This is a genomic window from Niallia sp., from assembly GCF_031978665.1.
Taxonomy (GTDB): Bacteria; Bacillota; Bacilli; order Bacillales; family Cytobacillaceae; genus Niallia.
On record NZ_DALZDK010000005.1, the window covers coordinates 115,343 to 156,668 of the forward strand.

The 41,326-nt window shown below is 35.0% G+C and carries 40 protein-coding genes and 2 pseudogenes (1 of these 42 only partly in view); 9 read left to right on the top strand and 33 right to left on the bottom strand.

The genetic code is table 11. The features are described from left to right. The 14 genes from RTL21_RS04185 to RTL21_RS04250 form a co-directional block, all read right to left on the bottom strand. On the bottom strand, window positions 1–762 hold the 5' portion of the coding sequence (locus tag RTL21_RS04185; protein ID WP_312093618.1) for an amidohydrolase family protein. Its footprint begins 477 nt before the window's first position; the window shows 762 of its 1,239 coding nt (coding positions 1–762); the start codon lies at window positions 760–762; the stop codon falls past the left edge of the window. A 30-nt stretch (window positions 763–792) separates the two neighbouring features. Then, window positions 793–2,115 carry an amidohydrolase family protein gene (locus RTL21_RS04190; protein ID WP_312093620.1) on the bottom strand — a complete coding sequence of 441 codons (1,323 nt, stop codon included), beginning with the start codon at window positions 2,113–2,115 and terminating at the stop codon, window positions 793–795. Window positions 2,116–2,117: 2 nt separating this feature from the next. Beyond that, window positions 2,118–3,113 carry an ABC transporter substrate-binding protein gene (locus RTL21_RS04195; protein ID WP_312093622.1) on the bottom strand — a complete coding sequence of 332 codons (996 nt, stop codon included), beginning with the start codon at window positions 3,111–3,113 and terminating at the stop codon, window positions 2,118–2,120. Window positions 3,114–3,161: 48 nt separating this feature from the next. Then, window positions 3,162–3,974, bottom strand: coding sequence for an ABC transporter permease (locus RTL21_RS04200; RefSeq protein WP_312093696.1), 813 nt, complete (start codon window positions 3,972–3,974; stop codon window positions 3,162–3,164). Window positions 3,975–4,023: 49 nt separating this feature from the next. Then, a complete protein-coding gene (locus tag RTL21_RS04205; RefSeq protein ID WP_312093698.1) occupies window positions 4,024–5,361 on the bottom strand; it encodes an FAD-binding oxidoreductase in 1,338 nt (445 codons plus the stop codon). A gap of 15 nt (window positions 5,362–5,376) precedes the next feature. Continuing rightward, window positions 5,377–6,177, bottom strand: coding sequence for an ABC transporter ATP-binding protein (locus RTL21_RS04210; RefSeq protein WP_312093624.1), 801 nt, complete (start codon window positions 6,175–6,177; stop codon window positions 5,377–5,379). 21 nt (window positions 6,178–6,198) lie between these two features. After that, entirely contained in the window at window positions 6,199–7,011 is an 813-nt protein-coding gene (locus RTL21_RS04215) for a creatininase family protein (RefSeq protein ID WP_312093626.1), read from the bottom strand. Window positions 7,012–7,383: 372 nt separating this feature from the next. Then, entirely contained in the window at window positions 7,384–7,716 is a 333-nt protein-coding gene (locus RTL21_RS04220; RefSeq protein WP_312093628.1) for a hypothetical protein, read from the bottom strand. A 60-nt stretch (window positions 7,717–7,776) separates the two neighbouring features. After that, window positions 7,777–8,061 (bottom strand): RQC-minor-1 family DNA-binding protein, encoded by a 285-nt coding sequence (locus RTL21_RS04225; protein ID WP_312093630.1) that lies wholly within the window; start codon window positions 8,059–8,061, stop codon window positions 7,777–7,779. Continuing rightward, the gene (locus RTL21_RS04230; protein ID WP_312093632.1) at window positions 8,061–8,369 is read right to left on the bottom strand and encodes a hypothetical protein; all 309 of its coding nucleotides are present in this window, start codon (window positions 8,367–8,369) and stop codon (window positions 8,061–8,063) included. Before RTL21_RS04230 ends, RTL21_RS04225 begins: the two co-directional genes overlap by 1 nt. Window positions 8,370–8,734: 365 nt before the next feature. Beyond that, window positions 8,735–11,125: a TOTE conflict system archaeo-eukaryotic primase domain-containing protein gene (locus RTL21_RS04235; RefSeq protein WP_312093633.1), complete on the bottom strand. Its 2,391-nt coding sequence runs from the start codon at window positions 11,123–11,125 to the stop codon at window positions 8,735–8,737. 247 nt (window positions 11,126–11,372) lie between these two features. Further along, entirely contained in the window at window positions 11,373–11,624 is a 252-nt protein-coding gene (locus tag RTL21_RS04240) for a hypothetical protein (RefSeq protein WP_312093635.1), read from the bottom strand. Window positions 11,625–11,646: 22 nt separating this feature from the next. Then, window positions 11,647–11,961, bottom strand: coding sequence for a hypothetical protein (locus tag RTL21_RS04245; protein WP_312093637.1), 315 nt, complete (start codon window positions 11,959–11,961; stop codon window positions 11,647–11,649). Then, entirely contained in the window at window positions 11,948–12,262 is a 315-nt protein-coding gene (locus RTL21_RS04250) for a hypothetical protein (protein ID WP_312093639.1), read from the bottom strand. The genes RTL21_RS04245 and RTL21_RS04250 overlap by 14 nt, the downstream gene beginning before the upstream one ends. A 280-nt stretch (window positions 12,263–12,542) precedes the next feature. On the opposite strand from RTL21_RS04250, the gene RTL21_RS04255 reads away from it, so the two are divergent. Continuing rightward, on the top strand, window positions 12,543–13,196 hold the full coding sequence (locus tag RTL21_RS04255) for a DUF6944 family repetitive protein (RefSeq protein WP_312093641.1): 654 nt from the start codon (window positions 12,543–12,545) through the stop codon (window positions 13,194–13,196). 910 nt (window positions 13,197–14,106) lie between these two features. Here the strand turns inward: RTL21_RS04255 and RTL21_RS04260 are convergent. The 5 genes from RTL21_RS04260 to RTL21_RS04280 all read right to left on the bottom strand — a co-directional run bounded on the left by RTL21_RS04260 (window position 14,107) and on the right by RTL21_RS04280 (window position 19,864). Beyond that, entirely contained in the window at window positions 14,107–15,042 is a 936-nt protein-coding gene (locus RTL21_RS04260) for an ABC transporter ATP-binding protein (RefSeq protein WP_312093643.1), read from the bottom strand. Then, complete coding sequence (locus RTL21_RS04265) at window positions 15,029–16,111, bottom strand: ABC transporter ATP-binding protein (RefSeq protein ID WP_312093645.1); 1,083 nt, start codon at window positions 16,109–16,111, stop codon at window positions 15,029–15,031. The genes RTL21_RS04260 and RTL21_RS04265 overlap by 14 nt, the downstream gene beginning before the upstream one ends. 12 nt (window positions 16,112–16,123) lie before the next feature. Continuing rightward, entirely contained in the window at window positions 16,124–17,116 is a 993-nt protein-coding gene (locus RTL21_RS04270) for an ABC transporter permease (RefSeq protein WP_312093647.1), read from the bottom strand. A 2-nt stretch (window positions 17,117–17,118) separates the two neighbouring features. Continuing rightward, window positions 17,119–18,051: an ABC transporter permease gene (locus tag RTL21_RS04275; protein WP_312093649.1), complete on the bottom strand. Its 933-nt coding sequence runs from the start codon at window positions 18,049–18,051 to the stop codon at window positions 17,119–17,121. A 172-nt stretch (window positions 18,052–18,223) separates the two neighbouring features. Beyond that, window positions 18,224–19,864 carry a peptide ABC transporter substrate-binding protein gene (locus RTL21_RS04280; protein ID WP_312093651.1) on the bottom strand — a complete coding sequence of 547 codons (1,641 nt, stop codon included), beginning with the start codon at window positions 19,862–19,864 and terminating at the stop codon, window positions 18,224–18,226. A gap of 454 nt (window positions 19,865–20,318) precedes the next feature. On the opposite strand from RTL21_RS04280, the gene RTL21_RS04285 reads away from it, so the two are divergent. The 3 genes from RTL21_RS04285 to RTL21_RS04295 all read left to right on the top strand — a co-directional run bounded on the left by RTL21_RS04285 (window position 20,319) and on the right by RTL21_RS04295 (window position 23,388). Continuing rightward, window positions 20,319–21,296: an SIS domain-containing protein gene (locus RTL21_RS04285; RefSeq protein ID WP_312093653.1), complete on the top strand. Its 978-nt coding sequence runs from the start codon at window positions 20,319–20,321 to the stop codon at window positions 21,294–21,296. A gap of 211 nt (window positions 21,297–21,507) precedes the next feature. Next, entirely contained in the window at window positions 21,508–22,344 is an 837-nt protein-coding gene (locus RTL21_RS04290) for a PfkB family carbohydrate kinase (protein WP_312093700.1), read from the top strand. 276 nt (window positions 22,345–22,620) lie between these two features. Next, entirely contained in the window at window positions 22,621–23,388 is a 768-nt protein-coding gene (locus RTL21_RS04295; protein ID WP_312093655.1) for a GntR family transcriptional regulator, read from the top strand. A gap of 194 nt (window positions 23,389–23,582) precedes the next feature. Here RTL21_RS04295 and RTL21_RS04300 read toward each other — a convergent pair whose 3' ends face one another. The 5 genes from RTL21_RS04300 to RTL21_RS04320 form a co-directional block, all read right to left on the bottom strand. Beyond that, a complete protein-coding gene (locus tag RTL21_RS04300; RefSeq protein WP_312093657.1) occupies window positions 23,583–23,732 on the bottom strand; it encodes a hypothetical protein in 150 nt (49 codons plus the stop codon). A gap of 311 nt (window positions 23,733–24,043) precedes the next feature. Then, entirely contained in the window at window positions 24,044–24,541 is a 498-nt protein-coding gene (locus tag RTL21_RS04305) for a competence protein ComK (RefSeq protein ID WP_312093659.1), read from the bottom strand. After that, the gene (locus tag RTL21_RS04310) at window positions 24,516–24,809 is read right to left on the bottom strand and encodes a helix-turn-helix domain-containing protein (RefSeq protein WP_312093661.1); all 294 of its coding nucleotides are present in this window, start codon (window positions 24,807–24,809) and stop codon (window positions 24,516–24,518) included. The genes RTL21_RS04305 and RTL21_RS04310 overlap by 26 nt, the downstream gene beginning before the upstream one ends. A gap of 382 nt (window positions 24,810–25,191) precedes the next feature. Then, a complete protein-coding gene (locus tag RTL21_RS04315) occupies window positions 25,192–25,737 on the bottom strand; it encodes a transposase (protein ID WP_312093663.1) in 546 nt (181 codons plus the stop codon). Next, window positions 25,737–27,272, bottom strand: coding sequence for a YifB family Mg chelatase-like AAA ATPase (locus tag RTL21_RS04320; protein WP_312093665.1), 1,536 nt, complete (start codon window positions 27,270–27,272; stop codon window positions 25,737–25,739). The genes RTL21_RS04315 and RTL21_RS04320 overlap by 1 nt, the downstream gene beginning before the upstream one ends. A gap of 488 nt (window positions 27,273–27,760) precedes the next feature. Here RTL21_RS04320 and RTL21_RS04325 point away from each other — a divergent pair. The 4 genes and pseudogenes from RTL21_RS04325 to RTL21_RS04340 all read left to right on the top strand — a co-directional run. Next, window positions 27,761–28,031, top strand: a pseudogene (locus RTL21_RS04325) (ATP-binding protein); the annotation flags it as partial. Between the two features lie 321 nt (window positions 28,032–28,352). After that, window positions 28,353–28,763 (top strand): type VII toxin-antitoxin system MntA family adenylyltransferase antitoxin, encoded by a 411-nt coding sequence (mntA, locus tag RTL21_RS04330; protein ID WP_312093667.1) that lies wholly within the window; start codon window positions 28,353–28,355, stop codon window positions 28,761–28,763. Further along, window positions 28,756–29,169: a type VII toxin-antitoxin system HepT family RNase toxin gene (gene hepT, locus RTL21_RS04335; RefSeq protein WP_016205396.1), complete on the top strand. Its 414-nt coding sequence runs from the start codon at window positions 28,756–28,758 to the stop codon at window positions 29,167–29,169. Before mntA ends, hepT begins: the two co-directional genes overlap by 8 nt. 298 nt (window positions 29,170–29,467) lie before the next feature. After that, complete coding sequence (locus RTL21_RS04340) at window positions 29,468–29,956, top strand: hypothetical protein (RefSeq protein WP_312093672.1); 489 nt, start codon at window positions 29,468–29,470, stop codon at window positions 29,954–29,956. Between the two features lie 37 nt (window positions 29,957–29,993). Here the strand turns inward: RTL21_RS04340 and RTL21_RS04345 are convergent, their stop codons facing one another. The 8 genes from RTL21_RS04345 to RTL21_RS04380 all read right to left on the bottom strand — a co-directional run bounded on the left by RTL21_RS04345 (window position 29,994) and on the right by RTL21_RS04380 (window position 38,460). Further along, window positions 29,994–30,122: a hypothetical protein gene (locus RTL21_RS04345; protein WP_312093674.1), complete on the bottom strand. Its 129-nt coding sequence runs from the start codon at window positions 30,120–30,122 to the stop codon at window positions 29,994–29,996. A gap of 150 nt (window positions 30,123–30,272) precedes the next feature. Continuing rightward, on the bottom strand, window positions 30,273–31,310 hold the full coding sequence (locus tag RTL21_RS04350; protein WP_312093676.1) for a glycosyltransferase family protein: 1,038 nt from the start codon (window positions 31,308–31,310) through the stop codon (window positions 30,273–30,275). Window positions 31,311–31,335: 25 nt separating this feature from the next. Further along, entirely contained in the window at window positions 31,336–32,454 is a 1,119-nt protein-coding gene (locus tag RTL21_RS04355; protein ID WP_312093678.1) for a glycosyltransferase family 4 protein, read from the bottom strand. A gap of 19 nt (window positions 32,455–32,473) precedes the next feature. Beyond that, window positions 32,474–33,640 (bottom strand): glycosyltransferase, encoded by a 1,167-nt coding sequence (locus RTL21_RS04360; RefSeq protein ID WP_312093680.1) that lies wholly within the window; start codon window positions 33,638–33,640, stop codon window positions 32,474–32,476. Window positions 33,641–33,658: 18 nt separating this feature from the next. Next, complete coding sequence (locus RTL21_RS04365; RefSeq protein WP_312093682.1) at window positions 33,659–35,326, bottom strand: ATP-binding cassette domain-containing protein; 1,668 nt, start codon at window positions 35,324–35,326, stop codon at window positions 33,659–33,661. 3 nt (window positions 35,327–35,329) lie between these two features. After that, entirely contained in the window at window positions 35,330–36,250 is a 921-nt protein-coding gene (locus tag RTL21_RS04370) for a glycosyltransferase (protein WP_312093684.1), read from the bottom strand. Then, on the bottom strand, window positions 36,243–37,391 hold the full coding sequence (locus RTL21_RS04375) for a glycosyltransferase family protein (RefSeq protein WP_312093686.1): 1,149 nt from the start codon (window positions 37,389–37,391) through the stop codon (window positions 36,243–36,245). Before RTL21_RS04375 ends, RTL21_RS04370 begins: the two co-directional genes overlap by 8 nt. A gap of 31 nt (window positions 37,392–37,422) precedes the next feature. Beyond that, window positions 37,423–38,460, bottom strand: coding sequence for a glycosyltransferase family 2 protein (locus RTL21_RS04380; protein ID WP_312093688.1), 1,038 nt, complete (start codon window positions 38,458–38,460; stop codon window positions 37,423–37,425). A 520-nt stretch (window positions 38,461–38,980) separates the two neighbouring features. Here RTL21_RS04380 and RTL21_RS23300 point away from each other — a divergent pair. Further along, window positions 38,981–39,136, top strand: a pseudogene (locus RTL21_RS23300) (AAA family ATPase); the annotation flags it as partial. Between the two features lie 694 nt (window positions 39,137–39,830). Here RTL21_RS23300 and RTL21_RS04390 read toward each other — a convergent pair. Next, window positions 39,831–41,195 carry a sugar phosphate nucleotidyltransferase gene (locus tag RTL21_RS04390; protein WP_312093690.1) on the bottom strand — a complete coding sequence of 455 codons (1,365 nt, stop codon included), beginning with the start codon at window positions 41,193–41,195 and terminating at the stop codon, window positions 39,831–39,833. Window positions 41,196–41,326: the final 131 nt, after the last annotated feature.

A 41,326-nucleotide genomic window follows, 5' to 3' on the forward strand; every position in this document is an offset into this window, starting at 1 on the left:
ATTTGCATAAGCATCAGAATAATAAAGCAGGGCATTGGCATGACTGGCGGTTACCTTCCCCTCCAGTTTTTCCTTTAACGTAAGGCTTGCGACTACTTCAAGGAAACGGGAATGTTCATCATCTACTTCATCACAAAAAATATGAATCTCTTTTTCATATTTTTTCGCTAGCGAAAAGGCGAATTCCAATGATTGGATTCCTTCTTCTCTCGTATGCTCTAAATGTGGCACAGCACTTACTGCATCTGCGCCTAGCAAAATTGCCTCTTCTAAACGATCTTGGTTTTCTGGACATGAAACGATGCCGTTTTGGGGGAAAGCAATAATTTGTATAGAAAGGAGCGACTGAAGCTCCTCTCTTAATTCAATGATCCCATGCAGTGCTGTTAGGTTGGGATCAGATATGTCCACTGCCGCCCTAACGTATAATACGCCATATGCCATTAGCATTTTGAGGGCCTTGGAAGCTCTATTTTTCACATCTTCCTTTGTGAGGGACTGCTTTCGAATCGACCAAATATCAATCGCCTCTCCTAATGTACCGGATTGATTGAATACTGTATCCCCTGCTGTGAGCACCGTATCTAAATGCGTATGCATCTCCACAAAGGGCGGCAATACAACGTTTCCTTCTAAATCCAATTCCTTCGCTCCTAGTAAATTTTCCGATGAAATGGAGAGAATTCTCCCTGCTTTTATTCCTATATTTGCACTATTCGTCTGAAAGGGAAGCTGAGCGTTTTTTAGCACCAAATCGAACATCTTCTCTCCCTCCATTCTCTAATCGTAATGTCATAGATTCTCTACTAACCTACTTATTTTTCCCTGCCCAAAGTGATGCTCGGAGTGAAAACCACTTATCCACTCACCATTTTTGTATACATAGCGTGTAGGAGATAAATTGGCAAAAAGATCGTATATATTTGTGGCATCAAACAGAACAAACTCCGCTGCTGCTCCTTCTTTTATTCCATGTTCCTTTTTCCCAAAGATAATAGCAGGAGTTTCGGTAATCATTTTTAACACTGCTAGCAATTCCTCTTCACTAGCCAAATGCGCCGTATAGGCAGTAAGCAGCCCTATCTGCAATAAATCAAATCGACCAAAGGGATGGAATGGATCACTTACATTATCCGACGCAGTTGCCACCGGCACTTTTTTCTCCAGCATTTCACGCACTCTTGTTATGCCTCTTCGCACTAGTCCCTTATCGTCTCTTCCTTGCAAATACATATTGGCGCCAGGCAAAGTAACAGCAGCTATCTGTTGAAGTGCCATCTCCTCGATAATTCGATTGGATTTCTCCTCTGTCATAGCAGATAGAGAGCATAAATGACCAGCCGTGACTCTTCCTTGCATATTCCATTTCTTCGTATTATCGATGACACGTTGAATCGTACAAATTTCCGGATTATCTTGTTCGTCCACATGAAGGTCTAGAAATTTATCATATTTAACAGCTAAGGCAAACAGTTGATCCATGTCTTCTGTTGCATTCGGAGATAAATGTGGTGCTCCGCCAATCCCATCAATCCCGTAGGAAATTGCCTCCTTTAGTACGTCTCTTTCTTTTTCGTGCTTCAAAGAAAGATCGGAGAACATTGGAACAACCTGTAAGGTAATATAAGGCTTTAACAATTCCTTTGCTTCCAACACTGCTTGTAAATGACTTAATGCCAGCTCATTCGATATATTCCATTCAAAGTTCACATGGGTTCGTATATGTGTGGTGCCATACGACAATGCTTGAAGGGCTCCCTTCATTACTCGTTTTTTAATTTCTTCCTTGGAAAAACCTGCTGCTTTCTCGTTATAATTCCTAATTGCCTCTATTAACGTTCCAGACTTATTTGGCACAGTTTTTAAGGAAAATGCCTTATCGAGATGGGTATGAATATCAATAAAAGAGGGAAGAAGAATTCTTCCCTCCATATCTATGGTTTCTTGCTGACTTGTTCGATTGCTCCAAATCTCATGAAATGCGGCAGAGTTTCCATGCTTCTTTTCCGTTTGCGGTTCTATTTTTGTATAGATGCCATGTTGAATGACTACTGTATATAGCTTTTCCGAATCTACTAATGGCAGAGAAACATTCGTCAATTGCATATCCTTCATCTCTACTTACCTAAATAGTCATTCGTAAACATTTTCGAAACATCTTCTTTATTCTTAATAATTTCTAAATCCAACAGCTCTTCTTGGAGCTTTGTCCAGCGTTCATCAGACATATAGCCAAAGCCATGCTCTTTAGCATCGCCGCCAAAAATCAATTCTTCTTCTTCCTTAGCTCCATAATCCATTAATTCCAGTGATAAATCTGGATTTTTCTCTTTTAGGAAAGGGTTAATTTCATCAGAATGATCACGATAATATTCCCAGCCCTTAACCGTTGCATTCATAAAGGCTTGAACCAACTCAGGATTATCTTTAATCACATCTTCTGTCGTGAAAATAACATTGGCATATGTTTCAAAACCAGCATCATGGATGAATAAATAGTCTGTTTTTACCCCATCCTGATCTAAAACATAAGGCTCAGAAGTAACATATCCTTGGGTTACCGCATTTGGGTCATCGATAAAGGTCGCTAATGATCCTGTATAGGCCATATCTTTTACCTCTAAATCATATGCTGTTTTAATGTATTCCCAATAGCCACTGCCTGGCGCGGTGTATACTGTTTTTCCAGCAAGATCCTTGAAATCCTTCAATGCTCCTTCATGTCCAATTAATACTTGTGGACTCTTTTGGAAGATTGCCCCAATCGCTACTAACGGAATCCCTTTATCTCTGGCAATTAAGATATCTTCTGCTTGCGTATAACCAAATTGAGCTTTTCCTGAAGCCACTATTTGAGTAGAAGAGATTTGCGGACCACCAGGCTCAATGGTCATATCAATTCCTTCTTCTTTATAGAAATCTTGCTTTAAGGCAGCATAGTTCCCACCGTGTTCCGGCTGCGCAAACCAGTTTGTCACTAGTTTAGCCTTTTCTAATTCTCCCTCCTTAGCAGAACCTCCTGATTCTTTCGTATCTCCACAGGCAGCAAGCAACAGCATAGACATAGCAGTGATCAACACGCCAAACTTTTTATACGATTTAATTTTCCCCATCAACTAAGTTCCCCTTTTCGTTTATCTAGCAAAAAATTTGCTTGTTTATTAACTGTCTCGTTTCATTTCTGATTCATGCCAAGATCCCAAAACCCACTTAGATAATAGATTCACCAATAGGAAGAATGCGATGCCCAGAATACTGGCAGAGATTCCACAGGCAAATAAATAAGCTGTTTCCATCCGACTAGAAGCCACTGTAATGGCATACCCTAACCCGCCATCTCCTCCACCAATGCCTGCGATATATTCCCCAACAATGGCACCAACGACAGCAAGTGTACAGGAGATTTTTAAGCCTGCCATAATATAAGGAAGCGCAAAAGGAATGCGAACCTTCCACATAATCTTCCATTTAGAAGCCTGGTATAAGGTTAATAGATTGATCATGCCACGATCTGTTGCATTTAAGCCTACTAGTGTATTCGATAGCATCGGAAAAAATCCAATTGTAAAAGCGATAATCACAATCGCATTAGTTCCAGAGCCAAACCAGATAACAATAATCGGAGCAATCGCAACAATCGGAATCGTCTGGAGAAGAATAGCATATGGATATAAGCTTCTTTCCATAATTTTCGAACTCGCCATCAATATCGCCGCAACCACACCTCCAATTACACTAAATACAAATCCAATGATGGAAGCAGTAATCGTTCGCGTAACGGCATTTCTAAGATTCTCCCAATTTTCGATTGAAGCCTGAAGAATATCTGTTGGTTTTGGCAATAGATAGGGAGGGATCTGAAATAGCACAGTACCGTATTGCCAAATAAGCATAAACAATACAAATACAATCAAAGGAGGAATCCAAACATTTAATACTTTGCGCAGTTTTTTGTCGGTTTTTATCCCTACCATTTGAACTTCTGTAACCTTTTGTGTTGCCTGTTCCATCGTATCCCTCCTTTTAGATAATCTCTGATTCTTGCTTTACAGGAATCTTCCCTGGGTTTAATAAATCAAATGGGTCATTTTCCTGTTTCTTTTTCATGATTTGTTCCATTTTCAAATTGTAGCCGCCAAAGCCAAGCAAGTACGTATGAGGATCGTTAATTTCCACGCCTATACTTCTACAAAAATCAATAATTTCATATAGTCTTTCCTTTGATTGGTAAAGGATAACCGGTAAAGAGGCTGGCGTAATCTCGCCTTTTATTTTGATATACTCAAAATGAAATTGAATTTCTTCTCCAAATTTTTCTCTCAGTGTATCCATTTGCTCAAAAATTTGATCCACCTTAAATCTCGCTTGCAGGTATGTCATATTTTCTCCATGTTTATGGGCCCAAAGGGTTGCATGATTCCATGTGAAATCAGATACTTTTAATCCTTTATGATAATTGCTTGCAGGGATTATTAAATCAGAAGTTCCACTATATTTATCTACTAAAAGCTGTAAGTCCTTCAAACAGGATTCTTCAATTTCCAGCATGGTAATCGATTTATCATCCTGAAGGACGTTTTTTAGAGAATGGAAATGGGATGGAATCGGCCATTCACACACAGACACAAGACGCTTTGTGATCGCTTCGTTATGTGCTAGCTCATCGCCAAATTTTACAGCCTCTTTAAAGGTTGGGAAGGAAATAATATGTTGGGTCCACTCTTGCTTCTCTTCCACTGGCAAAATGGCTTCCAATACAATCCCCGTAGTCCCGTAATTATGTATGTAGTCTTCCATTTCCTCTCCTACTACCTCAAAGATTCTCGGCTCCCCTTCAAATGTCATAACTGTAACGCCAAGAATATTGCCGTCCCATAAGTTGCCCCAACGAATGGATCCAATTCCGCCAGAACCACCACATAGGAAGCCTCCTACGGTTGATGTCATAAAAGTACTAGGATATATCCTTAGTTCTTTTCCTTGTTTCCGCAACGTTTTCTCCAATACGCCAAGACGCATTCCTGCCTGTACTTTCACGGTGCTTTCCGTCAGTTCTAGTAATTTATCTAGCTTCGTCAAATCGAGAACAATTCCGCCTTTTAAAGGGATCGCTTGCCCGTAGTTTCCGGTTCCTGCTCCTCTAATCGTTACTGGCACTTTATTAGCTACTGCGAAGGTGACGATTTCTTTTATTTCTTCGATAGAGGTTGGTTTTACAGCACAATCTGCGACTTTATCCTTTAGCTCTTCGAAGAGTACAGGGGAATACCAATAATAATCCTTTGACAGTCGTTCTCTTTGACTTTCACTTATAATTACCTTCTCTTCGCCAACTAACTCTATTAATTTCTCTAACCACATAAAAGTCACCGCCTATTAAAATTGTAAATAATGGGAAACCTTTGCTGCTATGTCACTAAAATGATGGGAGGTTCTCAATTCAGCATTTCTTGGAAAAGGCAGATCGACATCGACTGTATTTTCTATTTTTCCTGGACTAGGTGTCATTACGGCAATTTTTGTAGATAAATAGACTGCCTCAAACACATTATGAGTAATAAATAAGACTGTCATTTGTTCTTTTTGCCATATTTTTAACAGCTCTGCCTGCAAGTTCTGTCTGGTGATTTCATCTAAAGCGCCAAAGGGCTCATCCATTAATAATAATTTCGGTTTTGCGACAAGGGCCCTTGCAATCGATACCCTCATCTTCATTCCACCTGACAATTCCCTTGGCAGGGCTTTGCGAAAATCCTTTAATCCTACTAATTCCAACACTTTTTCCGCCATCTCAACCTTTGTTTTTTTCGGGATATTTTGAAATTCCAAGGGAAGCAAAATATTATCCATCACATTTCTCCATGGCAGCAAGGTTGCATCCTGAAAAACGAAAGATACATCGGTACTCTGCTTTTGAGCCATGCGCGGACTTTTACCTAGAATCGTTAGTTCTCCATCTGTATGCTCAATCAACCCCGAAATCATTTTAAAGATCGTTGATTTCCCACACCCCGACGGACCAACAAAGGAAACAAACTCTCCTTGTTTAATATCGAGACTTACATTTTGAACAGCTGTTTTTCCATTCGGATAAACCTTGTTAACATTTTGCAAATGAACAATAGCTTCATTTACTAGATTTTGCTTTTGTGTTTCTATCACACTGGCATTTGCCATACAGAAACCCCTCCCTTTTCGTTACATGGAGCTTTTTATGGTTTGAAGATCAAAACGAATCATTTCCTTTATTGCACTGGCAAAGCTTTCACTCACTAATTGAAGAATCTGTTCGCCCTTTTCAATGGTCGCACTGGCTGCATCTCCTGCTATTCCAGTCGAAGAAATATCCTTCATCACCCAGGCAAAATAGCTATTGCCCTTCAAATATAAGTGCTGTGTATCTTCTGGCAATTGGACAAACTCCGTTGGGCTTAATTCCATATCCACCCATGCTTCTTTTAAAGCCAAAACCATGGAAGTTTCTACCTCTCCACCATGAATTCCATACTTTTGTTCTTTTTCCGAAATGAGCGAGCTTATGACAGAATAATCCGGGTTTAACCGGAACACATTCATCCCTGTTTCAATTCGTACTTCTCTTGCCATCATATTAAGGAGATCATGATTTCCCCCATGCGTATTAAAGAGAAGCAATTTTTTAAAGCCACTTTCACTTACACTTTTGGCAATATCACTGATAACGGCCTGCAAAGTTGCTGACGATAATGTAATAGTTCCTGACATCCCTAAATGCTCTGTACTCTTTCCATATGGAAGTGATGGCAGCACCCAAACATCCTCTTCTGGAATAAGATTTAGCGCTTCAGCTAAAAGGCCTTCGCCTATTAGAGTGTCTGTATAAACAGGCAAATGCGGTCCATGCTGCTCTACTGCACCTATCGGTAAAATAACAAGGGCATTCTCCTTATCTAGCAGTTCTATTTCTCGAGAGGTCAATCTAGGCAAAAATCTTTTTTCAAATGCAGTTCCACTATATCTACCATGTAACATCTTTTACCATCCTCCTTAAAAAAGACTAATGAACTCTAATGAAAAACCAACTAAATAACACATTATGTTATAATTGCTGACATAAATACTATATTTATAATAGAGGTTACTTTTCCAATTTGCATTAGCACTTTCGTAAAAGTTTTCATAATATTTTGTATACTTTGAACAAATTTGAATCCTTCCTTTATTTCAAGGTGTTCAAGAACTTATTTTTTACCTAAAACAAAAAGAACCCTTAAAAGAGTTCTTTTCAAATGGAACGTATAAGAATTAGTGTCTCGCACTGTTTCAATAGAATAATTCATTATCCCTTTCATTCCGACACTTTTGACATCTTTTTGGAAAGGAAAGACCTTTTTTCTTATAGAACTATTGCTCTCCTGTTGTAAAAGTAAACCGTTCTCCACATATCCAGCATTTTAAAAGAAGATCATGGGGCTCAATCCCCTTTAGAGCTTCCTTGATGGATTCTGCTCTTTCCTTTGCAGCGGTATCATCAATCGGTTCGTTACTATTTAAAACATGTATCGTTGTTTGAATTTCTTCTCTTACCTTTTTATAATCCACTTCTGCCCATAATTCTAGATAAGGGATAAACGATTGATCACCAGATTCTTTCACTTCCTCTAGTAGCAAAAGAATCTTGTTTCTATTCCGATCCTTTAAGTAGCTCATATCAGGATCTTGTTTCCCCTCTTTCATCCATTCCTTCCACTCATTCAAAAGTTAATCGGTATATTGATTGGACTCTAAGTACCACCCTCACTCTGTATAAATAATCATGGGGAGTTTTCCAGAATACTTTATATCTAGAAAATCATGATCCACCATCCAATCAATTTTCTCCATAATTCCATCGAGTTTCTCTGACTTATAAAAACCATAGACCGGGCACCTATCCAGCTCCAATTGTAATACCTTCTTCTCCCGAGATCCCTTTAAAATTTTCGCAAGAAGCGTTCTTCCTTCATTAGCAATAATTCCATCAGCCGCTCTCATTATGGCCTTTATTTCTTCTTCAGCTAATCTATTCGTCTTAGCGTTCATCAAAATGGTAAGTCCTCCTCATCAATCCAAGAATCAGAAAAAACCGGAGCTTCTTTCTTTTTAACGCTATTTGCAAGTTTTTTAAGAGGAATAGGTGTTACTGTCACATCCTTATCAAACTTCTCCTCATACAAATCACGAATCCACACCTTTACTGGGGCTTTCCATCGCTGGTTGGGAGCAGGAATATTCCTTATTAAAACCTTAGGTGTCATGCCTAACTCTTTTGCCATTTGGATTTCGATATCATTCAATCGGCACCTTTTTTTGGATTCTGCCCAAGCTTGGTCATTCTTTTTTGCTGGCATTAGATGCTTCTCTCCTTCCTATATACTAGTTACTAACATCTATTAATTAATTAATTGTCATACACAAAGAAATAGGCTCTTTTATTATACAATGTTAATTTTCTTGTAGGCATGAGAAATAAAAGCGGAGAATTTCCGGCTAATGTATATAGAGCGAGCATAAGTAGCAGATTTAAGGGGTGATATTCCGGCTAACTGTTCTAAAATAAGACAAAATCCAAAGATTTGGATAAGATAAACGGAAAAACTCCACTTATTTTTAAGAAAATATGCGAGTTTCCAATTTTAATGGAATTTTTCCGTTTATTTTCCAAAGACAGTACAATCAAAATGGGACAAGGAACCTGCCCCCTTGTCCCGTCTCATTAAAACAGCTTCATTTGCTCAGCTTTACTCTGAATATGTGATTTTTCATCAAATATTTTATACCCCATCGAATCGTATCCCTTCAATCGCTTCTCAAACATAGCTTTTAACATCGGTTCTTTATGATCTACATAATCATAAACCTTAACACTGGATTTAAGTTCATGAAGACGATGTAGCCTTCCTACATATTGTTGCAATGTGCCTTTCCAAGAGATTGGCATAGCTAAAAATAAACAATCTAACCGAGCATGATCAAATCCTTCTCCAATATATTTTCCAGTGGCAATAATCAATCTTTCTTCATTATCCGGTAGTTCTTCTAGCTTTCTGATTTTTTCTTCCTCTTCTTTTTTAGTCATTCCGCCGATTAAAACAATTATATTTTTTGCAAATCCCTTGAAAGTCAATTCTAAGTCATGAACATGATCTAATCTTTCTGTTAAAATTATTGGGACAGCCCCTTTTTCCAATTCTTTGAGGACATCATCAAAAATTAGTTGATTTCGCATTTTATTATTTGCAAGTTCTTGATATAAAGATTGAATTTCTTTTTCCTTCCTTATACTCTTAAAATTAGTATATCTTGGAATTAATAGATGTTTAAAAGGCAGAGTCTTTGCATGACTCTTTGCATTCACCTTATATCTAACCGGTCCTAATTGCATAGCCATAATCGGATGTAAACCATCTTTACGAGTTGGAGTAGCTGTTAAACCATGAATAAATTTAGCATTCGAATTTTTTAAAACGCGCTCAAAACTAAAAGCAGATATATGATGGCATTCATCTACAATGATTTGGCCATATTGTGTGACGTGATCTTTGATTTTCCCTTTATAATTAAGACTTTGGATTGTAGCAATATCAATGATTCCGGATTGCTTGTTTTTCCCACCGCCCATCTGTCCAATTTGGTGATCCTCCAGACTTAAAAACGTTGATAAACGTTCTTTCCATTGTTCTATCAATTGTTTCCTATGGACAATAATTAATGTGTTTACGTTTCTTTTTGCTATTAATGCTGCAGCAATAACCGTTTTCCCAAATCCTGTTGTAGCGGACAAGATTCCTATAGAAGTTTCTAATAATTTAGAAACCGCTTCATCTTGTTCCGCTCTTAATGTACCTGTAAAACTTAAAGATAAAGGATTTCCCGAATGTGTATTTTCTTGAAATTCATATTCTATCGAGAATTCATTAAATAGTTTAATTAATTCATCCCTACAACCACGAGGTAAAATGATAAAGTTATCTATTTCTTCCGAGCAGATAATATTCCTTGGTATGCCATAAGTGTTTAAACGTTTTGCTTGAGCTTTAAAAAATTCTGGATTTTTAAATGTTGATAGGTTGATGAGTTTTTGAATAAAGAAAGAAGGAAGTCCTGTTTTATCTATATATAATCCATTCTTTTCAATAACATTTAGCTTAGTTGGTAAGTTAATCAGTTCCTCGATTCTATTTGGTAAAATCTCATTATTTTCCTTAACAAAATTAGAAACTCTATTATTTTGCTTTGATGTTTTAATTATCGATTCTACATCATCTAGGTTCATTTTCTTTACATTATCTAAAAATAGCCATTGATCAGAATATGGCACGAAATTCTCATCCACAAAGACACTATTACCTTTTTTTCTTGGGTTATTCTGTAATGGAAGAGCAATTAAATTCCCAAAACCACCTTTTGGAAGAGTATCTTGATTAGGAAATAAACGGTCAAAAGAATCCATCCCCACTTCATATCTTCTCTCAAGTGTTCGTGATAATAAAACACCTCCTATCCTTCTAGCTAAGGAAGCTGGAATTGCATCGTTAAAAAAAATCCAAACATGACATCCATTTCCAGAACGAGAACGTTCAATACTTGCAGGAATGTTCATCTCTTTACATGTATCCATAAAAGCTAGAACATCTTTTTGCCAATTTTTCTTATCAAAGTCTACTGCTAAAAACCAACAAGTCTCATTCTGTAATAGGGGATAAAGTCCAATAGTATGTTTACCTATTAAATGATCATAAATGACATTATCTGTTAATGAAAGGAATTTTCGATGCTGACAATCTGCACATTTAATAGATGGTTTTTTGCATAAAGTCGGGTGCCATTCATTCGCACAAGCTGGTGTATAGCCGGATTTTCCACTCTTAGATTCCCAACGAATGGAAAATACATCATCTCTACCTTTAAAGAGTCTTTTATATATCCGAATTCTTTCTTTAACTTTTTCTGCTTTCGTTTTATTTAATATGGATTCTTCAAACGAATCATTTAGACTGAATTCTATATTATGAGCTTTTAAAAGTTGTTTTAATTGAAGATTTTCGTGCTTTAAACTTTCACATTCTTTTATTTTCATCAGTAACTGGCGTTCAATATTTTGCATATTAACCCCCTCTAAAAGTTGGTCAGTTTCTACATATATTTATTATACAAAAGTAGGAGGAAGGAGTGCAAAACGTAGAGAAATATTAGCCAGTTATATAGAGGATAGCATTTTCATATTTCGTATTGTTTTTTACTGAATGAATTTGATTATTATGCTCTATGAAGATCCAATGGCGGTGAATTTACGATAAAAGTAATTCAACGAGGTAATTAATATGGAGAATTTTTAGATGGCATAGCTTTCTTTACTGTTTTTCATTTAAGTATTCAAGTACATCTTGATGCTTTTTTTGTATATTGGAAACTTGCTTTATTTCGCTACTTAATTCTGTTTTATTTTCATCTAATTTTTTCATCAAGCTTCCATAATAAAAACCCACTTCTTTTCTGATCTCACTTTGCTCCACTCCAAAAGCTAATTGTACATCCTCCACTGAAGATAATCTTGTGTCAATGGAATCCAATCGATTAAGGATTTGATGTAAAATCTCTTCCATATCTATTCGCCTCCCTTCTTTATTATAAAGGATCATGCTCACCATAGAATGTTTTCAATGCAAATCTATTAAGGTTAGAATAACAGGCTCTAATTCGCACCTTTTTATTTTTTTCATTGATGGAATATACAAAAATGACATTCCCCAATTGAGTCCAGTGGAGACCATTAAATTTAAAACCTAGTTTATTTGCAATTCCGTCTGATTGTTTGTGTGGTTGTATTTTCAGTAAAGTTTGAACGCGTATAAATACATATTCATGATCGACATTGTAAAGTTCTGAAAAAGCTAGCGAGGCTGTTTTAGTAAAAGTTACGGAGTAATTATTTGTTTTCATTATTTTGTTGTTTTCTTACAAATTTCATCATTTGTTCAACATTTATCACATCTTCATCTTCATTATCTAATTCAGATGCTTCTAATTGTTCTAGAATCACTTTATTCTCAAAAATTGCTTTTGTCATTTCTGCTTTTTGTTCCGCACTATGCTCCTTGCTGAACTTATCTTCAATGGATACAACCATCCCAAAATTTTGACATTCATCGCCAATTATATCAATTACTTTTAAAAGTTCATTTTTATCTTTCACCATATCTTTTAAATACTGATGCATTTCATCTTTTCTTATATAATCCATGAGGTATCACCTTCCTTTTCTCCTATTATACCATGGGCTTTCATTATTTTCGCCATTTTAGCCGAATCCTATTAACTTGATAATACCAATCATTGTATCGACATTATTCCCTTGATATTCTTTCTTCCGAATACCTTTCATTCATTAAAGATTCTTAGATTGATTCTAATTTTAAACTGTCCCCATAAGAAAGACAACTGTCTTTTCGTGGTGCCTGGCACTAAACAACCTACAATTGGAATACCATATAGAAACAGCAAAAAGAAAGTGTGAGCTTTATATGATGAAGAACCAAGTTGAAATTGCTTCGGTATGGGTGCAAGTAATTGGAACAATCGTAGCTGCTTTAGGAAACAGTGCATGGAATATCCTGAGTGAAGAAGAAATTAAAGACTTGGATTTAGTGGGAAATGTTTTACAAGCTTTTGGAAATGCCGTACAGGCAGACCAGCAAGAAACGGTAACATTTGAAAAGATTGGAACCGAAATCCAAGCAGTAGGGAATACGGTTGTAGCCAGTTCGTATATTTTGTTAGAAGATGAATTAGAAAGTAAGTTAATCATTAAAGGGAATTGGTTACAGGCATTTGGCGCGCTAGTTGAGGCAGTCGATGAAGTGTTGGATAACTCGGGTAAAGACCAGCGATTAAATATAATTGGAAATACCACACAGGCAGTCGGTAACTCTTTCCAAGCAATTGGCGGAAAGCATATACTATATAACAATGAAGAAAAGGGACTCTTCTTGGTAATAAGTGGGGGCTGGATACAAGCAGTAGGTACGATACTAAATGCAATCGGCCAAACACAGGAGGAATTAGCGGAAAATGAAAATGACCAGGATGGCAAAAATAAGCCCCTTGAACAGGCCTCTTCCTTTTATGAGCAGGAAAATCTTAAGCGTGCATGGGAGGGTAGGAATAATTATTATTAGCGGAGTTCAAACGATTTACGTAATATCGCAAACCTGTCCTTCCCCAGAGATGCAGAACAATTGTCTATTTGCAATTCTATAAATTATGAAACTTTTATGTCTAAAAGACATATGTTTTTATCGAAAATTATGTATTTTCCGTCAACTAACAGGATTTTCTTACTTTAAAAACAAATTTCTTCTTATACCCCCCTAATGTAAAGAAAGGAGAAACGAGATGAAGAACGGACATTTTTCAAAAGTTTTAAAAGTTTACAACGGAAAAATGCTTTGCCCAGAATGTAGGGAACCAATGTTTATTGATACCTTCGTTAAAATGTCCTATATGAATGGGTATTCGCACATTAATTGCTGTGCTACACTCCCTGATAAAGAGCGAGGATTGTTAAGAGATATTATAAAAAAGCACCCAAAATTTTTCCCATTAGACTAAGTATCCTTTTGGATAAGAGGGTTGAACTTAGAAGTGAAATTTAAAAGATGTTTGATACTTTTATTTTCACTCACTAAAATAAAAGTATCAAATGCCTTTAAATAATAGAAGAATAAGCCTATATATCATAGACTTTTTATAACTATGTCTAATGCTTAAGCTAACTCCTATTGTTTTTTCTTATATGAGGAATTTTAAAAACAGTTTTTTAAAGGGCAAGATTTATTCTTATTTTACACTTATTCCTCGAATTTCTAAATGAGTTACGGATATTTTTACCTATCTAACTGCCTGTATCTCCAGATAATATAAGCAAATATACGAATTAACTCCTCTGAATTTAATTAAATATCTTTTTTATAATATTTTGTAACATAAAAATGAGCCTACCATTCCATAATTCTTTAGGAACGAATAGGCTTTTTTACTCCCGATTGGTAATCATTTGCTTTATCTGAGGACTAGGTGCCTGACAATTTATCGCAACGTCCATTCTTTTAATTCTTTACTGGTTGCTAACACATAATGGCTTTCGGTTATTTTTTGAAAGGTTCCCTTTTCATAATCAATTTCATTTGTTTCATAGTCATATTCTAAACTTGCTCTATTTTTTTCTATTATTGGATCTATTACTGGAATAGCTGATAACAAACTTTTGGTATACGGATGAATGGCATGCTGAAATATATCTTCAGTCGTTCCTGTCTCTACCAAATATCCTCTATGCATGACACCAATCTTATCGGAAATATAACGAACCATCGATAAGTCATGTGCAATAAATAAATAAGTGGTTCCTAGTTCACTTTGGATATCCTTCATTAAGTTCACTATTTGCGATTGGATGGAAACATCCAATGCAGAGATTGCTTCATCTGCAATTACTAGTTCAGGATTCATCACTAATGCTCTAGCTATTCCTACTCTCTGCCTTTGTCCGCCCGACAGTTCATGAGGATATCGATCTGCATATTCCTCTGAAAGGCCAACTTTGTTTAATATAGAATAAACTCTTGCTTTTCGCTCATTAGAAGACGAGCATATTTTATGAACAATTAACCCCATTTCAATACTGTCATATATTTTTCGACGAGGATTGAGGGAAGCCATTGGATCTTGAAAAATCATTTGCATATTCGTTCTTAAATGTTTTTCGTCATCTTTACTCATTTTCCCTCCAATTGAAACTCCATCAAAAATGATGTTTCCTTCCGTTGGATTGTATAGTCTTATAATGGAACGACCTGTAGTGGACTTTCCACTTCCTGATTCTCCAACTAAGCCATAAGTTTCTCCTTGTTTAATATCAAAAGAAATCCCATTAACGGCCTTTACCAATTGGTTTCTTCCCGTTTTAAAAAATTGTTTTAAGCCTTTAACAGAAAGTATGGTTCGTTTTTCAGTTGTTTGCAAGATTACCTTCCTCCTCAAATGAGAGCGTTTGTTTACTTTTTTGATGGGGACTTTCTACTTTCACTGCATTTTCATGTAATAGCCAAGTGGCTGCATAATGATGTTCATTTATTTGAAACATAGGAGGTTCTAAACGAAAATCGATATTCATCGCATACTGATTTCTTTCTGCAAAGGCATCCCCTTCCCATTTATTTTTTAGATTAGGAGGACTTCCTGGGATCGTATAAAGTCGATCTTGAACATTATTTATATCAGGTGTAGAAGACAATAATCCCCATGTGTAAGGATGGCGTGCATCATAAAAAATATCTTCTACGGTCCCGTATTCGACAATTTTCCCAGCATACATAATACTTACATAGTCTGCAATTTTGGCAACTACTCCAAGATCATGTGTAATAAATAGGACTGAAATGCCTTTTTGCTGCTGAATGTCCATTATTAATTGAATAATTTTTGCCTGCATCGTTACATCCAATGCAGTAGTAGGTTCATCACATATTAATAAATCTGGTTCACAGGATAAAGCAATGGCAATAACCACCCTTTGCCGCATTCCACCTGACAACTGATGAGGGTAATTTTTCATTATGGATTCAGCATTCTTTATTCCTACCATCTTCAACAGATCAATAGCTCGCTTCTCTGCCTCTTTTTTGGAAATCTTATAATGATAACGCACACCTTCCATTATCTGATTTCCAATAGACATAGTGGGATCTAAAGAAGTCATTGGATCCTGAAAAATCATGGCTATTCTTTTCCCTTTTATTCTTTTCTGCATTTCTTTATTTGTTAACTTCGTTATATCTTCTGTAACTGACTTTCCATTATCCGTATACGTAAATTCGATAGAACCTTCCTTTATTCTTCCATTAGACGGAATCATCCCCATAATTGATTTCACCGTTACAGATTTTCCACTTCCTGATTCTCCAACAATGGCAAGTGTTTCTCCTTTACAGAGATCCAGATTTACTCTTCTCACCGCATTCAGCTCGCCAGAATTAGTTTGAAAGGAAATGGACAAATTTCGAATGGATAATATAGTATTTTTTCTATTCACTTTTCTAACCTCCTAGCGTTCTTTTAGTTGCGGATCTAGTATATCTCGTAATCCATCTGCCAAAATATTGAAACATAACATTAACAAGCCTAGTACTGTGACAGGAAAAAGAATCATATGGGGAAAGATTAGTGCAGATTTATATCCATCATTTATCATGGATCCTAAAGACGCTAATGGTGCTGGAATTCCTAACCCAATAAATGCTAGAAAGGCTTCCAAGAAAATCGCCGTTGGAATAGAGAACATAAAAGTGACAATAATCTGTCCAATCGTATTGGGTAATATTTCTCTGAATATAATGGTAGAATTCGAAACTCCAATTGTTTTAGCGGCTAAAACAAACTCCTGTTCTTTTAATTTAAGAACTTGCGCTCTTATTATTCTACTCATATTAATCCAACCCGTTAGAATCATCGCTACAACAATACTTCCCATTCCAGGTTTTAATACAACAAGCAAAAGAGTAACAACAATCATAGTCGGTATCGTACTCATTACCTCTGTAAAACGCTGCATGACAATATCCACTTTACCTCCCACATAACCAGAAACTAAACCATAGATTAATCCTATACCCAAATCAATGATCATAGCGATTGCAGATATGTACAAAGAAAGCCGTGTTCCCAAAGCTACTCTCGTCCAAATATCTCGTCCTAAATTATCTGTACCAAAATAATGGTAATTAGTACTAACCTCATCCGTATATCCATTAAAAATCCCTATATTCTCTAAAAAAGGGATTCTAGGAGATAAATTCGTTTCCGATGCATTTACGCCATTCAGCGTATAAGGACTTAATACAGGTGCTAAGAAAGCATACAAAATAATAATACTAATCGTAAAAAAACTAATGGAAGCTCCTTTATTTGATAAGAAATTTTTCATGAATAATTTCCAAGAGGACTTTTCTCTCTTAGGAAGCTGCAACGTTTCTCTACTTTCTTTTGGCGCCAGTATAAAATCATCGTCTTGGAATGTAAAACTATTATTTTGTTTCATCCTTAAGCTCCTTTCGCTAAGCGAATTCGAGGATCAATAATACCATATAAAATATCAACCAATAGCATCACTCCAATGAACATTACACTATAAACAAAACTAATACTGATCACCACATTATAATCATTGGATTGTATAGCATTTATATATAAACTCCCAAGGCCAGGTATGGAAAACGCTTTTTCAACCACTAAGCTACCTGCCATTAGTTCAACCATCAGCGTGGCAAAAACGGTAATCACAGCGATAATGGCATTTCTTAAGACATGCTTGATAATAAGCTGCGATTTTTTTATACCCTTTGATTCAGCAAGAGCAATATAATCTGCTGCCATTACTTCGATCATTTCTGACCTAGAATATCTTGCAATACTTGCTAATGTAAACATGGACATCGAAATAGTAGGTAAGATTGTTGAAATAAATTGTTTCTCTGTACTGTATAAAATAGGAAATAAATCAAACTTATAAGCAAAGAAATACGATAAAAGCAATGCAAATACAAAGGAAGGCAAACTAACGCCAATGACGGAAATGGCTGTTGCAATTGTATCCACATATGTATTCTTCTTTAATGCTGAAATGATTCCTAGAGTTAATCCAATAAGAGAACCTACTGTCGCTGCTTGCAATCCTATTTGAATGGAAATTGGTAGTCTTGCAGCAATCATTTGTGCAACAGGCATATTGGTTTGTATGGAATAAGAAACTCCAAAATCACCTGTTAGCATATGAATAAAATATTGAAAGAATTGATAGATAACCGGCTTGTCTAGTCCATATTTCGCATATAACGCAGCTACCTGTTCTTTACTCATTTTTTCATCATTAAATGGAGATCCAGGCATAAGACTCATCATGATGTATAAAATTAATAGAATACAAATTAAGGTAATAAACGCGATCACTACACGTCTTATAACATAATTTTTCAAGCACTTCACATCCTTTATTCCCGTATCGTATAGTCGTAATAATTGGTATTTTTCCCATGCCACAGAGACCTTACATGAACAGGATCAGATAAGAATAAATCAGCGTCTATTCTATCTTTCTTTGTTCAAATAAGGCTCCTTGCGTGGACATAATACCTTAAAAAAAGTAAGGTTAGTTCAAACTTGCATATTTAAATCGAAAACTCACACCTGTGAAATGTTTAACAAGCCCCTTAATATTAGAGCGTATCAAAGCAGAATCCCCAACTTGATACAATGGAATACTAACGGCACTATCCTTTAAAATTCCCTCTGCTTCTTGTAATGCATTCCATCGTTTTGCTGAATCTAATGCCAATGTAGTAGCCGCAGAATTTAATAGATTATCAAATTCTTGATTTGACCACCCAGCATAATTGCTTACATGCTCACTAGTATACATACTTAAGATAGCAGTAGGATCGGCATAGTCTGGACCCCAGCGAGTTAATGCCACTTGATAATCTAATTTCTTCATTTTATCTAAGCGAGTTTTCTTAGGCATAATCTGAAGTTCAATTTGCATCCCTTCTAAATTTGTTTCTATTTGTGATTTAATGTATGCAGCCACGTTGGCTATAGTAGGATCATCTTGCTCATAAATAAGTGTAAAACTTCGGATATCCGTTTCTGCTTTTGCCTTTGCCCAATACTCTTTTGCTTTTTCCACATCGTATACATATTCTTTATCTACTTGCTCTGTAAAATCTTGATTATTATTCGTTGAATCAAAGCTGAATCCTTTTTGAATCTGAGCATAAGCTGGTATAGATCCATCTTTCAGAATATTATTCGTAAGTTGTTCTTTATCAATACTATAGGCAATTGCTTTACGTAGGTTAACATTATCTAACCCTTCTACTTGGTCATTGAACATTAAATACCATTCAAAGATCCCAAGACTATTGTGATATTCTTCATCATTCGAATACTTACTTACTAAATCTCCCGTTAATGGAGCATAATCTACATCTTTGTTTTCATAAGACATAAGCGCCTGTTGAGAATCCGAGATTACCTGAAAATTAACCGTGTCAATCGCTACATTTTCAGCATCATAGTAGTCTGGATTTTTCTCTAATTTTATCGTGTTATCTCCAGCTTTCCAATCAGCCACTTTGTATGGGCCATTTGAAAGAAGGTCTTCTGAAGTTAAAGCGAATGACTCTCCCTTTTCCTCCACATACTTCTGATTTAGTGGTGCAAAAGCACTAAATGATAATAAATTTTCTAAAAAAGGTACTGGCTTATCTAAAGTAATCACTAGCGTTTTATCATCTTGTGCGCTAACGCCTAGCTCTTTAGGATCTTTCTTTCCAGCAATAATATCTGTAGCATTTTTTATCCCTGCTACCTCTAACTCGAAACTAAAACCAGAGGCTAATGTTGGATCTGCTAACCTTTTCCATGCATATACAAAATCATTTGCCGTTACAGGATCTCCATTAGACCATTTAGCATTTTCGCGAATGGTAAATGTTTTAGTGAGACCGTCTTCACTAGATTCTACTTTTTCTGCCATAGCAAGTTGTGGAGTATCATTATTATCAATAGAATACAAACCCTCTATCGTATTTCCTACGACAATTGTAGAAAAGGATTCGTATGCCAATGCTGGATCAAGAGAGTCAACGGATGTAGTTTCTGCGATGGTTATACTATTGTTAGACGAATTTGCCTCTGTTGAATTAGAAGAATTACTGCATGCAATCAAAGAAGATATAAAGATCGTGAAACATAACATCAAGATAAAATATTTCATCCATTTTTTCATGAATAATCACTCTTTTCCCCATCTGAAATTTTTTACTTTTGTTCAGACAATCAGTAGTTTCTATGTAGCCCAACCTACATAAAAACACGAATGTGTAGTGCAATTTTCCAAAATAACACGTGTCAAATGGAGATGGTTAAAGATATGCTTCAACAGGTGTGATTCTATCACCATGATTTTTTTATGTCAACAGAATATTCTATCTATTTAAAATAGTAAAAAAAGACTCTTCTACTAATATGTGTCTTAAAAAAAATTGAAAAAAATTTAAAATTTTCCCTTTTCAATCATAAAATCCCTATTTTCCTAAACCCTTTTTGTTAGTTTTTTAAAAAACGAAATAATAAAAATAGATTGACAATTTAAAATTAATAGAATTATAATATGTATTGTAATAACATATAACGTTATATGATGTATTAACAATTCGATATCATGACTGGAGGAAAAAAAAATGAAACAAATTCATCAAGAACAAATTGGAAAAGCTGTATCTGCAGTAAAGGAAATTGAAGAAATCGCTAATTTTTATTTTGTAGGTTGTGGTGGGTCAATGGCATTTATGAAACCTGCTGCTTATATCTTTGATTGTGAAATCAACATACCTGCATCTGTCTATAATTCGGGTGAATTTAACACTCGCCTTCCATATGGGCTGGGATCTAATTCTGTCGTCATAACTTGTTCCCATTCAGGTACAACTCCTGAAACGGTAGAAGCAACAAAACTAGCAAGAGAAAAAGGGGCTATTACCATCTCCTTAACGAACGAAGAAGGTTCTCCTTTATGGGAAGCAGCAGAATATCCTATCCACTATGATTGGGGACCAGGTACGGATGCAAGTGATCTAAATAAAGGGCTATTATTCGGACTTGTCTTTCATCTCTTGAATAATGTTGCACCAAATGAAAAATATAACAAAGGAATTAAAGCTCTTGATTCTCTAGACTCTGTTATTCAGAAAACAAAAGACAGCTTCTCAGCAAGAGTGAAAGATTGGGGTAAATCATTGAAACGTGAAGAACTTATTTACACGATGGGATCTGGGGCATCCGAAGGGGAATGTTATTCTTTCTCCATCTGCCTTTTAATGGAAATGCAATGGATTCATTCCTCTTATATTCACTCAGGTGAATATTTTCACGGGCCATTTGAAGTAACTGATTTTGATGTTCCATTCATTCTTGTCAAAGGGTTAGGTAGAACACGCTCTCTTGATGAAAGAGGTTATAATTTCTGTACAAAATTCAGCGATAAAGTATATCTGATTGATGCAGAAGAATTTGATATGGAAGGCATTGACCAAGAAGTGCAAGAGTACTATACACCTCTATTAGTTGGATCAGTACTTCGTATACTTGCTGATTCTTTAGCATATGAAAGAGGACATTCTCTAAGTGCTCGCCGCTATATGTGGCAAATGGAATATTAATTATTTACCTTTTTTTGTCATATTGAATTATATTTATTATTCCTACTTTTTACATAAATGAAAGCCCAACCTTTTATTTATTAAATCTACAAGCAAAATAGCCCAACCTTTTTTGCTTGTAGATAAAAAACAGGAAAAAATTATATTCATAAACGTCATAACTTGGTATGATTTTACTATTCATTACTATTAAGGAAAGAGGATGTTTTTGATGAAAATGATTGCAGTTGGTGATAATGTAGTTGACTGCTATCTGGAAGAGCAGCAATTCTATCCAGGTGGCAATGCAATAAATGTTGCCGTTAATGCTAAGCGCAGAGGAATGGAAGCAGTATCTTATATCGGCATATTTGGGAATGATAATAAAGCAAACCATATCAAAAATTGTTTAGAACAAGAAAAGATTGATTTCTCCCGTTCTAGGAATGTATACGCTCCTTCTGCTCAACCAAGGGTAACATTAGATAAAGACGGAGATAGAATATTTGTTCCAGGACCAAAAAACTCCTCCCAGCATCTTTTTAAGCTTAAATTAACGATAGAAGATTTATATTTTATTAGTAACTTCCATGTATGCCATACAAGCTGCTATTCTTCTCTAGAAGATGAATTACCTAAAATAGCAGAAAATTGCGATATCTCATTTGATTTTTCAGAATACAACGATATTTCTTACATAAAAAAAGTAGCACCTTATATAAAATACGCTTTTTTCTCTGGATCTCGCTTTTCTGATGAAGAAATAAATTCTCTTCAGACTTTATGCCATGAATGTGGGACAGAAATTGTCGGAATTACACTTGGCAGCAATGGAGCATGTTTTTCAAATAAAAATCAACAATATCACCAAGCAATTAAAGAAGTAAATGTAATTGATACTATGGGAGCAGGAGATAGCTTTATTGCAGGGTTTCTTACTTCCTACTTACAGAAACAAAATATCGAAGAAGCTTTAAAATTTGCAGCTGAAAGTGCCGCTATTACTTGTACACAACGAGGCGGTTTTGGATATCCCCACCCTTTTGATGAGGAGCTATTGACTTTATAAAAGAAATGTTTTAGTTATTTTATGTTTATATTCCCCCCTAGTTATATAAGCATTCATTATTATACTAATTGGAAGACACCGAATAGGTGTCTTCCTAATACCGATTTTTTACATATATAAAACTTTTAATAGCAACTACTATCTATAACTAATTATGTTGGTGAATGGAGTCTTTATTTTCCAATTTTTTTATAGTTTAATCTTATTACTTTGCTTAACAATTAATAAATCTGATAAAATGAGATGAAACTGTATATTGAAAGGCTGTGTTGAAGCATGCTATCGTCCAACCAGGCTAAACCATTATATGAACAACTTAGGGATTCTGTAAGAAACGATATTATCAATGGTAAATATAGCCAAGGAGAAAAAATGCCTAGCGAAGGTGAATTGGGAGAAATATATGGAGTAAGTAGAATAACCGTACGAAGAGCGATACAAGATTTATGTGATGAAGGAATGCTTAATAGAAAACAAGGAAAAGGTACCTTCGTTCTAACTAGAAAACATAAAAATAGAATGGATATCATCAATGGATTTACAGATTATATGCAAGAACATGGCAGAAACATCGGTCGGCTAATTCTCGAAAAAAAACATATGAAGCCCTCTCAGCGGATTGCTGACTCCTTAAAAATAAGTATGGAAGATACCGTTATTTACGTCAAAAGGCTAATGATAGACGACGGCATTCCTTTCATGTTAGATGAATGTTGGTATCCTTTCAGCAGATTTCCTCATTTATTTGAGGAAATTAAAGAAGATACATCTACCTATCACATTTTAAGTGAAAAATATAACGTCGAGTTCTCTAAATCCTATAAAGAGATGAATGCTATTTTATCAACGGAAGATATCGCTGCAGATTTAGGATGCTCAATAGGAGAGCCGATATTTTCCATTTATAAAATAGTTTATGATGCAGTAGACATTCCGATTCAAGTATCTAAGATGGCGGTCATTGGTAGTCGAGTTACCTATACCATGACCACAAATGAAAATGGATCTGAAATGAAAACAACAATGAATATAAATGATTTCTAATTTTCATTGAAAATAATTTTTTTATTTAGAAAAAATACAATGAAGAGAATTATTAAACAACAAAAAAATGTCTCAAAAAAGCAAAATTTTTGGGATATTTTTTTATAACACTACAATTATGATATAACCTACTTCGTTATTGTTGTCACTTTTATCCTTTTGTTCTAATCCCTTCTCTATAGCCAGCCATATCATTATTTCTCGGCCCATAGTATCCTTCCATTATATTTCATTATCTCAAATTCAACCTCACGATAATTTTGTACAGCATCAATAAGATTATCCTTAAATAATTCTTCATAAAATCGATAATCATCCCACAGCTCTACAAATTTAACAGCCACTCCAAGACTTTCCAACCGCCACTATTATATCACTCATGTCTTCATTCCTATCTAACTATTTTACTAGTATTGTTATCATAATTTTTACCCTACTTTAGTTAGATTATCAAAAATACACGAAAATTGATATGGTAGATAGATAAGAAGTTAGGGAGGGATTATCCTTTCCAGAAGGACTTTTATTTAAAGCTGCTAGACTAACAAGAAAAGTCCCTCTTATTCCTATATTTTATAACAATTAATAATAAGAAAATTCAGAATTCGAACTCCAGACTAAGACTTATCCTTCTTCATCTCTTTCCTCCCATTGGTTAAAAGCTATAGGAAGGTATTACCTTTAGATCCTCCATCGATTTTCTCACTTTCCAGGTTCTAACGAGTTGTGTATCTAGAACATGTGGTGATACTTCAAAGTATACCTTTTCTCCATTTTTAAAGTAGATGACGCTTTTAAAGTCCTTATCGTTTTTCACTGGAAATATTTTTTCAATATGTTCTACAAAGATCCATTGACAGCAAAATTTCGTAGGTGAGTGAGTAGGAAATGCATATATATTTCTTGGGGGGATAATGGGCATTGGTAGCTTTTTCTGCATTTCTAGTTTATATGTAATGGAACGACATCGTCCATCAAAATCAGATCCTCCAATTAATAGATTTTCTTTCACAATTTCAAAAGGAGTTTGTTTAACAAACACCTTGCGATCAACCTCTTCTGCAACCGCGTAATATTCAATCGCTTCTATTGGATTTATTAACATGGTATTTTCATTCACCCTATATTTATTTACGATGATTTCTTCCTTCATTTAACACACTCCTTCTTTCACACTCTTTTATTTCCAGTTCCTTTTTTTCTTCTTTAATTAGCACTGCATCCAATTCTAAATCAAGCGCTTCACAAATCTTATATAATGTTCTAACTTTAGGTTCCTTTTGTCCCCTTTCAATTTGACCAACATGATTATGATCTAACCCTGCCTCCTCAGCAAGCCTATATTGCGTAAAGTTTTTTGCTTTCCTCCTATCCTTTATTAAGTTATGGTTGATGCAACTTTTATCCCCTCTTCCTTTCAAACAATTCACCTCCTTTAGAACTATTATGAAGGATAGTGGTTGCCGCTACTACTACCTATAGGAAGGATTTTTGTTAACATTTTGTTACTTTTTGAGAGATTAGTCACAGAGAAGTAACGAAATATTCACACAATTTAAGAAGGTTGCTATTTTCTTGTTGTTTTTGTGACTAGGTGTTTAAAATCTAATGTCTCACTCCCAAGGCAAGCATTCACAACGGAATGATATTTCTCTTGTTTCTGCTTTAATATCCCTTCTTAATAATCTAATAGAATATTCTATTGATAAACTAAGATAGGATTGACAATCACTCTATAAAAATTTCAAATTAAGGAGACAGAATATAGCTTTTTGTCTTTTTGCGGTGCCTGACACTTGATTTTCAATTATTGGTTACGCTACTACAGTACTTTTCCCGTTTCTGTGTCGATGTTCCTTCATAATAATCTAGTAAAAAATTCACATTCATAAAACAAGGTACTGTAGAATTCTTCTTATAATATTGATAGCTACTCCAAGGATAGTATTCTGCCAGCTTAACCATTCTCGCCTCAACTGGGTTAAGGTGTATATAACGGCTAACTTCTAACATACCTTCTTTGTCCTCAATAATTTTGTCATAAAACCGTTTTTCAAAGACATGGCCAGTTAAACGGTATTTGGTGTTATAGTAATTGGCATAACGTTTATTGATCAGTGCCATTAGCTTTGAAATGGGCACTTCACTAGAACGCAATTGTAAATGAAAATGATTATTCATGAGGCAATAAGAGGCGATTTCAAAGGGGGACTTTTCGTAGAGTTGCGTTAGAATATGAAGAAAAGCTTGAAAATCACTGACATTCCGAAACAAAGGGTCACGTCGATTCCCCCTGGAAACAATATGATAAAATCGCTCTGGTGTATACACTCTTTTCTTGTAGGGCATTATTTCTCCCTCGCAATCGTCATTTGTTTATTCTGTCCCCAGCGTCTTAAGGTCATCGCTTCCCAAATGGCTTGGTCAGCTATTCTTTCCTCTCCTGCTAAATCAGAAATGGTCCTTGCAAGTCTGATAATTTTAATCTGAACACGGTTGCTCCAGTTTTGCTTAGAAGATATTTGGGTGAGCGTCTTTTTCTGTTCTGTTGTTAAGGCACTCGTTTCCACCAAAATTTCAAACGGAACCTTCGCATTGGATACTTCTTGTTGATACCGCTCAAACTGGCGCATGCGTGCTGTTTCCACTCGTTCACGAATATCACTAGAGGCTTCCTGCGTCGTGGGAGGCTGGTTAACATTTACAGACTGTAAAGATAAGAGGATATCCATTCGGTCATAGATAGGACCTGACAATCTATTTTGGTAGGCTTGAATTTGCTTTTGGGAACAGGTGCAATAATGATGAAGAGAACCGAGGTATCCACATGGACAAGGGTTCATAGCACCTACTAAAATAAAAGAAGCTGGATACGTCACAGTAGAATGCGCTCGGCTAATGGTTACTTCACCCGTTTCAAGTGGTTGACGGAGCATATCAATCGTTTTTTTGGAGAATTCTGCAATCTCATCGAGAAAAAGGATCCCATGGTGGGCCATCGATATTTCACCTGGTCGCGGGTTCGACCCACCACCAATAATGGCGACAGCAGAAGCAGAATGATGGGGATGCCTGAAAGGAACCAATTGATTATGGATACGTTTTTCACGAGCAAGCTGATACAAACTCATCACTTCCAGCTGTGCTTGATTTGTTAATGAAGGTATGATGGAGGGAAAAGATTCAGCTAACAAGCTCTTTCCACAGCCAGGCGGACCATTCATTAGCAAATTATGCTCACCAGCTGCAGCAATTTCTAATGCTCTTTTTGCTTTCTCATGTCCAATCACATGGCAGAAATCCTTTTGATGTGTGTCAACATCTGAAGTTAGATGATTCTCCGAAGAAAACCGAGGATGAAACGGCATGCTTTCTTGCCCTTCCAAGTGCTGAACGACTTCCTCGATATGAGACACAACTATACATTCAATATCCTGTAGCATATGGAGTGGCAGCACCGAATCATAAGGTAGATATACTTTTTTGATCCCAAGCCCATTTGCCGCAATAACAGCAGGTAATATCCCTTCCCCACTCGCAATCGAACCATCAAGCGATAATGCTCCAATAAACGCCGTATCTACGGGAATCTCACGCTTCACCTCCCCCAGTTCCTTCAAAGCAGCAATTGCGATAGCCAGATCAAACAGCGAACCATTTTTCTTTTGATCAGGCGGAGATAGATTCACAACCACCTTCTTATCCGTTACATCCAAATCAAAATGAGCAATCGACGCCAACACTCTCTCCCTTGACTCCTTAACAGAAGCATCAGGCAAACCAACAATTACCATAGACTCCGTGTTCTGTGATATCCACACCTCCACCTGCACACGATAACCCTCTAATCCTTTCAAACCAATACTTGAAACCTTTACGGTCATGCAAAACCCTCCAAACTATTTAGTTTTATAGTACGATGAATGAAAACACTGGGAAAGAAACAATTCGAGAAAGAAGGAAAATAGGAAGATAAATCAATCGAGGTTAATATAGAAGGAAATCTTTTTAGAACATGAACAACTAGCAGGGGAAAAAAACAATCTACCACTCGAATATTCTACAAAATAATCAAATTCCCCTGCCAAAATGTAAATAAAAAAAGAAGACAACAATACACTTGCTGTACTTCTTCTTCAATAAATTCCAACAGCAATCACGCACAAAGCCTCCTGTGAAACATTTATATGAAACAAGATTATTCGAGGCGTCACTGTGACCGTCCCTTAATGTAAGGCGTTAACCTTATTTCACTATCTAGTTGCTCCAATTTACTATAAATATAATCAGGAATGTTTTTAGCAGTTAAGGCTAGTCGCATTTTATCTTTATCAGGCATTAGTTATAACGTAAGCGTAAAATATTTTACGCTTACGAAAAGTTAGATCTTTTAATCCTAGATGAATTAGGTTATATTCGCTTGTAATAAACAAGGAGCAGAATTATTATTTCAAGTTATTTCTATGTGTTATGAAACAAAAAGTATTATTATCACCACTAACCCACAGTTTGGTCAATGGAATCATGTATTTGAAGATCCAATTTTAACGGAAGCAGTCATTGATCGACTCATTCATCATTCTCATTTAATCGTATTTAACGGCGATAGTCGCTATAAAGAATCAATCATACAGAGTTGTTAAATTCCGTTGGCAAGTGGTAACATTTTTGATTGCCGTCTTATGCATTTTTTGCTTGCCATAAACATTTCAAGACGTCTCTGTGCTACGATACCCTATTAGTAAAGTAAGCGTCAAATAAGATTTGCTCTATTCTTCTGCAACAATCTATTAACAAATTTCTATAACCATCACACACATATAACATCCTGTGAAACAAGATTTTTTTCTTGGCGTCCCTTGAGTTTGGGACAAGGAACCTGACCCCATGTCCCTAACCCCATGTCCCTATATGTGCGGTTTTTCCTTATAAGCTTTATAATATGAGAAAGGACGGTGATAAGCATGCTAAAAGAAGAATTTCAAAAGAAGTTAGTTGATAAAATCATTCTAGACACAAACCCAGCCTTCGTCATTCTATTTGGTTCATTCGCTAAAGGCACGACACATGATGAAAGTGATATCGATCTTGCTTATTTCAGTGACAAGAAGCTATCATCTTATGAACGTTTTATGCTTGCTTCTGAGCTTGCTGCAATTGCCGGTCGGGAAGTCGATTTAGTCGACATTAAACAAATCGATACAGTATTTACAATGCAGATTTTTGAGCAAGGCAATCCGATTTATATACATGACGAGAACGAATTTACATGCCAAAAAATGCGTGCTTATAGCATGTATGCTACGTTAAGTGAGCAACGTGCTACAATTATTAATGCGATCAAAGAAAGAGGGAGTGTATTCGGCAATGAATGATGTTATTTTAAATAAAACGACGACAATTGAACGTTGTGTTAAGCGTATTTATGAAGTGTACGAAGACAATCCTGCAAACTTAACGGACTTTACAAAACAGGATAGTATCATTTTAAATATTCAACGTGCTTGTGAAGCGAGCATTGATTTAGCGATGCATATTGTCAGTAAACGCAAGCTTGGAGTACCAAAAGCGAGTCGTGAAGCATTTAAATTGCTACTAAATGCTGGATTAATTGAAAAAAGCTTAGCAAATACATTGATGAATATGGTCGGATTCCGAAATATTGCTGTACATGACTACCAGACGTTAGAGCTTGATATATTAGAGGCGATCCTAGAAAAACATATTAATGATTTTAAAGTTTTTACGAAAGTGATTTTACAACTGGAGGAGAATCATTAATTCGTGGTCACAGTGACCACACCTGAGGATGAGGAGAAATTCGCACTTTCCCCTCTACCATCTAAACCTTACAAAATGTCTAAATGGAAAACAGCGAAAGTACGGTCCGACTATCACCTCTCTGTCGATTGATATTCAGTTCCATATGAATATCAATCGACAAGTCAAAGTGAAACATTCCTGTCAAACAAGATTTTTCGGGGCGTCACTGTGCAGCGAAAGTATTTCTATCAGTCAACTAAAAGACGTGATCTAGGTGGCTAAATCAGTAGATTAATTTTGATGAGGGGGAAGAGTTTTGAAGAGTAATGAAATTAATAAAAAGATGTTAAGGAAATTTAATAATGAATTATTTTTAATTTACAAACTTAAGAAGTATGCCAAAGTATTTAATAAAACAGTAATGCTTCTGTCCGTTACTACATTAGCTTTTGTAATATTTTTTATTTTATTCGTAAGGAATAGTTCATTAGATACAGCAGATAAAGCAATTACAATTTCGACTCTATCTTTATTGGTAGCATTACTTTATCCAATATACAGAGAGCGGATAGGAAAAAAAAACTGGTATGAATCAGAAAATTATAGAACAAATCTATATCTACATTTTATTAGTTTAATATTTTTAATGAAAGATGCACAGTTGGATGAAGATTTAAAGAAAAAACTCTATGATGAATTGGAAAAGATAAGGGAATTAAGGAATATTGAAAATGTTTATGAGGAATCAGATTTCATTTTTTATCAGGAATACCAAGAACTAAAAGAGAAATATTCCAATAAATAAGTTCTACTAGCCAACTGGAGGACACTGAACAAGCGGTTTAATCCCGTTTCGTTTGGTGTCCTTTTTTATTAATCGGCGTGATAACTTTTGTGATAATTTCAATGATGGAATTCAGTGCACCTTTTTTTACTTGCCATTGTTTTTCTAACTCATGGTCACAGTGCACCTGGCCGTAATCACCTCCTTTCCTAAACGGAAAAAAGCGCAACAACCAACCACCAATATCCAGTTGCTATTTCAGTTTATCATTCACACAATCTAACTCTCTATCAATCTTCGACAAATTCCGGGGCGTCACTGTGACAAAGAATTTCATTCACCGGATTCTAAAAATCAATCTATTTACAATTCTCTTAATTTTTTTCCACCCTCTTCTTTTTTCCTCTTTTACAACACCCTCAAATGTTCGATTAGCAAAGTAATACTGTCTACGAAAATTTGTTAGTAGCAATCCAGACTTTAAGTCAATATCATATTTATATGAATTGGCAATGGAATCTAACCTCTTGCTATTCAATAGGTTAGCATAGTTGTTCAAGAGCGGTTGTAGTATCTCTAATTTTTCCTTTGTCATTCGATGTAAATGATGGGTAAGCTTACTTGGATTAGCTGAATCAAACCCGCTCATATGAAAAAAGACGATTGGTTTTTCGTCTATCCAATAGCGTTCCTTTTGATAAGATATTTCCCGTTGAAAAATATTCCAATGTGCCACATTATACTGTGGAGCATCAAGGCTAAGAAAATCCTCTTTATATAAATGGGTAAGCATGGGTAATAATTTTTGGTCACAGAACATTCTTCTTGATAAATCATTAAAGCAATAGATTTCAAATCGACTAATGAGCCAATCAAGCATTTCCAAAGAACGTTCATGCTTTCTAAACATCCAGAATCCGCTATTGTAAATGCCCACTTGTAATAATTGTAAATCATCTGGTTGTTCTCCATCTAATGGCAGTGCTTCGGTGATATGCGGGGTAAAACTAAATAGGCACTGATCTAAATGATTATCAATTTCCTGGAATGAGCTGGTAACATATATATCAGAATCTAAATAGATAACTTTTTCTTTCCCGAGAACTGTCATTAAGTGTTTAATGAAGGAAGGTCTTACTGCATTACATAGCTCAAAGGCGGTATAGTAGATAACCATATCCTCTATATTTTTAATCTTCACATCTTCTAAAAAGAGCACTTCAAATGGTATATCCTCATATATAGGATGGGTAGCATCTCCATCAATTACGAAACAATAAAAAGATAATGCTGGATGATGTTCTTTTAACGATTCATACAGTACTAGAGTTTGTGATAGATAATTTTGAGTGATGACTGTGCAAAATGATAGCAATTTTTTTCTCCTAACGTGTAATGAGTTATATAATGGATTTTTTTATTTCTTTTTCGAACATATCCGTCATGTTTGATAAAGTAAATTTTTTTGATTGAGTTAGCCCTTTTGTTGATAAAGATTGTCGTAGAGCAGAATCTTCAACAATGCTTTTGACCCCTTCTAGAATAGAGGTAGCACTTGTTGGATCTACATAGACAACTGCATCTCCTCCTACTTCTTGGAGTGCTCCTGTAGTGGAGGTTAGGACCGGACACCCGAGAGACATAGCTTCTAAGACGGGTAAGCCAAATCCTTCATATAGTGAAGGAAAAATTAGTGCTACTGCATGTTTATATAAATGGACAAGTATTTCGTCTGGTGAATCGATATAGATGATTCTATCCTCAATCCCTAATTTTTTTAGCAAGGCTTGTTCCCATTTATTCGATTTGCCAGTACAAACAATTTTTAAATTTTTATGTTCCTCTCTTAACCACGTTGCTATTGACTGGATGAAGAATCGGAAATTTTTTCTCCCTGTTCGGTCCCCAACAAATAATAGGTAGCTATCTGGCAGTACTATGGATGGTTTCTTTTCCATATGTAGTGAAAGTAAATTTCCAGTGTGAACAACTTTTATATGATCTTCTTCAATCGGTGTAAGGTTTAGAATATCTTCTTTTGTTTGATTAGAAATTGCAATAACGGTAGAAACGTGATGGATTAAGTAGGCTAGTCGATCTGCATTACTACCAGCAGGATCAAATAATCCATCAGGCCCAAGTACACAGCGCATCGTATCATGTACGACCATCATTGTTCTCTTGTTTTCCGGCAAGAAAGAGAAAACAGCATCATCGAATATCGGAGACGTAATAAACACAGCATCATAATTTCCTTCTTTGATTTTCCGATGATATCTCTTCATAGATACTTTATTGAGCACTTGAACAAATTTGTTCCAGCCAAAACCAGCTGGGATTAATTTATTAATGTGCTCAAGTGACTGTAATTTCCCATCAATAAAGTCACTTCCAGAAAAAATTAACGGGATTTCTATATCAATCCCTCTTTTTTGTAATTCCTTAAATAGGGTGCTATAATAACGGACCATACCACATCGCCCATAAAAGAATATTTCGGGGTCTACTAATAGCTTCATTCTCATTTCCTCCATTGGCTTAATAATGATATTTTTCCTTTAAGACCTTCCTTGCTTGCTGTACTAACATTTGTGATAAAGTTGCATCTGTAGCAAGTTTTTTACAAGCTACTAGAAAGTCTTCTGCAGTTTCGGCTGGAATATAGTGTTCGTAGGGTACTAACTCTAGTCCATAGACAGATTCATTTGTAGCTATAATAGGACGACCATACATCATTGCCTCCATAATCTTAAGCTTTGTACCTCCACCAGCATGGAGAGGGGAAATGATTTGATAGGCATTAGCATAGATAGGTGTTAAATCTTCAACTTGTCCGTGGTAAATAACCCCTTCTGTACGGTTAAGAAGTTCGATAAATTTAGTCTTGTTGCTATATCCGACGACATGTAATTCCCATTGATCGTTTGATGCACGTAGCTTCGGTAGTACTTTTCGTATAAACCAAGTGACCGCTTCTTCATTAGGATAATAATTCAATGAACCTACAAAAAGAAGGACATATGGATTTTCTGAAAGTCTTAACTCCCTTTCGAATCCGTGAATCCGATTCGGCATTATCTTTATAGGTATTTTTTTGAATTTCTTTTGTAAAGTAGCTTGGTCCTGTTGCGAGCATACATACACTTTATCAAAAACTGTCTGTATTCTTTTCTCCGATGCAAAAAAATGATAACTGGTTAGAAGGAAGCGAAATCCATTTCTGATGCGATAATTCTTTATGAAGAGTTTTGCTATCTTATAGTGCGTTAGTGATTCTAAATCATCCATATCCAGTTCTATTCTGGAAGGTTTAGTTAATTCTTTTAGATATAGGGCAAAATCCATTAAATATAGTCGAAAACATAAAATCGTATCAAAAGGTATATGTTTATAGAAACTAGTTAACTTTTCTTTATTGAATATAGATAATGGATACCAACCGAATAATTTTGAAGCTGCTGTTCTTCTAAATAGAAGTTGTACTATCTCTAGTAATCTAGTCTGTGAAGAAGATTCTAAAGTGATTACTTTTACAGAAGAAACAGCTTCTATATGTCCTAGATTTTTATCCAATAGAGGCGTGACAACTAACAAATGAATTTCATAATCTTCGGCTAATTTCTTTATCCATTGGTGTGCACGTTTTTCCCTACCAGGACCATTTGCATTTGGAAAAACAGGAGAAATAAACAATAATTTCTTCATACGAATAGCTTCTTTCTTTTATATTTCGATAATGCGTGTTGCAAAATGAGTAGAATTCTCTTTTCGATGGGAGATAAATATAATGCTTCCCTCTTTCATCTGTTCTTGGATATTTGCCATTACTTCCTTCTCTGTTTTTTCATCTAAAGCAGAAGTCGCTTCATCCAGAAGCAGAAGTTTGGGATTATGGTACAGTGCACGAGCAATTCCTATTCGTTGCCTTTGCCCTCCTGAAAGGAAAATCCCGTTGTCACCGATATAAGTGTGTAATCCATTAGGATATTCACGAATTAGTTCATCTAATTGGACTTTCGAAAGAACTTGCCAAATTCTTTGTTCCTCTATGTTGTCATTACCAAATACGATATTCTCTAATATACTCCCACTTAATAAGGTAGTTTCTTGTGGGACATAGGCAATACGATCATTAGCTGTAAATATACTTTTAGATTGATAGACTGTTCCTTCATCTGGTTCAATCAAACCAGCAATAATCATCATTAATGTACTTTTTCCTTTACCGGAATTCCCCATAAAAGAGATGCACTCTCCAATAGGAACTTGAAAGGACAAATCGTTAATTGTTTGTTGCTCTTTGCTATAGGAGAACGTAATATTACAAATATCCAATAAAATATTTTCCGGTAATTCGATCAAATTTTTCTTGTAATGATTATCGGAAGAGACAAGCTCTCTATTGAGGATCTTTAACTGACTATATGTGCCTTCTAACTCTGCATAAGAGGAGAGCAAGAGAGACATAGAGGGAATCAGTCGTCTAGAAAGGATAGCAAAGGAAGCTAGGCTTGCAATCAATTCTGGTGTTTTCCCTTTATCAGCTAGGATAAAATAGAGTAATCCTATCCCAACAGCAATCGTAAAAATGGATTCTAACAATATCTTGGGAATATGCGGAAAAATGGATAGCTTTATCTTCGTATCGCTTAATAGCTGTAATTCTGACTTCGCACGATTTTTCATTATATTGGTGACACCGAATAGTTTTGTTTCTCTGAACATATTTAAATTTTCATGAAGTCTATTATAAAAATTTTGTTCATAAACATTATGTTCATGGGTTGCTTGGTTTATTTTAGCTTTCATTTTTGAACTGGTTAGCTTATTGAATAACAGTACAATGATAAGCCCACTAAGTACAATGAATGGAGCAACAACAAACATCGTTCCAGCTAGAAGAAGTAAAGTAATGAAAGAACCAATAAAATTAAAGAGCACTTGATAAGAAAAGGCACTATCAAGGGAAGTTGCTGTGATATGTTTCATTCTGACAGGCTTTGTTTCCTCAGAAAACCTTATCCAAGGTAAATTCAAATAATTATCTAATAACTGGGAGGAATATTCACGGTACAATAATTGCGTAAATCTCCTTGATTGCTTAACGGATAAAAACTCGATAACTTGTCTAATTAGCGTCATGAGAATAAATCCACAAATAATAATAGGAAGGAAATTTCCCTTAATCGAAAAACTTAAAAATGTTACTTGTTCACTCTGTAGGCACATTACCAAAAGGTACATAATAAAAACAATGATTAAATCAATGATCGGAAGAAGACATGTTAACAATAGAGATAGCTTCATTTTTCCTTTTAAATCAGTAGGGCTAGCATGGTAGATATAAGACAGTCTTTCGAATGATTTAACTAGTGTTGTTTTCTTAAACACGCTTTATAACCCCTTTTTCAGCTGAAAAAATAATTTAATCGTCTCAAGATAATTTTTCCTTACTTCTTTTTTGTATTGATTTAGATTTACATAAGTGTCTGATGGTAAGAACTTTCTCGTTAAATTGCTATAAGTAGTGTTACCGAAATTCACATAGTTTGCCGTTAATCGTCCCTCATGAAAATAAGTGAAATCACAGCGCTTTTTATCCCACCATAAATGGCTCCATAAATGAAGAGTATAGACATTATCCGGTAAACTAATATTTTTGTTAAATAAATTATGAATACCGGCTTGAGACCAATCACAATAAAAGAAAGCACTTTCCGGTTCAATATGAATGGTAGCAGGATACTTTCTACTTAATCGATAGGGTAAAAATGTAGAATGAGCACTCCATGTTCCATCAAACTCATCTAATATGACTTTTAGCCATTCCTTGATGAAAGCAGAATTTTTCTCTGCCATAATGAAGGCATTACATAAGGATCCACCTGCATTCTTCGCTGCAGGCATATTCCAATCGACTTTCTCCATCCCCATTACACAAGGATGTTCAAAGAAAGCATCTGGAATCCTTTTAACAAAAACAGTATCAATATCTGCATATACGCCTCCATATTCTAGCAGGATTTCTAGCCTAGAAATATCCGATAAATGGGCATATCGAAATTTAGCTAAAGCAGGGTTTTTATATTGAAAGTCATTCATATATGCATTTTTTTTAATAGGATTTAAATGAATCTTATCTTTAATCTTATCCCACCATTCTCCATAAGGCTTATGTTCATAGTGAAAGATAATCTTTTCTGGTTTATTTATTTCTATACATGATTGAATAGCTAAATAATGAGAAAGATGAAAGGGTTCGGTTTGGGGTCTTAATCCAAACACAAAATGAAAGATTCTAGGAATTTTAGTCATTTAGTAATACCTCGATACATTTATTTGCAATAACTTCTTTTGTAAATTTCGCTCGTGTTTCATTTTCTAATAAGGAAGCTTTTTGTGATGCTTTCGATTGATTCTGATAGATACTTCTTAATATGTTTTGTGCTTCATTTAATTCAATATTTGCCCACTTTTGTTCTTTACGATAGGAGTTTTTTCCAAAGGCAGTTGAAACAGGTCCTAACGAATAGGGTGCAAGATAAGCATTACTGGATGATAAAAAATCTAATTGTCCACCATATCCGGTAATGGCAACTGAATTGCCAAACCAAGCAGCCTCATAAGCTCCCATTCCCCATCCTTCACCGTGCGTGAATGAGACAAAGCAATTTCCTAGAGAATGGATCCAAGCTATATCATTAGAAGAAAGATTACTCGTTAAATGGATTACTTTTGCAGGTTCTGTATATGAATCCACAATCGATTGAAAACTAGTAGAAGCAGGTTGAAAGGATGGTCGTCCAAAATACTTCTTCCAAGAATTTTGATAAGTAGTCCAGTCTAAAGAATCCGTTTTTAATAAAAGAGTTACGTTTTCTGTCGCCGCAAATTCCTTTAAAAACGAATGTAATAAAAAGGGAATGTTTTTCCTTTCATTCCACATTCCGATGGAATAGAAAATGTAATCTCCCTCGATCTGCTTTAAAATATCTAATAAGTCAGGAGATAGAGGATCACTTGGTTGGATTCCATGAAATTCTGAAATATGAGGTAGAACGTGAATTGGAACTTTTACTCCACATGATAAAAACACCTCTTTATTCCAGTGACTTGGCACAAAGATGCCATCCATCTTATTAAGAAGATCTGGCCAATGTGGAGGTATACAGTCAGTTTCCCAAGCGGTATATCCAAAAACCGGTACATCAGGGTTGGTTTTCTTCCGTTTATTAAGCCAATAGGGATAATATTCTGGAACAGTATGGATAAGAACAGCATCTATCTGATCAGTAGTTTCGTCTAATAGTAACTGTCCACCTTGTTCTACCTTCCCTGGCTTAATTAGCGTTTTTGCAATTTTTATTTCTTCATCTAACAGTGCGTGCATAAGTGATGAAGAGGCAATTCCATACCCAGTATGTTCGTCATAACAAATAAAATTGATTGTTTTCATAAGTTCTTCCTCTTTTATTTTCACTTTGCTCTTATACACGTAATAATAGTCTTTTAGTAACAAAGCGATAATATTTACAAGTATAGTAAATTCCATGAACAAATCTAGTTTGTAGAAATACTTTATAAAGAAAAGGAAATAATCCTGGTTTATACGCTTTATCAATTTTGTTTTTTACCAGTTCATTGTTCACAATGTCACGAATAAATTCCTTCTTTTCTTGTTTGGACTTGGTACAATCTTTATCAAATAGATTTGTAAAACTAGAAATAACGTTTTGGATAGTAAAATAATGAATAGTACGTTCTAACTCCCTATCAGCATTCAATTTAGAAGAAAAGTATTCAATTGTTTTATCATGTGCCGTGTCGATAAAATAAAATAGTCTTTCCGTATAGCTAGTAGTTAAGGAACCTGATTTTTTTTTCACATAATAGTAAAAGGCTTTGTCTGTGAGATAAATAGCATTGCAATAATATAAATATTCAATATTGAATATTAAATCTTCCGCATACTGAATTCCCTCTGGCATTTTTAATTTATGCTCTTTAATAATGCTTGCTTTGTAAATCTTGCCGCAAGGACCATTAACGATACCGTTTTCAAATAACGGATATATTTTATTTATATCTATACGTGAATTGTTGATAATTCCATAATAATCTAGATTAGCCGGATAAATTTCTTTATTCTTTCTGCCAATAAATTCATGAATCAATGGACTTATGACTAAATCACAGTTTTCTTTTTTTATAATAGACATTAAATCCGTATACATATCTTCTGTAATATAATCATCTGCATCAATAAATGCTATGTATTCACCTTTAGCATTATCTATACCAACATTACGTGCAGAAGAAGGACCATTATTTTCTTGATGATAGAGCTTCACTCTTTTATCTAATAATTGATACTTCTGACAAATAGATAAACTAGTATCACTAGATCCATCATTAATCAGAATAAGTTCAAAGTTTTTATAGGTTTGGCAGAGAACTGAGCTTATACATTTATCTAAATATTCATCTGCATTATAAATAGGTATGATGATGCTTAATTCAATCATTAAATCAATCCTTTTTAGGAACAAAGTAAGAATAAATGTTCATATAATTATCATAGTAAAAATATTATAGTACAAAAGACTTAAATAATCATTATAATCTTATTGGGAATAATTGTAATCCTCGGTTTAAGGTAGGATTATGCATAGAAGCTATTCAAAAGGTTTCAAATTTACTTTGTTACCATGAGTGAGTTCCTTCATTTGATAGTCGTCCGTTGAGGAGGTTCTACATAGATATAATGATTGGTGTCCGGTAGATGAACTGCCTATGAGGAAGGCATAGATTACACAACAAAAAGTGCTAGATTGTTAGAGGAGAATTCCCTTCTTAAAAAGGACGTTGAGAAGTTAACAAACGAGAAATATCAATTAAAAACATCACTAGGACTAAATGACTGGATTTGATATGAATATGAAATCCTTCAGCCCTTATGGCCATGGAATGATCAAAGTGTTGAATCTTAATTGATGAAAATTGTTTAAAATTTTTTTATAAAAACTGTTTAATTCTACGTGAGGGTTACAGGAATCTCGCCATAAAGTTACTTCAACTATTTTCTGTTCGCAAATTGATCCTAGAGGATGGCATACCAAATTAGGGAATGAAATGAGTGTAGAAGCTATTTTAGAGCGTATATCCATGCGTGAACTCCACAGACTAAGTGGAGCACAGTAATAAGACAAAAAAAGAATTAAGGGAGTTATAGGAATACTTATACTATGTCGGATACAAAAGCTGGTACCCGTTCTCGAAGAATCCAAAAAAGCAGTTTATGAACATCTACGGAAAGAAACCAAAAAGACATATTTAAGTGGGCAATAAAAAGGATTATAGAATATTCCGAATACAATTCTAATTAACAACAGTCTGTAAAAGAAAATCCCTACAGTTTATTAAGCTAGTATTCTGTAGGGTTTTATTATGATCGGTAAACGAATTGGAATGGTGTGGTGAATTTATTAGTAATAAACATGGCAAGCATGGTAAATTCCCTTTGCCGTTATCATTGTAAATTTCCTTTTTCAGTGCTGCTTCAGAAACAACAACTTCTATACCTTTTGCTAAAACATCTCATGAAATCTTGTTGTCTAAAGTTATCTGAATCCATTTTAATAGTGATTGATAATTATCAACACTTTTATGAATCCGTTTAATTATCAATTCCCCTATATCTATTAGCAGCACCATTGCAGTCATGATATTTATTTGCACCATCTGAAATAAGTAAACTAGCAATCGAATTACTTAGTATTTTTTGGTAATTAATAATCTCTAAAAGGAATTTTAATAAGCAATATAACCTGTTCGCAACTGTGATTTTATTATTTACTTTCCTTCTTCAATTTTATTAAATTATAGAAGGATTAACTTAAGTATTTAGGGTTAATAAAATATCATCCCATGAAAAAATTGGTTCCTTAATATCTTCTTCAATGATATTTGTTCCTCTTTGAACTTCAATTATTTCTAATTCTTCTATTGCTCTAACTGCATGACTAATATATGGTGAAATTTCAATAACGTCTCCTGCCATAATTATGCGGGAATCATTATTTATTATTAATTCTCCCATACCTTTAACTACAGTCCATACTTCTGTTCGGTACTCATGATAGTGGTGACTAAGATTTTTTCCAGTTTGAATACAGATTTTTTTAGTCAATACCTCTTTATCTTTATTGTATTTTACAAAATCAAGTACTTTATACCAGCCCCAGATGCGTTCTTCGTACATTGGACGTTGGTCAAAATCCACAATTAATTCTTTTAGTTTCGGACTAGACTCTTTGTCACTTACTAATATTCCGTCTGGTGAAGCAGCTACAATTAAATCTTTTCCACCCAATACAGCTATAGGAATCTCCAATTCATTAATTAAATGAACATTATCACAGTCCTCACTAATTGTTCCTATCCCCATAATATTTTTTGACATCTCTTCAGTAAGAGTGTTCCAAGTCCCTAAATCCTTCCAATAACCTTCGTATTGTAACATAATAATTTCTCTTGCCTTTTCAACAACCTCATAGTCAAAGCTATTTTTATTAAAATTATCATATTGTTGTATTAACTTTTTATATTGAGTTGATAATCCAAGATTTTCTATCATTTTTATAATAAATGATAATTTAAAAGCAAATACTCCACAATTCCATAATGCTCCATCCTCTATTAATTTTCTAGCTTCTTCTTGACTAGGCTTTTCTTTAAAATGACTGACTTTTAAATAGGCATTTTCTTTAAATTCATTTGGAACTATATATCCATATTTCGAAGAAGGAAATGTTGGATTTACTCCCATTAATGCTAAATCAGCTTTTGATTGATTTAAAGCCTCTTCTAATTCAACTACTTTTTGAAAAAAATCATTTTCCACATAAGGATCCACCGGTAATACACCAATAACTTCCTCTAAATCTGTATTACATTCTGAAAATAGATAGGAAGCAGATAAAGCTATGGCTGGAAAAGTATCACGTCTGTCTGGTTCGACTACTATAGAAACTTTATTACCAATCTGATTTTTTATCATATCTACTTGAGAAGCACTTGTTGCAATTATAGAAGACTTCCCTAACCCAACCGCTTCTAATTGATTATATACTCTTTGAACCATGGAAACTTGTTGTTTCTTTTCATCTTCTAATACTTTCAAAAATTGCTTTGAGCGTGCATCATTTGATAAGGGCCAAAGTCTTTTCCCTGATCCCCCAGATAACAATACTAATCTCATATATATTCTCCGATCTCATATAATATAATAAAAATACTCAGCTAAAAAGTTGAGTATTTTTTCAATTGATAACTATAACGTATACTGCTTCTCAAAATAATGCTGATACTCACCGCTAATAATTTGCTCCC

Bases quoted from the DNA above. Each gene is read 5' to 3' on its own strand.
- RTL21_RS04220 (WP_312093628.1), bottom strand. From the start codon at position 7,716: ATGAAAGAGGGGAAACAAGATCCTGATATGAGCTACTTAAAGGATCGG.
- RTL21_RS04295 (WP_312093655.1), top strand. From the start codon at position 22,621: ATGCTATCGTCCAACCAGGCTAAACCATTATATGAACAACTTAGGGAT.
- RTL21_RS04245 (WP_312093637.1), bottom strand. From the start codon at position 11,961: ATGAAAACAAATAATTACTCCGTAACTTTTACTAAAACAGCCTCGCTA.
- RTL21_RS04280 (WP_312093651.1), bottom strand. From the start codon at position 19,864: ATGAAAAAATGGATGAAATATTTTATCTTGATGTTATGTTTCACGATC.
- RTL21_RS04370 (WP_312093684.1), bottom strand. From the start codon at position 36,250: ATGACTAAAATTCCTAGAATCTTTCATTTTGTGTTTGGATTAAGACCC.
- mntA (WP_312093667.1), top strand. From the start codon at position 28,353: ATGCTAAAAGAAGAATTTCAAAAGAAGTTAGTTGATAAAATCATTCTA.
- RTL21_RS04380 (WP_312093688.1), bottom strand. From the start codon at position 38,460: ATGATTGAATTAAGCATCATCATACCTATTTATAATGCAGATGAATAT.
- RTL21_RS04315 (WP_312093663.1), bottom strand. From the start codon at position 25,737: ATGCCCTACAAGAAAAGAGTGTATACACCAGAGCGATTTTATCATATT.
- RTL21_RS04235 (WP_312093633.1), bottom strand. From the start codon at position 11,125: ATGCAAAATATTGAACGCCAGTTACTGATGAAAATAAAAGAATGTGAA.
- RTL21_RS04225 (WP_312093630.1), bottom strand. From the start codon at position 8,061: ATGAACGCTAAGACGAATAGATTAGCTGAAGAAGAAATAAAGGCCATA.
- RTL21_RS04390 (WP_312093690.1), bottom strand. From the start codon at position 41,195: ATGAGATTAGTATTGTTATCTGGGGGATCAGGGAAAAGACTTTGGCCC.
- hepT (WP_016205396.1), top strand. From the start codon at position 28,756: ATGAATGATGTTATTTTAAATAAAACGACGACAATTGAACGTTGTGTT.
- RTL21_RS04320 (WP_312093665.1), bottom strand. From the start codon at position 27,272: ATGACCGTAAAGGTTTCAAGTATTGGTTTGAAAGGATTAGAGGGTTAT.
- RTL21_RS04290 (WP_312093700.1), top strand. From the start codon at position 21,508: ATGAAAATGATTGCAGTTGGTGATAATGTAGTTGACTGCTATCTGGAA.
- RTL21_RS04215 (WP_312093626.1), bottom strand. From the start codon at position 7,011: ATGTTACATGGTAGATATAGTGGAACTGCATTTGAAAAAAGATTTTTG.
- RTL21_RS04205 (WP_312093698.1), bottom strand. From the start codon at position 5,361: ATGTGGTTAGAGAAATTAATAGAGTTAGTTGGCGAAGAGAAGGTAATT.
- RTL21_RS04230 (WP_312093632.1), bottom strand. From the start codon at position 8,369: ATGCCAGCAAAAAAGAATGACCAAGCTTGGGCAGAATCCAAAAAAAGG.
- RTL21_RS04195 (WP_312093622.1), bottom strand. From the start codon at position 3,113: ATGGGGAAAATTAAATCGTATAAAAAGTTTGGCGTGTTGATCACTGCT.
- RTL21_RS04190 (WP_312093620.1), bottom strand. From the start codon at position 2,115: ATGAAGGATATGCAATTGACGAATGTTTCTCTGCCATTAGTAGATTCG.
- RTL21_RS04285 (WP_312093653.1), top strand. From the start codon at position 20,319: ATGAAACAAATTCATCAAGAACAAATTGGAAAAGCTGTATCTGCAGTA.
- RTL21_RS04200 (WP_312093696.1), bottom strand. From the start codon at position 3,974: ATGGTAGGGATAAAAACCGACAAAAAACTGCGCAAAGTATTAAATGTT.
- RTL21_RS04375 (WP_312093686.1), bottom strand. From the start codon at position 37,391: ATGAAAACAATCAATTTTATTTGTTATGACGAACATACTGGGTATGGA.
- RTL21_RS04255 (WP_312093641.1), top strand. From the start codon at position 12,543: ATGATGAAGAACCAAGTTGAAATTGCTTCGGTATGGGTGCAAGTAATT.
- RTL21_RS04360 (WP_312093680.1), bottom strand. From the start codon at position 33,640: ATGAAGAAATTATTGTTTATTTCTCCTGTTTTTCCAAATGCAAATGGT.
- RTL21_RS04250 (WP_312093639.1), bottom strand. From the start codon at position 12,262: ATGGATTATATAAGAAAAGATGAAATGCATCAGTATTTAAAAGATATG.
- RTL21_RS04210 (WP_312093624.1), bottom strand. From the start codon at position 6,177: ATGGCAAATGCCAGTGTGATAGAAACACAAAAGCAAAATCTAGTAAAT.
- RTL21_RS04305 (WP_312093659.1), bottom strand. From the start codon at position 24,541: ATGAAGGAAGAAATCATCGTAAATAAATATAGGGTGAATGAAAATACC.
- RTL21_RS04270 (WP_312093647.1), bottom strand. From the start codon at position 17,116: ATGAAACAAAATAATAGTTTTACATTCCAAGACGATGATTTTATACTG.
- RTL21_RS04355 (WP_312093678.1), bottom strand. From the start codon at position 32,454: ATGAAGCTATTAGTAGACCCCGAAATATTCTTTTATGGGCGATGTGGT.
- RTL21_RS04240 (WP_312093635.1), bottom strand. From the start codon at position 11,624: ATGGAAGAGATTTTACATCAAATCCTTAATCGATTGGATTCCATTGAC.